This is a genomic window from Staphylococcus sp. GDY8P57P, from assembly GCF_017892585.1.
Taxonomy (GTDB): Bacteria; Bacillota; Bacilli; order Staphylococcales; family Staphylococcaceae; genus Staphylococcus; species Staphylococcus borealis.
The window spans coordinates 1-57,671 of sequence record NZ_JAESLK010000006.1 but is presented as its reverse complement, the minus strand read 5'-3'; the positions used below and the strand labels follow the sequence as shown (position 1 = coordinate 57,671).

Below are 57,671 nucleotides of genomic sequence, written 5' to 3'. Positions count from 1 at the left end.
TATTACAGCAACCTATGATTCAATCATTAATTACAAATGAACATGCACCACTAACACGTTGTGGTTTTCCTTCCATTAGCCCTGAATTAGAATGGTTGCCACAGTTATTCGTATCTGGAGGTTTAGCTGATTTAGAGCTAGGGCCATTTGCTAGAAATATTATGGGTGGACGTGAAGCAGCTCAAAGAATTAAACAAGCCTATCAACGTTTATCAGATCAACATATCCAAAAACATGCATAATTTAATTAGACGTAAGTATTAACATACCAACACTAGGGATTGGGAAAATTTTTTAAATTCGTCGTCCCACCCCCAACAAAAACGCAGACGTAGAACAGAATTCATCATGAATTCATCGTCCTACGCCTGCGTTCTTTTCTTAGTCAAAAGCTTTTATAATGAAAGTATTTCAAACGATACTTAATTGAACTTAAGTAGAATATGTGCTTTTATTGCTTTAACGGTTTAATGCCAATCGTTCCTCTCATAATGCTAATCAGCTGTCCTTGTTCACTGTTTATTTCTACATTCCACACTTGAGTCGTACTTCCCTGATGGATAATTGTTGCTGTAGCAATCACACGACCCTCTTTAACTGAATGGATATGATTCGCATTCATTTCCAGCCCCAGCGGTATAAATGACTTAGTATCTACTAAATGAGCAGCACCTAATGAACACGCTGTTTCACCTAAAGCAATTGAGGCACCACCATGCAAGTAACCAAATGGTTGTTTAACTTTATCCGTCACTGGCATAGAAATAACTACACTACCTTCTGACACTTCTTCTATCTTCATTTCAAACGTTTCTAATAAGTTCGTCATTGTCTTATTTCACCTCATATACACTTATAATATCATAGCTGCAATCGTGCCAAATATCATTAAAGGTATATTATAGAACAAGAAGTTAGGTATACATGTATCACGTATGTGATCATGTTGTCCATCCACATCTAAACCAGCTGTTGGTCCTAGTGTAGAATCACTTGCTGGTGAACCTGAATCACCTAACGCACTTGCCGTACCAACTAAGGCGATTAAAGCCATCGTATTTAAACCTAGTGAAGCGCCGAGCGGAATAAATAAAGTGGCAATAATAGGAATCGTTGCGAATGATGATCCAATTCCTAAAGTTACAATTAAGCCAATGATATACATAATAATAATACTTATTAATTTATGACCACTAGAAATATCAGTCAAGCTTGATACTAATTTTTCGATATCACCAGTCGCATTCATTACACCAGCGAACCCATTCGCTGAAAGAATAACGACACCAATAAATGACATAATTTTAATCCCTTCAACAAATTGGCTGTCTAATTCTTTCCATTTATAAACTCCTGAAACAAAGAATACAAGAACACCCGCTAATGCGCCAAAAATCATTGAATCTGTAAATGTTTGTACTAAGAACGTAGCTAAGATAGCAACGATAGTAACGACGAGTACGTATGGTTTAATTTCTGTAGTCGCATTTTCATCTTCTACATACGTTTCAGTTTTATATTCACGTGGTTTACGATAATAAATCATACCTAAGATTAATCCAACGATATAACCAAGTGAAGGAATCAGCATAGCTTTCCAAATCATATTAAATTCGATAGGATGATGTGCTTTTTGGAAACCACTTTGAATGATTTGATGGAAAATTTGACCAAAGCCATAAGGCAATAATACATAAGGCCAACATAAACCAAATCCGATGACTAATCCAATAAGTCGTCTATCCATCTTCAAATCATTAAATAAACTTAACAATGGCGGAATAACAATTGGAATAAAAGCAATGTGAACTGGAATGAGGTTCTGACTCATTATACTCATCGCAAGCAATGCTACGATAATAATAACTTTTACTTTGATTCTTGAAAGTCTACTATTTTCAGAGTGAATTGCACGAATAATCTTAGTTACAAGATAATCTGTAATACCACTATAAGAGATTAATGCAGCAAACCCTCCAAGTAATGCATAACTTAATGCTACCTCAGAACCATCTACAATATTTTTACCAAATACGCTAATGACCTTTTCAATACTCATACCAGAAATGAGACCGCCTACGAGTGCACTAATAAATAAACTTATCACTACATTCAGTCTACATAAACATAGAATAATCATTAATAGCACAGCTATAACAACTGCATTTAACATAACAACACATCCTTTATCTCTCTACCGAACTAAAGTATTTTATATGTTTTTTATCTTACCAAGTAGTTAAGACGATGTCAATGTAAGATTACATTCAAATTTAATAAGATCATTGACATAAATAAAGAGTGGAAACGTGTATTAGTAATTGTTTCCACTCTTAAAGACTAAATCATTACTTCATATTTAACTTATCTTAGCCAATTCAATACAGTTGTTATCATACTGCCAGTTGGACCTTTTGGACCTTTATAACTGGCCTTAGTCGTTGTTGCCGGACCAGCTATGTCAAAATGAATATGGGGTGTAGCACCACTAAAATGTGTAATAAAAGTCGCTGCAAAGAGTGCTTTCCCGTGTCCATTTGTATGATTAACTAAATCTGCAACATCTGATTGACGTATTAGTCGCTGCTCAGTTTGTGTCATTGGTAATTCAAATGCATATTCATCCATTGCTTTAGCACTAAGACGTATAGCCTCAAATTCTTTATCGGCATTAGAACTAAAAATAGCTGCCTTATCTTCACCTAATGCTGCAACCGCTGCACCTGTAAGTGTGGCAAAGTCTAAAATGAGTTTCGGTTGAAATTGGTTAGCATAAAATACTGCATCTCCCAATACCAATCGTCCTTCCGCATCACTATTTAACATTTCAACGGTTTCACCACTTAATGCCGTTAATACATCATCCGGTTTCATTGCTTGATTACTAATCATATTTTCAGCGGAAGCGATAACCCCTACAATATTGATAGGAAGTTGTAAACGTGATGCAGCATCAATCATACCAACTACATTTGCTGCGCCACACATATCAAATTTCATGGTTTGCATGCCTATCTTAGATTTAATGCTATAACCACCTGAATCATATGTAATGCCTTTACCTACCAAAGCAATCGGTGCATCATTACTATCCCCACCATTGTAAGTCATCGTTATGACAACTGGAGGATGCTCAGAACCTTTACCTACCGCGTGAATAAGTCCAAATCCTTCATCTAATAGTTGGTTACCATCTTTTATATCAACAGCTACTGATGATTGCGCAAAGTGTTGCGTAATTTGTTCAGCAAAGTAATTAGGCGTTAATATATTTGGCGGCATCTGGCTAAAGTCGCGTGCTAGGTTAATAGACTGACCGATTGTCTTACCATTAATGATATATTGATTCAAATCTTCAGTGGCAGACGTAATATTTAAATCTAATTGATACGGTGCAGTCTTATCAGATTTATAATGATCAAAACTATAAATCGACTGTTCACTTTGAAGTCCCATAACCTCTGCAACTTTACTTTGTTCCACTTGTTTTGAAATCAATGTATCGAATAGCACATCTGCTTCAGTTACTTGTTCTTCTTTTAAAAATTGAAATAAATGGCCAAATACTTTTAATAATGCAGCATAATCAAGCGATTTTAAATTTCCTAATCCAACTGTAATAAGTCGTTTAGATGTATCTGCTAATGGTAATAAAGTTGAAGATACTTTACCTAATTTGCTGCTAACCAAATGATGATGGCGATATGTATCTATTTGATGGGTCAAATCTTGATTGTTGTAATGGATAGTACCGAGTTGATTGATGTGGTCAGGTAAACCTAGAATTAACACTTCTGATTGTAAAGATGCATTGTTACATATTTGGAAATTAACCATAACCTCTCACTCCTAATTGAATGTAATATAAAAAGAGGGCGTGGGACAGAATTCTTTATAAATTCGTCGTCCCACCCCCGCAAGGATGACTAGATTAAAGTAATAACTTAGAATTTACCTTTTTTAAATGCTAAGCCTACGCCACCAATTTTGAATACTGCACGTGTATCGATAACTTTTTTCATGAATGCAGCTTTTTTACCAGTAATATCTCTACCGTAAACAATACCTACACCGTCATGAGAACCTAATGAACATACAGTACCACGGTCAACATATTCGAAGTCTGTTGGTGCTTGACCGTTTAAGATATTTTTAATGCTTTTAGCAACGTGTTCACCTTGTTGCATAGCAATTTGTGCTGTAGTTGGTAATGGACGTTCTTCACCAGCTGGGATGAATGCTGAAACATCACCAATAACGAAGATATCATCATGACCTTCAATTGTTAAATCTTGTTTAGTCACGATACGACCACGTTTAACGCCTTCGAATGATTCTTCCATTAATTTACTACCGCGAACACCCGCAGCCCAGATTGCTGTACCTGCTTCTAATTGTTGTTCTTGATCGTTAATTTTAACGACGAAACCTTTGTCGTTACATGCAACGATTGGTGTAGCAATTTTGAATTCAACACCACGGTCTTCTAAGTAGCTAACTGCATAATTAACTAATTCGTCAGAGAACATTGGTAACATTTTTGGTGCAGCTTCAACACAAGTTACTCTAACTTTGTTTTGATCAACACCATATTTATTACATAATTCAGGAATTCTTTCAGTTAATTCACCTAAGAATTCGATACCTGTAAAGCCTGCGCCACCAACTAAGATAGCTAAGTCTTTATCGTCTTTTTCTTTAGAAGCTGCGTAGTTAGCAAATTTATCTTCGATATGACGAGATAATTTACGTGCAGTTTCAACATTTTCGATTTGGAATGCATAGTCTTTCATACCATCAATGCCAAATGTTTCACTTTCGAAACCTAATGCTACTACTAAAATGTCGTAATCATAGATACCGTGATTAGTTTCTACTTTTTTAGCGTTACGATCGATTTTAGTTACTTCTGCATTGATAAATTTAACTTTATCTTCTTTAATTACACTTTCAATTGGGTAAATTAAATCTTCATAATTTAATGTACCAGCTGAAGCTTCGTGTAACCAAGTTGCTTCATAGTGATATTTATTTTTGTTAATTAATGTAATATCCGCTTCTTCAGCAGAAAGTTCTTTTTGTAATTTAGTTACTGTTTGTAAACCAGCATAACCTGCACCTAAAACAAGTACTTTTTTACAATCTTGTGCCATTTCATTCACCTAAGCTTTCATTATTATTTTCTTAAATGTAGAAAAAGGCTACAAACTTCAGAACATAACAAAGTTCAGACATAACAATATATTTTACTTTAATATATGTTTATCTGATTCTATCCAAAGACTTTGCACTTAACCTAACTGTTCATCCCCATTTATAGTCTTAGTCAACACTTTCATTTTCAGTTCGATTTTATGAACTTACGTTCACAAAAAAGACAAAGTTCAATCCATCTTCAATTTTATAGCTTTTATAGTTCATTTTCAAGCTACAACAAGACGAATATTAAAATAATCATATTATCCATACAATGACGTCTTCGAAAATCAATGATAGAGACAAATGATTCGAACTTATCCTAGCATTCTTCAGGGTTTCCAGCTACTTTAGCAGTTCTGAATGAACTACCACAGCCACATGAAGCGATGGCATTTGGATTATCAATTTGGAAGCCACCACCCATTAAAGATTGTTTAAAATCAATCGTTGTCCCATTTAATACAGGTACATCATATTTATCTACTAATACTTTCAAACCGTAGAATTCGAGTACTTCATCATTCTCGCCAGGTTGTTCTTCGGCTGACATACCATACGTAAGGCCTGTGCAACCACCACCGTTTACTTTAATCTTTAAATAGCCATCTTCCATGTCATTACTCTTCAACATATCTTTAACTTCATACGCTGCCGCTTCAGTTAATGTTACAGTTGGCATAAATTATTCCTCCTATAATAAGTTAGTAAAATCATTCTCTTCTATATGTTTATAAATATTGCTTAATAACTCATCTGGTGTATCACCTTCAACAGTATCACCATCTACTAATGCATACAACCCACATGAACATACGCCACAGTTGTTTAAACATCCATATTCTAATACATCCACATTGGGATCGTTATCAAGTTTATCGTAAACGTAGTCTCCGCCTTTTGCCATATTAGAAATGCAAAATTCGACTAATGGAAACATACTTCACCTTCTTCTTCATTTTTTAATTACATTATTATAACAAATCTTACTTAGAACTGCATTGTCCTGGCTCATCATTTTCCTACTATTTATAACGAATTTCTCCGACTAGAAATCATTAACTTCATTTTCCATATCATACATTTCATTGTAGTCATTTTGAAAAAAAGATATAATACACATATACATATATCGCACACTTTATTGTTAGGGGCAATAAATGTCGGCGATAAATAACTTTATTAATTTAAAGTTTTCAAATTAAAGTATCGTTCATTTACAAAAGTTTGCTTAATTCAAAGGGTATAAGTCAAAATTTATTTCGGAATAACAAATTTTTTATAAAGGGGTATAACAAATGAAAAATTTAGTGTTACTTGGTGGCGGCTATGGTAATATGCGTATCATGTCGCGTATTCTACCAGATGCATTACCAGAAAATTATACTTTAACATTAATTGACCGTATGCCATTTCATGGTTTGAAACCAGAATTTTATGCTTTAGCAGCGGGTACTAAGTCTGATAATGATGTGCGCATGAATTTTCCTGATTCAGAACGCATTAATACGATTTATGGCGAAATTAATGATATTGATTTAGATGCTCAAATCGTATCTGTTGGTCATACGAAGGTGGATTATGATGAATTAGTTATTGGCTTAGGTTGCGAAGATAAATATCATAATGTGCCTGGTGCTGACGCCTATACGCACAGCATTCAAACACTTTCTAAAGCTCGCGAGACATTCCACAGTATTAGTGAATTACCTAGTGGAGCGCGTGTAGGCATTGTTGGCGCTGGATTAAGTGGTATCGAACTAGCAAGTGAGCTGCGTGAAAGTCGTGAAGATTTAGAAGTTATCCTTTATGATCGTGGTGAACGCATTTTAAGAAATTTCCCTGAAAAATTAAGTAACTATATTGCCAAATGGTTCCGCGAAAACAATGTGAAAGTCGTTCCAAATTCTTTAATTGATAAAGTAGAACCAGGTAAAATTTATAATAGTGGATCACCAGAAAATGTTGATTTGGTTGTCTGGACTGCGGGTATTCAACCTGTTGAAGTTGTAAGACACTTACCTATCGATATCAATCGAAGCGGACGTGTCATTATTAATCAATATCATCAAGTCCCAACGTATCGAAATGTATTTATCGTTGGTGATTGTGCTGATTTACCGCATGCACCAAGTGCTCAATTAGCTGAAGTACAAGGTGATCAAATCGCTGATGTACTCAAGAAACAATGGAATAATGAACCACTACCAGATAAAATGCCCGAATTAAAAGTTCAAGGTTTCCTTGGTTCTCTTGGTGAAAAGAAAGGATTTGCCTATATTATGGACCGTACAGTTACCGGACGTCTTGCGCATATACTTAAATCTGGTGTTTTATGGCTATATAAATATCATAACGGTTAAGATGAAACACGGGATTAGGCCTGAGCATGCTCAGACTTAATCCCGTGTTCTATTTTACTATTATAGAGATTGATATTAATTTGCAAAATGTTTATCGACAAAGTTGGTAATTTGCTTCGTTTGAATATATCCATCTGCTACATACTCATCATTCATTGTAATTAATGGATAGAACAACTCATCTTCCTCAAGTTGTTCAATATAGTGTTGGTCGTGATCACTTAAATTTTCTGTTTGTTTTTGAAAATCAATATATGTGTATTCAAATTGAATGTCTGGATACTTTCTTTCTAATAAAGGCTTAATCCACTCAAATGTATTCAATGATGTTGGCGCATTGACACAACTCGCACACACAACATCTGCGCCGTAAACTACCACGCTAACTTTAGTCATACTCAAATCCCCCGTTTTGTTTTATAGATTTTTCTTTCTTTATCTATTATAATAAATAAATAATGAATTTATGAAGTAATTTACTTGAAAGGAGACATATCTCATGCCTACTGAGAATGCAACAATGTTTGATCAAGTAGCTGAAGTCATTGAGCGTTTACGTCCTTTTTTATTACGTGACGGCGGAGACTGTACGTTAGTAGATGTTGAAGATGGCATCGTGAAATTACAATTACACGGAGCTTGCGGTACGTGTCCAAGCTCAACAATCACATTAAAAGCCGGTATTGAACGTGCATTACACGAAGAAGTTCCAGGCGTTATCGAAGTTGAACAAGTATTCTAAACGTCTCATATATCGTTTATATATACAATAAAGCACCAATGAGCAGCGTTTTCACACGCTAATCATTGGTGCTTTTATTTATTAGTTATGGTCATGATGTTTTTCTTGATCTTTATTATCATCATTCATATGTTGAACGATGTGTTGGTTCATATGCGCCCAACCTTTCCAACCTACGTGAACGACATCACTAAGTACATATTTTTCATAGTCTTTATCTGACATGTCATACACTTTACCACCATGTGCTTCAACAGTTTGGTGTATTTTCTTATAGACAGGTTCTCTTGTGGCGCGTTTAATACCTAAATGATCATACCATTTACCATTTACCGGTAAAATGACATATTGTACGTCTGCACCTGCTTGATGCATCGTATCTACTAATAATGATAAATCATTAAATTCTGGAGAGTTCATTTTAAACTCATATTGACGATGATTCATCGGCTTTTGGTGCATCAATTGTTTCCAATATTCATTGCGGATGCCATAGTTATTAGATGATGAGCGTTTCTCACCTAAAGCTATAGCTTTATCTTGCATTTCTTTCCATGACGCATTTGGTTCAGTTATCGTTTTCACGTGTGATAAAGGTGATTTATCAAATGAGAAGTATGTTTTAATTGCTTCAATCTTAAGTAATTGATTCTCTTTAAAGCGTGAAACATAATGACCATCTACCTCGCCATGATTGTTAGCAACATCTTTCAAGAATGCTTTATTTGACGCACTTTTAAATTGTAATAAGCGTTTGGCATATCTTTCCTTTAATTCTGAAGGCATATCTTTTTGTTGAAATAACTGATTAATTTGGGTAGGTGTTGTTCGTGCTGCAAAATCACGATTATTCACACCATGCGTACTAAACCATTGTGGCGAAATAATAAACGTCATCTTTTTCCCTTTAAGTTGATCATATTGACCAGCTAATTCAATTGCATTAATTAAATCGGTATTACCACCCGTACCCACTAAAAAGATTGGCTTAGTGTCTTTTCTATTGTGTAATGCAAGTGCAGGGTTAAATGGATCTAACTTATTCAATTCACTAGACCCATAGATAGGATAATAATTGTCATTACTAAATAGTTTATTTTGAATGAGCGTACCTTTAAGAACTTGATCTGTTAAAGATATTCTATTATCAGCGACAGCCTTGTTCGTGACTAATCCAGTAAACCAGCTAGCAGGCATTAACACAAAGGCTAGAAATAATATGCCGCTAATAATAATTGGTAAAAATGGTTTTAATTTCATCGTAATTCTTCTAATGCTTCAACAATTTTGTTAGGAGTTGCCCACTCATCACGATCGAAATCCATGATTGATACTTCAATGCCTAATCTATTTTGAATTTCAAGTAATAATCCTACTGTTTGGAATGAATCGATAATACCCTCTTCAAAGATTTCAACATCAGGGTTTTCTTTTACAACATCATTTTCTGCCACATCAGCTAATAAATCTAATACTTGTTCTTTAAATTCCATAATTTATGACTCCTTTTAAATTAATTTTCCTGAAAAGATTAAAAATCCAAATGCTACAAAATGGAATGTAATGATAATACTTAATGCTATAGTAAAACCATTTTGCCAACGTGGTGGATGTTTCTTTCTCCAACGTTCATAGTAACCATAACCGATAAACATCAGACCGTGATAAATACCATAAACGATATAGAATAACTCTAAACCATGCCACACACCCATGATAAAGAAGTTTAGGAAGAATGCGAAATTAGACATCGCAAATTGACTTTTGAATGTTTTCTTACGTGACATATAGAATAATGTACGCATATAGATACAATCTCTAAACCAGAATGATAATGACATATGCCATCTGTTCCAGAAATCTTTAATATTCTTCGCTTTGAAAGGCTGCTTAAAGTTAGGTGGTGTATTGATACCATATAAATAACTTACCGCTACAGCAAACAAACTATATCCTGCGAAATCAAAGAATAAATAAAAACTGTAAGCATACATATACAACCATTTATGCGTAAAACCATTCAAATCCATCAATAATGGATGAATTGCATAGACATTGATTAAATAAGCGAGTATATATTTGTATAAGAAACCAAGCATAATCATATGTATCGCTTTAGCAACCATTTCTCTATATTGTTCACCTGTAGGAACCTTTTTATCATCTTTGACGAAACGTTTATAGCGATCAATCGGTCCTGAAGACACTGTTGGGAAGAAGGAAATAAATTGGAACAACTTGCCCACTTTAATTTCTTTTATTGAGCCATCGCGTATTTCCATAATTAACTGAATACTTTTAAACGTTACATATGAAATACCTAGGAAACCTACAAATTCAATTAGTTTATGTTCATGGAAGTGAATTTGTTGACCACCTAACCATGAACTTTGTAATACTTTAACAATCGCTAATGGTAAAATGGATAAAATCATCACTATGACAAACTTACTAAATGTATTATTTTTCTGTCTCGATTTATAATATCCCATGATTAATAGCACTTGCCAAATGAGATAAATGATAAAACTAATAAGTTGAATACTTAAATATTTATTACCGAATAAATTATGTTTATCTGATGAAAAAATGACGACAATCATAATTGCAGTACTTATACCGTTATATATATAGCTTCGCTTACCTAAGAATCCGAGTATGATGACTGGTAAAAGTACTATAAATGCAACTAAGAAGAAGGTAAACGTACCATATGGAATCATGCGTTAATATCCTCTGCCACTTGTTTACGATCAAGCTTTCCGTTTGAAGTCAATGGTAATTGTTTCATCCAAACAAATTTTCTCGGAATCATATATTCAGGTAAGCGAGATTTGAGTTCGGATTTAATTTGTCTTGTCATTTCCAAATCATCTTTAACTTCTTCGGTTGGAACAACCGCACCGATTAAGTGTATAACCTTGTTATTTTTATACACTGGTACGACTACGGTTTCTCTTACGAATGCTGACTGTCTAAGTTGCGTTTCAATTTCTTCTAATTCCATGCGGTAACCGTTAAGTTTAATTTGGAAATCAATTCTTCCTTGAATGAACCATTGTCCGTCTTTTTCGATTGCTTTATCACCAGTATGATAAATGCGAAGGCCATCTTCAAAGTTGAATACCGCTTCTGTTTTTTCTTTATTATCTAAATAACCTAAACTAACACTATTACCTTTAATTACAAGTTCACCCTCATCTGTAGTAAATAAGGTTGTATTCGGTCTTGAAACACCAACTGGTAGCGGATTATACGTTTCAATTATTTCAGGCGTCAATTTAACACCTGTAACTGCAACTGTCGCTTCAGTAGGTCCATATGTGTTATAAACTACCGCACTTGGATATCTATCTAGTAAAGCTTTAGCAGTTCTATGCGGCAAGATTTCTCCACAGAAGAAGAAATGATTTAAACTTGGGTAACTTGCTTCATTAAGGTTAGGTAATAATAGGCACATTTCCATAAATGATGGTGTAGACACCCATGAATTTATTGGTGTATTAACTAACATGTCATTCAATAATTTAGGTTTGTTGATCATGTCCTTATCTACTAAATTTAATGTGCCACCAGAAGTTAAACAAGGATAGATTGCCATGACTGATAAGTCGAATGAAAATGGTGCTTGATTTAACCATTCTTGTGCACCTTCAGACTCGTTAAGTGATACCATCCATTCTGCAAACTCAATTAAACTTGCATATTCAATTTGAACCCCTTTAGGTTCGCCTGTTGAGCCAGATGTAAAGATTGTATATACCACGTCTGTTAATCCCATTTGACTATCAAATAGTGTTGGATTATCTGAGTCTTGGATACTTTGGATTGTCAGCTCTTGAATAACAGGCTGATTTAAGCGTGAATCTGTTGTGTTAAATATCATTTCAGGTTGAACCTTATTTATAATCATGTTTACACGTTCACTCGGTACGGATGTGTCAATGGGTACATATCCACACCCTGCTTTAATCGCACCTATCATACCCACTAACATATAAGGAGACATATGTCCGTATACGATTAATGGTTTCTGATTATCTTGTAATAGATGCGCTAATTTACTAGATTCATCCATTAATTGTTGATATGTTAATGTTTCATCTTTATGTCTAACTGCTACACGTTGAGGATGACGTTGACCGAAGTCATTTATTAAATTTATGATATCTGTCATAATTAGACTCCTTATTAAAATTCATTATAAATGAAATTATTATGTGTATCGCCGGAACCATAAATTAGGTACAGCGCAATAAATATAGCTAAATAGAGAAGCGTTACTAAATAGGGTTTAGCTTTCTCATAATATTGCATTATTTTATGATTATTCTCTTTCAATGCACTATTGCACCTCACTATCATGTCAATTATTGGAGCGGATTAATCGTTTTTCTCGCGAAGGATATTTGAAGCTCCGAAAAAGCAAATTCATTAAATATATTTTTTATATATTATACATTCATCTTATTATAATTAAAATTTGTTTTTATAGCAAATTAAATTTTGCACTTCAAGCCGTTGTGATAACGACACTGACATTCATATTTCCAAGTTCATAGAAGTAAGTGAGTCAGTATCCATATTAGCTACGCCTTGTAATGGCATGGATGAATTTAAATGACATTAATTATATTAGTACCAATTAACCTACTTAACAATTACATACGACATAACAAAACTGTTAGATAATATAAAAGAACTTCTATCGTTAAATAGTAAATCATTACCTTAACGTTAGAAGTTCTATATCGCTTTATTTATTTGTTACTGGTGTAAGTGGTGCTTCCCCTTTTAATATCGCAGCAATATTATCCACACATAATTGAATCATGTGATCTCTCGTTGCTACTGAAGCACTGCCAATATGCGGTAATATAATTGCATTAGGCATTTTCAGTAGTGGATGGTCAAGCTGAATAGGTTCTTCGCGTAAAACATCCAAGCCACAACCACCAATATCTTGATTGTTCAATGCATCAATTAATGCTTCCTCATCTACAATAGCGCCACGGCCAATGTTAATAAAGATCGCATCGTTTTTCATTTTTGAAAATGCATCTTTATTAAATTTATTTTCCGTTTCCGGCGTTAACGGTGCAGTACATATGACGAAATCACTTTCTGCTAATAACGTATCAAACGATACATAGGTTGCATTGAGTTGCGTTTCTGCATCTTCATGTCTAGAGCGATTATGATATAAGATATTTGCATTAAACCCTTGCAATCGACGTGCAAAGCTCTTTCCAATATCACCCATACCATAAATACCTATAGTCGATCCATGGACATCTTTGCCTGACAACAAATAAGGTCCCCAACTTTTCCATTCGCCATTTTGAATATAGCGTTCTGCTTCAACAATACGTCGCGCTACAGCTAACATTAATGTGAATCCTAATTCAGCTGTTGTTTCAGTAAGTACTTGTGGGGTATTAGTGATAACAATACCTTTTTGATTTGCTAACTCAACATCAATATTGTCAAAACCAACCGCCATATTTGCAATAATCTTCACGTTTTTCGCGTGTTCCAGACAGGTTGCATCTATCGTTTCACTCAATGTAATAAAGCATGCATCTACGTCTTCTATTTCCTTCAAAAATTGCGCTCTAGGCATAGGTTCAAATGCTTCTTCCCACATTTTAACGTCGCCGAGTTGTTCCAATTGTTCAATGAAACGATTTGGAATCTGACGTGTGACTAGAATTTTCACCATTGTCGTGCCACCCCTTTATCTATTTTTGGGCATTTTTTTCTAATTCTGCAATTGCTACATTTAAATCTTTAAATGAATATGTAGGTTGTTGATCTTTCTCTTGTAGTTCTTCATACGTCGTTACACCTGTTTGAACATGAATCGTATCTACACCGACATTAATCCCTGACATGATATCTGTATCGTACAAATCACCGACCATTGCTACATCAGATTTGTCCAATTGTAAAATATCTAATGCAATGTCCATAATGACTGGTTCAGGTTTACCAATAAATTGAGGGGCTTGACCCGTTGATACACTTACTACACTCGTAATTGCACCATTACCTGGTAAGAAACCACGTTCTTTAGGAATAGATACATCTGGATTTGTTGAAATAAAACGCGCACCCTTACGTACTGCAAGCGTTGCAACGGCTAACTTCTCATAAGTGACATTTTCATCTAAACCTATCGCAACATAATCTACGTTTTCATCATCTTTTACAGTTAATCCAGCTTCAGTTAATGCTGTGCGTAAGCCATTACCACCTAACATATATACTGTAGCATCACTTTTCTCACCGGCAATAAAATTGGCTGTTGCTAACGCAGATGTGACAACCTCTTCAGGTTTCGCATCAATCTTCATCTCTTTTAATTTTTGCGTTACCTCTTCAGGTGTCTTTGTAGAATTGTTTGTAACATATAAATGTGGAATTTGATGATTGTTTAAGTAATCGATAAATTGTGCTGCACCATCAATTTCGTCTGTACCTAAATACATCGTTCCATCTAAATCGATTAAATAACCTTTATAATTCTTCATTAGCTGTTGTCTCCTTTTCCAAAAGCAGTAACCGGCACATTCTCTTTCTCAAGGAATTGCGTTACCTCTTGAATAAACTGTTCATAATACGGCAAAGCATGATCAAATAACGGTTGAATCTTAGTATCAACTAATTCCGTGTAATTGTGTGCGAACTGCTTTCTAACATCAATCGTTTCATTTACACGTTGCTGTGTAGATTTCGAAATAACGCCTTCAAGTTCAAGAATATCAATGACATCTTTATAATTTCCAGGATCTCTCAAGATAAAACCATCAATAATCATATTCCCTATATCCACAGATGATTCAATTAACATTTGCGCGATACGTTCAAATGCATAATGATTTTCTTTATTTGCTTCATAATCTTTAATTAATTGATTTAAGTAAGTTAATTTTAAAGTAAGTTGATCTTTATCTACAAAATACATATCCTTCACCTCTTAATATGTCTATCATATCACAGTTTTGCATCGGTCTTCATTTGTCGTTATACTAAATTAAAATACAAAGATAAAAGGAGTTCTACTCTAATGATAGATATGTACTTATATGACGATGAAGAACAAAGCCAAGTGCAATTTGTAGGCTTTGTAGGTGAACACAGTCGATATGATTTAATGCTTGTTCAAACAGACCGTCATTATGGTAAGACGCTTGTACTAAATATGCAAACAAATAAATTTGGTATCATCGGTACAGATGATATTGAAGAAGAAGGCTACATCGCGCATATTCTAGGTGTAAGCCAAGAAGAAAGTGATGAAATTATTGAATATCTGAATCAAGTTATTCAATAATTTCAATTTAAATAAGCTGTGAAAAAATCTTTTATCATGATTTTTTCACAGCTTATTTGATTATTTCTATTGTTCATCATCATGGTGTTTAACTTCTTGAATCGTAGGTTTAATTTTGACGTCATGCAACTTATCTTCTGTATCCGACAAAATGACTTCATCTTTTTCATGTTCTAATTGTTGCACTTCTTTATTAGATAAATGACGCAATACAAAATAAGGACAACCAAAATTACAATATTCTAATATATAATCTTGAATACTTGAAAAACGTTTAGATATTTCAGCTTTCTTATTGGTATCTTTGTAAAAGCCTTTTAAACGTAACTGGTCATATCCAAAATCTCCTACGACAAAATCATATTTATCTAATATATCTGAATATCTCGATGCAACTAATTCTTCATCAAAACACGATCTATAATCTTCAATGATTTCAAAATATTGTTGACCTATCTTAATCATAATTTGTCACCTTTAACTCTTATAATAAAAACTTAGATTACACAATTCAGTAAAAAGTGTGCAACCTAAGTCTCTAAAAACTTAATCTAAACTATTCACGTGTTTAAATTAATTTTGTTGTAATTTTTCTTCACCTAGACGGTGTTTTTCTTTAGCCGCTTCATTTACTTGTTCATCGGCATGATAAGAACTACGTACCATAGGGCCAGCTTCACAGTGTTTGAATCCTTTGTCCATAGCTACTTTTCTTAATTTACCAAATTCTAATGGCGTATAATATTTTTCAACTTTTAAATGCTTACGTGATGGTTGTAAATATTGACCAATTGTTAGTATGTCTACATCATTTGCACGAAGATCATCCATTGTTTCGTAGATTTCTTCTATCGTTTCACCTAAGCCAACCATTAAACTTGATTTAGTAGGAATATCTGGTTGTAATTCTTTAGAGCGACGTAAGAATTCTAATGTTCGTTCATATGTAGCACGTGCACGAACTCTTGGTGTTAAACGACGTACTGTTTCGATGTTGTGGTTTAAGATATCTGGTTTAGAAGCCATTAAAGTTTCTAGTGCTTCATAGTCACCACCCATATCTGATGGTAAGATTTCGATTGTAGTGAATGGATTACGCTCACGTACTTTACGTACCGTTTCAGCATAAACGTTTGAACCTGCATCTCTTAGGTCATCACGTGCAACAGCAGTGATAACAACGTGTTTCAAGTTCATTAATTCAACTGATTCTGCAACACGTTCTGGTTCATTTAAATCTAATTCATTAGGTAAGCCTGTCTTAACAGCACAGAAACGACATGCTCTTGTACATACCGCACCTAAAATCATAAATGTAGCCGTACGTCTAGCTCCCCAACATTCATGTATATTTGGACACTTTGCTTCTTCGCAAACAGTGTGTAAGTTTTTTTCACGCATCATTTTCTTGAGGCCAATATAGTTTTCGTTCGTGTTAAGCTTAATTTTCAACCAATCTGGTTTACGTAAGATTTCTTCATTTTTAGTAGCCATAACCACGTATACCCTCCTGTATAATCTATCTTTTCCTATTATAACGAACTTTACATTAAATTAAAACGTAATAAGCTATAAATTTCGTGATTCACACAATTTCTATTTAATGAACAAATATATCTTGCACTATTTTATTATAATCTTAATAACTTATCCTTGAAAATATCTCTAAGGAATTGAGGCATTAAATAATCAATTGATTTACCTTTTAATATTGGGAAATATCGACCAAAGGTATACATATCAACTGTTCCTAGCGTATATGTCTTATCATCAATCACTTCTTCACCATTAACAAAAAAGCGATTGTCTGACTGAATATAGCCGCAATTATATAATATATACCCACCAAAAATATCGCCTCTAAAGCCTAAGCCCTGCGCATGTTCATGCATATATTCTTGCTTTTGGCTTTTGATAATGACTTTTTTAAGTTCAGCACCTGTTAGACGTACACGCACTAAATTAATCGGATGTGGCAACATTTTATGAATGTCGTATTCTGTTAGTCGATCTGCTTCAACGCCTTTTACGATAAGCCCTGCATTAATAATTGTACAATCTGTATTCGTGAATTCGAATACACTTTCTGCTAATAAATACGTTGTTTTAGTAATCACATCGGTTTGACTACTTAAATTGATAGGATGATCAATCACTGGCTCACTCATAAGCGCTTTCCCTTCAGACTCATAATCCGTATCAACTAAAGGCAACGTTTCAACTGGATAAATCATGGCTTCTTTATTAACAACCTTTTTATTTTCAATAGTTAAATTAACTTCACCTAAGTAATATCCATATTTTCCGGCAGCAGCCATGAGTACACCATTGTTCATTTCACCATTATCAAAATGATGATGTGTGTGACTACCTAAAATGACATCAATTTCTGGAATCTCTTGGCATAACTTTTCATCAAAAAAGATACCAACATGACTCATCACAATAAGTACATCGTAATTACCTTGTTGATTGGCAATTTCATCTTTAATCGCTTCTAACGGATCTGTAACAATCCAATCAAGTGCGCGATAAAATGGCGTAAACGCTGCTGTAGCCGCCACGAATAAAATACGAACACCTTCAATGTCTTTAATACATGAAGCAGCAATATGTTGTGGTAATTGACCTTCTTCATCAATAACATTGGTGCAAATCACGTCAAACGTCGCATTGTTATATAACTGATTTAACGCTTCATGTGAAATCGTCATTCCTTCATTATTACCAATTGTCGCAATATCGCAATGTGCCTCGTTAAGCAACTCGACATTCTTACGCCCTATCGTTGCTTGAGTCACCGGTGCAGATAAATCTACATGGTCGCCTATATCTAAATAGAGTGAGGGATGTTGAAGTTGAGGTCTATGTTCTGCCATATAAGATGTAATACGTGCATATTCGTTTAAATGACTATGAATATCGTTCGTGTGAAAAATGGTTAACTTCACTTAAATTCCCCCTATTTTTATTTAAAGAAAAGATTTAATAATTAAGTACACACCCATTATCAACATCACCGTACGCAAAAGTGTGACAACCGTTTCAGATTTAATTGAGTGATTGACACGCACACCAATTTGAGCACCAATGTAACTTGAAATAATGAGGACGATAGAATAAGACCACGCAACATGACCTTGTATGATATGCCCTATGGAACTCATTACACTTGAAAAGAAGATCATCATCATACTCGTACCTACTGCAACATGAGGTGGAAATCTAAAGACGATTAACATGAGTGGCGTCATTAATGCGCCACCACCAATACCAAATAAACCAGTTAATATACCGATAAATAGCGTCGCAACAAATGCAAATAAAGGCGGTACACTGTAATGATACGTCTTGCCTTCAGAATCAATATACGTTTTACGATATTTCTCTTTATCAAAGATTTTAAACGGTTTGATTTTATGTCTTACCATTAAAATAATAGAGACAATAATCATGAAAATACCAAAATATAAATTGAATGATTCTAAAGTAAGGTATCTACTTAAAAATGACCCAAGCAAGGAACCTGGTAGTAAACCAAATAAAAAAATAGAGCCATTCTTGATATCCACTTGCTTCGTCTTTAAATAGCCTAGTGATGAAGATAAACCTGTGACGATTAAAATCACAGATGATGTTCCTATTGCTATTTGCGGAGTTATACCATGTAATACATCGTGCGTCACGCCTAAATAAACCAGTGTAGGAACAATGATAATACCTCCACCAATGCCTACTAATGACCCTAAAATGGCAGAGAAAAGACCGATAAGCACTAATAAAATAATTGTCACTAACATTATATTTCGCCTCTTAGAATAATTTTAATTGTTGGGGAGCTAAACCTGTGTATTCAATGTCTAAAATGTCTTGATATGTTTTAGCATTTTGAGCAGCATGGCCACCCGAATTATTATTGAATACGACATAAACTTTTTTGGCTTTTTGTTCTAAAATCCTAACTTTATTAGCTAAATCGGTAAGCTCTTCCTTATTGTAATTATATAAATATCGCACATCACGCCACTCTTGATCTGTCATATCTTTTTTAGTCCATCCTTGTCTGTTCCTTCCATGATAACGGACGAACGCTGTTTCAGTAGTAATACGGTTAACGAGTGGTACGGATCCTTCTCTTACTTGTGGTTCATCAACAACTGAATGGATTATATGGTGTTCCATTAAAAATGAGAGCGTTTGCTCTTTAAATTGTTCGTTAAACCATGATTGATGACGAAATTCAACACAAAGCGGTATATCAGATAATTGCTGACGAACGTATAAGATATACTTGATGTTCTGTGCCGTACAATCAAACCAAGGTGGAAATTGAACTAATACCATAGCTAATTTATGATGGTCAATGAGTGGTTGTAACATACGCTTAAATTGCGCAAATAATTCACTTCTTGTTTCTGCATAATCTTTATAATCTGCATGCAATGTGAGCGCTTGATGAATTTTCACAACAAATTCAAAGCGATCAGGTGTTTCTTTAATCCATTTCATGATATTTCGTTCAGGTTGGATGGCATAATATGATGCATCAAGTTCAACAATAGGAAAGTGACTTGCATACGTTTGTAACTTGTCCGACTGTCGTTCCAAATCTTCATATAACGTATCATGATCGCCCCATCCAGTAAGACCTATATTAATCATTTTTATCACCAGGTATATGATACCATATTCAATTTTAAGATATCACTTGTTCTATCCCATCTTTACATTATCTTATTATTTTTTGAAAATGTGGCCCACTCTAGCTCACAACGTTTTTATAAATCCATACTACTGCACAGCCTTCAATAACGCCTCGATTTGTTCGACAAGTTTATCCATGAATTGATTTACATGTTGCGCTGTAGCTAAACGTGGCGATTGACCACTCCATATATGTGTCCATTCACGTTTACCATTGGAAGCCGCAGTCTTTCTAATTGCATTGGTTAATTGATTTTGAACTGGATACGGTGGTAGAACACCTTCATATCGCGACATTTTTTCCACAAATTCATTATGGATGCCACGCGCAAATTTACCACTAAAGACGTCCGTAACAATAGTGTCCGTTTCCTTACTATGTAGTACCGCTTGTTTCACTAAATCATTCGCACCGCTTTCCACTGTAGTTAAAAACGCTGTCCCCATTTGAACGCCTTGCGCCCCTAGTATTTGACTAGCTAATACGCCACGACCATCCATGATACCGCCTGCAGCAACAACTGGTATCGTGACTTGATCAACAATTTGAGGAATTAAACTCATTGTGCCAATTAGTGGTGTTGCTTGCTGTTTACTTGGTAAAAATGACCCCCTATGGCCACCTGCTTCACTACCTTGCGCAACTACTATATCCATGCCTGCCTGTTCGTTTTCAATTGCTTCATCAACAGATGTTGCCGTACCTATTAAAGTGACTTGAGCATCTTTCAGTTGTTTAATGATATCTTGTGATGGTATACCAAAGGTAAAGCAACACACTGGTATTTTCTTTTTAATTATCATGTGAATTGCCTGCTTAAATTGTTGTGTTTCTGAGATATTAATGACAGGTTCTTCAAGATTTAAAGCCTTACGGTAAGGTTTTAGCCAAGCATTCATACGCTCAACTTGTTCATTGGTATACGTATGATGCCCTGGAACAAATAAGTTTACGCCAAAGGGTTGCCTTGTTAACGATCGAACTTGTTCTATTTCTTGTTCTAACTTTTCAATTGTAAAGTAGCCTGCACCAATACATCCTAATCCACCTTTATTACTAACAGCTGCCACAAGTTCTGGTGTTGTACTACCGGCCATACCTGCTTGAATAATAGGATATTGAATGTTTAAAGCCTCTGTGAATTGATTGTCATACCACATGTTAACGCCACCTTCTCTATAATGAGTAGTTACACATACTATACCTGTATTGTTCAACTTATTCCCTACTCTAATTTTCAATAAACTTGCCCATTACTATATAAAAAAGTGGGAGTGGGACAGAATTCTTTTTAAATTCGTTGTCCCACCCCCGTAAGGGTGACTAGAACTAAGAAAAGCTTGAATTAAGCGTCTTCTCAGTTCAGTCAGCTACTGCGAATTCGCAAAATAGCTTCATTATATTATTTTTTCCCGGACTCACTTATGATTAAGCACAATCAGTAATGCTGAATGATTAACCGATAGAGCCTTCCATTTCGAATTTGATTAAACGGTTCATTTCTACTGCATATTCCATTGGTAATTCTTTTGTGAATGGTTCAATGAAGCCCATAACGATCATTTCTGTAGCTTCTTCTTCAGAAATACCACGGCTCATTAAGTAGAATAATTGCTCTTCTGATACTTTAGAAACTTTCGCTTCGTGTTCTAATGAAATATTGTCATTAAATACTTCATTGTATGGAATTGTATCTGAAGTAGATTCATTATCTAAAATTAACGTGTCACATTCAATGTTAGAACGTGCACCTTTCGCTTTACGTCCGAAGTGAACGATACCACGATAGATTACTTTACCACCATTTTTAGAAATAGATTTAGATACGATTGTTGAAGATGTGTTAGGTGCTTTGTGAATCATTTTAGCACCAGCATCTTGTACTTGACCTTTACCAGCAAAGGCGATAGATAATGTACTACCTTTCGCACCTTCACCTAAAAGAACACAGTTTGGATATTTCATAGTTAACTTAGAACCTAAGTTACCATCTACCCATTCCATGTTACCATTCTCATGCACAAATGTACGTTTAGTAACTAAGTTATAAACGTTGTTTGCCCAGTTTTGAATTGTTGTGTAACGTACGTGTGCATCTTTATGCACGATGATTTCTACTACTGCTGAGTGTAATGAACTTGTAGTATAAACTGGTGCAGTACAACCTTCAACGTAGTTCACTGATGCACCTTCATCAGCAATAATTAATGTACGTTCGAATTGACCCATGTTCTCTGAGTTAATTCGGAAGTATGCTTGTAATGGTGTATCTAATTTAACATTCTTAGGTACATAGATGAATGAACCACCTGACCATACAGCTGAGTTTAATGCTGCGAATTTGTTATCAGCTGCTGGAATAACAGAAGCAAAGTATTCTTTGAATAGTTCTTCGTTTTCACGTAAAGCACTATCTGTATCTTTAAAGATGATACCTTTTTCTTCTAATTCTTTTTCCATGTTGTGATATACAACTTCTGATTCATATTGTGCAGAAACACCTGCTAAATATTTTTGTTCAGCTTCTGGAATACCTAATTTATCAAATGTACGTTTAATTTCTTCAGGTACTTCGTCCCATGAACGTTCTGTATGCTCTGAAGGTTTGACGTAGTATGTGATGTCATCAAAATTTAATTCTGATAAATCACCACCCCATTGAGGCATTGGCATTTTATAGAATAATTTTAAAGCTTTTAATCTGAAGTCAAGCATCCATTCAGGCTCTTCCTTCATTTTTGAAATTTCTCTAACGATATTTTCAGTTAAACCACGTTCTGATCTGAAAATGGAAACATCCTCATCGTGGAAACCATATTTGTAATCTCCAACATCAGGTGCTTTTTTAGCCATTTCAATCACTCCTTAAATATATTTAAAACGACGTGTGCGAGATTTTTAATATTCATTATTGTCTATTGTCATTGTAACAATATGCAACCTTCATAAAAAGTCAAACGTGTAAAAAGTTAAGGTTAAGCTTTAAATAAGATAATAGGTCTTACATAAAACTGGCCGATTACTCTTCAGTCGAACCTTCTGCTTTACCTTCTTTTTCAACTGTTCCTTTTTCAAGTGCTTTCCAGGCTAATGTTGCACACTTGATGCGAGCTGGGAATTGAGATACACCTTGAAGTGCTTCAATGTCTCCCATATCTTCAGTGATTTCATAATCTTCACCAAGCATCATCTTAGTAAATTCTTGACTCATTTGCATCGCTTCACCTAGTGAATGACCTTTCACCGCTTCAGTCATCATAGATGCACTAGACATTGAAATAGAACAACCTTCTCCTTCGAATTTAGCATCGTTAATGATGCCATTTTCAATATCAAACGTTAATCTAATGCGGTCACCACAAGTAGGATTGTTCATGTCTACAGTCATTGAGCCATTATCTAAAACGCCTTTATTTCTAGGATTCTTATAATGATCCATAATTACAGATCGATAAAGTTGATCTAAATTATTAAAATTCATAAGAGAAAAACTCCTTCGTTTGTTTCAATGCTTCAACAAGTTGGTCTACATCTTCTTTAGTATTGTAAACATAGAAGCTTGCACGCGCAGTAGATGATACGTTCAACCATTTCATTAATGGTTGTGCACAATGGTGTCCAGCTCTTACAGCAACACCTTCAGTATCTACTGCAGTAGCAACATCGTGTGGATGAATATCAGCTAAGTTAAATGTGATAACACCCGCACGACGATCTTTAGGCGGACCGTATATTTCAAGTCCTTCAATCGATGACATTTGTTCATAAGCATATTCTGTTAATGCTTTTTCATGTTCATGAATAGCATCGAAGCCTATGTTCTCAATGTAGCGAATTGCTTCTCCTAAGCCAATAGCTTGAGCAATAATTGGTGTGCCTGCTTCAAATTTAGTAGGTAAATCTGCCCACGTAGCGTCATATTTGCTTACAAAGTCAATCATATCCCCACCAAATTCAATTGGTTCCATGTCTTTTAATAAGTCACGTTTACCGTATAATACACCAATACCAGTAGGTCCTAACATTTTATGGCCACTGAAACTGAAGAAATCAGCGTCTAAATCTTGAACGTCTATGTTCATGTGTGGCGCAGATTGTGCACCATCGACACTTATAATCGCACCGTGTTCATGCGCGATTTTAGCGATTTCTTTGACGTCATTAATCGTACCTAGAACATTAGATACATGTGCTATGGCTACGATTTTAGTGTTGTCATTGATTGTTGCCTTAACATCCTCAATATTTAATTCACCCTCTTCTGTCATTGGAATGAATTTTAATGAGGCATTTTTGCGTTTAGCTAATTGTTGCCATGGAACAATATTGGCATGATGTTCCATTTCAGTAACAACAATTTCGTCGCCTTCTTCAATGTTGGCATCTCCATAACTACGCGCAACAATATTAATTGCGGCAGTTGTTCCTCTTGTAAAGATGACTTCTTCAAAGTATTTAGCGTTAATGAAACGTCTTACAGTTTCACGAGCACCTTCGTATCCATCAGTAGCTAGTGAGCCAAGTGTATGCACTCCACGGTGTACATTGGAATTGTATCGTTTATAATAATCATCTAATACGTTTAGTACTTGAACTGGCGTTTGGCTTGTAGCTGTTGAATCAAGGTACGCTAATCTTTTTCCATTAACTTTTTGATCTAATATTGGAAAATCTTTAATAATTTTCTCAACATTTAATGAAGTTTCGGCCACTTTATTTCACGACCTTTCTTATATTAAAAATCTCTTTGGGATTGATAAGTTTATTTATTAACTTTAAGTTCGATAACTTCTCTTAATTGACGTTTAACATCTTCAATTGGTAATTCACGCACTACAGGGTCTAAGAAACCATGAATCACTAATCGTTCTGCTTCTTTTTGAGAAATACCACGACTCATTAAATAGTAAAGTTGTTCAGGGTCAACACGACCTACTGAAGCTGCGTGTCCTGCTTCTACATCATCTTCATCAATTAATAAGATTGGGTTAGCGTCACCTCTAGCATTCTCAGAAAGCATTAAGACACGTGACTCTTGGTTAGCGATAGATTTCGTACCACCATGTTTAATGTAACCTATACCATTAAATACAGATGATGCATTCTCACGCATTACACCATGTTTTAAGATATAACCGTTCGTTTCTTTACCATATTGAACAATTTTAGACGTTAAGTTGATTTTTTGGTCGCCTGTACCAACAACAACGGATTTAAGTTCACTTGTTGAACGATCACCAATTAAATTAGTTGTATTATCAATGATTTGACTACCTTCATTCATCAAACCTAATGCCCAATTAATTGATGCATCTGCAGCAGTTGTACCACGGCGAATGATGTGACCAGTAAAGCCTTTGTCTAAATAGTCAACTGAACCATACGTAATATTAGAGTTTGCACCTGCAATGACTTCAGAAATGATGTTGAGTTGGTTACCTTCGCCACTTGCAGTTGATAAATAGTTCTCAACGTATGTCACTTCAGCACTTTCTTCAGTAACAATAATCACATGATTGAAGAAGCTAGCATTCTCATCATCGTGTAACACAACATATTGGATAGGATCTTTAACAACGACATTCTTAGGTACATAAACAAATACGCCACCATTAATTAAAGCCGTATGCAATGCAGTTAAACGATGTTCATCAACAGTAACTGCATCTGTCATTAAATATTTTTGTACTAAATCTCCGTGATTAACTAATGCTTCAGATAAGCCTTCAATAATCACGCCATTATCTTGTGTTTCTTGTGATACTTGCGTATAAGCTAAAGCATTATTATGTTGTACGACTAAATTTTTAGTGTTTTCAACGTCAATAATGTTTTTAATCGCATCTGGAAGCTCTGATAAATCATTGAACGTTTGTCCTTCGACTTTATGTTGTTTAAATGAATCAAAGTCCCATTTTCTTAATTTCGTTTTATCTGGTTTTGGCATTTCTAAAGTTTCTGTTAATTTCAACGCTTTTTGACGTAACTCAGTCATCCAAGAAGGTTCATTGTGCGCTTTAGAATAATCAACAAGTTGTTCTTCAGAAATGTTTAAAGTTTCGGTTGTCATAACTCTCTTTTCCTCCTACTTGATGAAAAATTTTAGCGACTGTAACACCATCGAAATAATAACTTTGTTTATATATTCGATGTCTCAGTCTCACATATTCAATCGTCATTATTAATGCATCAATTTACATTAATAATCTGCATCTAGTTTCATCATTTAAAAACAAACGACTGCTAGATTATTCTTTAGCACCAAATTCTTCTTTAACCCACTCATAGCCTTCTTCTTCAAGACGTTTAGCTAATTCAGGGCCGCCTGATTTAACTACTTTACCACCGTACATAACATGCACTTTGTCAGGTGTGATGTAGTTTAATAAACGTTGATAGTGTGTAATCATTAATGCACCAAATTCTTCACCGCGCATTTCGTTAATACCTTTAGATACAACTTTCAAGGCGTCGATATCTAAACCTGAATCGATTTCATCAAGAATTGCGAATTTAGGTTCTAACATCATTAATTGTAAGATTTCGTTACGTTTTTTCTCACCGCCAGAGAAGCCTTCATTTAAGTAACGTTGAGCCATATCTTTATCGATATCTAAGAAATCCATTTCTTTATCTAATTTCTTGATAAATTGCATTAAGTTAATTTCTTGTCCTTCTTCACGTTTTGCGTTAATCGCTGAACGCATGAAGTCAGCATTCGTTACACCAGTGATTTCTGATGGATATTGCATTGCTAAAAACAGACCAGCTTTAGCTCTTTCATCAACTTCTAATTCTAAAATGTTAACACCGTCAAGTAACACTTCACCTTGCGTTACTTCGTATGATGGATGTCCCATAATCGCTGATGATAACGTTGATTTACCCGTACCATTTGGTCCCATAATTGCATGTATTTCGCCTGTATTAATAGTTAAATTAACACCTTTTAAAATTTCTTTATCTTCAATAGACACATGTAGGTCTTTAATTTCTAATGTTGATGACATTTATATTCCCTCCGTAAATATAAAGTTTTCTTAACTAGTTTATAATAATTTTAATTTGTAGTCAAAAAGACTTTGTGTACTTTAATACACTTCATTATAACGCAAATAGCCCTTAATATAAACTTATTAAAACTCTAAATTATAGTGATTATTTATCTAAAATAATTTTTATCTAAGACTCAATTTTTTCTTGCAACTGATAATCAAAGGCTTACAGTTCTCAATAGAAATAATTCAGACACAAATCCCATTCATTTAGTGCAATATTTATAAAAATTATAATATTACAATCTTAATATTTTATTATTCTTCAAAAGTCTGTTATGATGCTATTTAACCTATTTCGAAAGGAGACGTTCATGCAAAATTTCAAGTGGATTAATATATTAAAAGGGTTCGGTATGGGAACAACCGATTTAGTTCCTGGAATTAGTGGAGGTACTATCGCGTTATTATTAGGCATATATGACGGTTTTATTTCTTCAATAAGCGGTATATTCTCCAAGCGATTTTGGCCTAGCTTAAAGTTTTTACTTCCTATATTAATTGGTATGGCTTTAGCAATTGGCATACTAAGTAACTTAATCAATTATTTATTAGAACATCATCAAGTAGTTACCATGTTCTTCTTTACAGGATTAATCATTGGTATTATCCCTTACTTATTAAGAACTGCAAAATTTAATAAAACATTTACAACAAAACACTATGGCATTATGTTAGTAGGTATCATTATTTTAGTAGTCATAACATTAATGAATTCTGGTAATCAAAGCGCTGATACGTCACTAGATTTATCATTTGGTCTTATTATTAAATATTTCTTAGCTGGTGCATGTGCTTCAAGTGCAATGTTATTACCTGGTATTTCTGGATCATTCATGCTACTTGTATTTGGTACTTATGGAACAATTATGTTAGCCATTGCTGATTTAGTTAAATTAAACTTCGATGGCCTTCCAATATTAATAGTTGTAGGTTTAGGTGTATTAGCAGGATTTTTATTATCTAGTCGTATTATTAAATACTTCTTGCATCATCACTTCTATACCACATTCGCATTAATAACTGGATTCGTTATTGGTTCCGTTTATGCCGTTTTCCCAGGTCTTCCTCAAACTGGTGTTGAGTGGACACTTTCAATCATCACATTAATCGTCGGTTTTGCCGGCAGTTATTGGCTCGGCCAAATTACAGATGAGAATGTGTAATCAATAGTATGAAAAAATAATCGCCAACGATAGTCATCATCGTTGGCGATTTGTCTAATTATAAAGAAAAAATCCCATTAATAAATTAATGGGATAAACACGACATAAAGTCTTGTTTTAGTAGATTCTGTAATTTTAGGTATAAGTACAAGTTAGCTAAACTTGTTCCTTACATTTATTATATTTCCACCTTAGCATGTTAGTCAACTACTATTTTAATTAATATTAAATATTTCTACATTCTTCCCCAAATAATTGATCTCAATATTATGGATTATTTGAAAAGAATAATGGATCGGCGTAATTATAGAGATAATCACTTTAATCAAATCATTTGAAAGGAATAGCACTTAATAATCGCTATTTAAAATAGTTGTGACTGAAGTACTAGCGTATTAAAACTTCAATCTTGCGGTGTAGCATCAATGTAACGTTCACTTATACTTAAAATCACAGAGCACTAAAACGTATATCGTCATAGCTTACATTGTCGATTTGTTTCACTTATACCTAAAATTACAGAGTACTAAAACCAAACGCACCAGCTGTTACTTTACCTTTATGTTTCACTTATACCTAAAATTACAGAGTACTAAAACTATGGAGGTGGCTCTAGTGGTAAATCACATGCTTCACTTATACCTAAAATCACAGAGTACTAAAACAAAAACGTTGGTAGCGTTTATGCAGTTCAAGTTTCACTTATACCTAAAATTACAGAGTACTAAAACATGGTAAGACAAATCAAAGCTGGAGAAGAAGTTTCACTTATACCTAAAATTACAGAGTACTAAAACAAAGTGATATCAAAAAAAATGAGTTTGCACGTTTCACTTATACCTAAAATTACAGAGTACTAAAACGAGGTATGTTCCAGCTTCTCCACCTTCAATGTTTCACTTATACCTAAAATTACAGAGTACTAAAACAAGTCTAGTACTGGTAACCATTCTGTTTCTGTTTCACTTATACCTAAAATTACAGAGTACTAAAACGACCAATCGCAGTAATTGAATGGGATAACCGTTTCACTTATACCTAAAATTACAGAGTACTAAAACCCACAGGTAGATGATACCTGCAACTAACGGTTTCACTTATACCTAAAATTACAGAGTACTAAAACCTAATTCTTTGTAATATCCTTCAACCTCATGTTTCACTTATACCTAAAATTACAGAGTACTAAAACCGATAGCTTGTTGTCTTTGTTTAAGTAAACGTTTCACTTATACCTAAAATTACAGAGTACTAAAACAAGCGGGTGATTTTACAGACTTTGACCAAATGTTTCACTTATACCTAAAATTACAGAGTACTAAAACCTTTTCTAAATAATTTATGCTTACGTTTCAGTTTCACTTATACCTAAAATTACAGAGTACTAAAACTTTGAAGTAGTTATGCTTTTAGCATTCGCTGTTTCACTTATACCTAAAATTACAGAGTACTAAAACTGCAGAACGTGGCTACTTAGAGCCGGCAATGTTTCACTTATACCTAAAATTACAGAGTACTAAAACGGTCACTTTTTGTGTATAAACGATTGAATTGTTTCACTTATACCTAAAATTACAGAGTACTAAAACCTCTAGCAATATAAAATCGCTAAAAGAATTAGTTTATAAAAAGGTATCTCAGTGAACAAGTTAGCTAAACTCATTCACTAAGATAATAATAGATTATTATGTTAATTATAGCAAAGTAATTAATTCAACGATTGTTGGTTTAAATATTTATTGATGCTTTTAGGCAGTAATTCATTTTTAATTTTCAATTCAAATTTATGATTACAATGTTGCATATATGAAACGCCAACATATATGTCAATAGCACTAAATAACATAATTTGTGCTATTTGATAATTAGATATTATAGGATTTAATTCTAATTTATCTTGATAAGTTAAAATGAATCGATTCAAACTTTCTTCTAGTTCCCTCTTATCAAAATTAAGTGGCGCATTCCACTCTAATTCTTCCAGAAATTCAGATGTGTTTTTTTGCTCACCATCTCTTATATAGTTATTGTATTTCCACTCTTCGGATAGAAAATGTAATGATCCTGTTAATACAATTATGTTTGCATCGAGCGTTAACAATAATTCTTTCAACTTTATTTGTTCTTTAGGACTTAAATTTGCTTCAGGATATAAGTAAATCAATAATAAATGATTATTGTGTAGCTTGTTTAATTCATCAACGATTAAAGGTAGCACTTGCTCTATTCTGTTTACTAATTTTGTATAATCCTTCTTCATTTCATATTCAAAGCTTAATAACTTAATGAAATATTTAATATCTACAGTCTTTATTTGTAAAGGTAATTCATTGTAATTAATCATCTCTAGTAAATCATTCAGAAGTTGATTAATAGAATTTAAATATCCTGAACTTTCAATATGATTAGCAAAATCTCTTTGGAGTTTCTTATTCAAAATAGATGTGGCGCCTAATGAATGCTCAAGTTCTATTTTGTTATTATCAATAATAAAACTCTCATATTCAAGATTAGAAATTAGTTCATGACTAGTACATTCTATAATAGAAACTTCATTCTTATTTGAGTTTCTTTTTTTAAAATATTGATCCATAAGTTCAAGTATGTCCTCTTCAATGGTTTCAAATTCATTATAGATAGCAGTGTATTGGCCAATATTCAGATTCATTGTAGGTACTGCTTCAGATTTTATTTGCCATATGATATGTTCCATATTTTCTCTTATCAAAAAATAATAGTTCTATTATCACCTAATAGTTCTATATTATGATTTTCTTCTCCTAAAAGTATTTGCATATGTTGATATTGCTTTTCAGTTATCATGAGTGCCCTGACATGACCTTCTTGAGGTAGAAAAGTATTTACTTTTTTTATAGTTTGGTTTGCCGCATCTTTATTTATGACACTCTTGATATAAATTGAGTATTGCATCATTAAAAATCCATCCTCAATGAGTTGCTTTCTAAATTTACTATAAATTCTTCTTTGTTTCTTAGTTTCAACTGGTAGATCAAACATTAATAGTACTCTCATAAATCTATAACTCATAAAATGAATATTTACTCAAACTAGGAAACTTTAATGATTTAATATCACCGTCTTTAAAATACTCAATTATAGATTGCACCATAATATCAATAGCTCGAATAACCGTTTGCATTTTTCCATCAATTTCAACACGAGCATGTAATAGATTGATTATTTTTAATCTATACGTTTTTGTTAAATAGTCTTCAGGAGGATGTTTCAATAAGAACAAATCAACTAGCGCCCTAAATGGTTCAATTAAATCTGATGCTAAGTTAAAATGATTTCTCCCTCCAATATGGTGGATGCCAATTGCTGGTATTAAACCTTTTGCGACTATCGTTCTAGCTATTGCAGCATTCAAAATAGTGTACCCATAATTTAAAACCGCATTCTCTATAAGCGCATCATTATCTCTCGTAAAATCTTTAAAGAAACTATTAAAATAGTATTTTGCAGCTTGACCCTCAATATTATTCCGATCATATATCAATACTGACTGCTTTAACTCTGTCATTTTTTGAATTCGCACAGTATCAATGTGCATGTACTTCATACATTCAATTTGATTTTGAATTTTTTGCTTTACAATTGATTGCCACAATTCACTTTTACGAGCTACATCCCATTTTAATTGTGCTTTCATTTGCGCATATTGATTAAAATGACCTGATATTGGTTGTAAAGTGCATTCTGGCAAATGCTTTTGATTGCAAAAGATAACTAAAATATTATAATCCGAGAGTTCTACTAATAATCTGGATGTTAATGTAACAGTTAAATCTTCAATAACTAACGCAAAAATATCAGCTAAAGGAATCTTAGTTTCTAGATCGCCTTTTTTGATTTTTAAGCTATTTAAATTAAGTGACATGTGATTAACTTCTGTTATATACACAATTCTCCAACTCATAGCTTAGATTCCCTTTTTAAATATTAATTGTGGCTTTTCGGCGCAAGATTGATAATATCTATTTCCTAGAACGTCAGTAGATAATTTTCTAATACTTTCAACTTTTCTTCCAATTGTTTTAAAAATTCTTGGTGTTGATTTAATATTATTCATTTCACAGAATTCCGTATATTTAATGTCAGTAAAATTAAGTTCTATTCTATTACTCTTATCATTATTAACCCCAACAACTGTATATACTTTACCGTCTAGTTCAATCAAATCATTATAATAAAAACTTCCAATAAATTTAGCTTTAGCATTGATACCTTTATTTAACTTTAATTTCTCGTATTTGGCTTCAGGAATATAATAATAATTATCTTTTTTAAGTACATCCAAATATGTAATGCTAACGAATTTATAACCTTTATCAGTCAGATACACATCAAAACGATACGACTTAAATGATAATTTCACAAGTTTGTTTCTCGAATTGCTGTATTGATTTGTAACATCTAAATGATTTCCAACCTTTTTACCAAACATCTTAATCGATTTAACAATTGGTCCATTATTTTTCTTACTGTATTTAGTTAAATAGTCTCCTGTTTCTTCGTGATATTTAGCCAATGGATTTTTCTCATTAGCGTATTGCTTCATGATCACTTCTAGTTTTTCAAACGTTTTTGGATCATTTTGATACATTAAGAATTTTTCAGGATTCTTATTAAAATGTTTTTTTAAATCTGTATTATCTTTACTATAAATATTCTTAATCGGCGAGATGATATATAAGTCATCATCTTTTACTCTTGTTGAATAAAGCGTGTCATTGATTAATTGTCTATTTGGTTTCTTATCCACTCTATGCGAATATTTAAAATCTCTAAATTCTTTAATTTCTTTTACTTGCTGTGGAATGACAAATAAATCTTGGTATTCTTTATCACTATCAACTTCAATTTTAGTTTCTATCTCTTTACGTTCTGGTTGTTCTAAAACCTTATTTGCTGCTTTTAACTTTTTATTTTCTTTAAATAAGAAATCAGCGTTAGCGATAATTAGCGCATCTTCAGCATGATGCTTATAACCATGGTTACGTTCTTTTTTGAATTCCCATACTTTTCTTAAATGATTTGTAAAGCTACCATTGATTGTTTTAACTTTAACATCCAAATCATTAGCGCTGAAATACGCTTTTAAATAATTGGTTAATTCTCTTGTAGCGTATCGCGTATCAACTAAGTTTCGATTAATAAATTCTTTTTGTACCTCAAATTTATTTATATCTCGTTCTTCTAGTAAGTAATCTTTTTTCTTCTTCGAAATTCTATCTTTTGATTTACTAAGATTTAACACATGTTGTTTAAACTGATTATAAGACAGTTTTGCTTCCCCTGAATTCAGGTATTGGTATGGTGTACGGTTACCTTTTTTACTATTTTCTGTTTGCTTAACGAGAACTTTATTTTGATATGAATTATCAAATGATACAGATCTAGGAATAATATGGTCAACTTCATAATGATTAGGATTATTTAATAAGTCTTCCAATGGTATACTCTCAAGAGAATACAGACATTTGCCCTCTTGTTCGTCATGAAGTCTAATCTTTTCAACTAATCGCTTCGCATTTTGATTACCTGTTTTTCCGATAATCTCGTTTATTCTCTGTCTTGTTTTTTCATTTTTCTTTTGTAATTCATTAATAAACTTTTGTTTATCTTTAGTATTATTCTCTCTAGCCAACTCAATAATAATATCTTTAGGAGCACCATATTTTTCTATTACTTTATTGATAACATTGATTGCTTGACCAAACGTTCTTTTAACTACTGGAGATAGTATAAACTCATCAATCATATCTTTAGGTATTTTATTTGCTTTCTTTAAGTTAATTTTTCGAGGTTTAATATTTAAATATGCAAAGATTTCCATTTGATTTCTAGAAGTATGCCATAATTCCTCTAATACTAAGTTTATACATTTTAAAGAAAGTCGGTGTGTACCGTTATAACCAGCTAAGTTAGAAATACTTTCTTTATCTATTTCATTAATTGGTTCAGCTAATTGCTCTAATTCTTTTTTAATGCTCTCTTTATCTTGGTAGATAGTTATAATTTCAGCAATTTGATCTAATAATTGAATATTTTCCAATATACTTTGGTCTTTTAGAGATTTTTTTAAATCGTGATACAGTCTAAATTCAGTAAAGTTTTCTTTACCGGATTTAGTTATTCTATAACCTTTTATATCTTCTGGTTTTACACCTATTTCATTAGCAATTTGTTTTAAAGTAGGTTTTTTCTTTTGTTTAAACACATTTTCAATGATGTGGTATTTTTCATGATATTCTAACTTATTTAGCCCATCTCTTTGAATTACTAAGTTATTTAAATCATTTAATGCATTAAATAAATCCGCAGAGTATGCATACTTAACGCTTCTTAATTCTTCAGGAAAATATGTACAACGGCCCATCAAATGTTCATACCATTTCTTTAAATCAGCACCCCATCCGTAAGGACTACCTTCACCTGGACCTTCATAATATTCTCTTCTTGTCTCCACTAATTCAACATACTTATCAATAAAACTATTATCCAAATGATACGTTTCTTTTTGTGTTTCTAAAATTTGTCTTATTTCTTTAACAATATCTGCCGTCTTAAATCTATTTTTCTCGCCTCTAACTTTACCTTCATTGTATCTTTCAAGTAAAAGTTCACATACGAATTTATCTTTCAATAAATGATTATTTTTTGATAACTGTTCTTTTGTAGAAAGTTCGTTTGATGCATCCTCTTCTTGATCTATAACATCTATATTATGTATACCGCGTCTTTTAGCTAAATGTAATAATGCGATTGCTAATTCATCTCTCGTTAATTTTTCTCGTAACCCTCTCACTCTTATTTCATAAGGGTTTGTTGATTGAGGGATGACATCAATAGAATCGAGTAACTTATAATCTTTTAATAATTGTTTAACCCGCTCTAATCTATGGATTCTTCGTCTTTTTAACCTTCTAGCGCCTCTTTTACTTCTACGTCCTTCATTATTTTCTACATTAGCTTCAGGAAATAACCTCACTCCGGCATCAATAATTGATTTGTCATTGTAATTTATAATGCCATATCCAACTGAAGTTATACCTATGTCTAATCCTAAAATATAATCTGTTTTCACTTTAAATCACCCACCCCTATTTTATAATTTGATTATAATTTAAAACAAAATGCGTTGTAATACTTTTTAACTAGATTTTTAAATATTTTTTTATTTTCTTAAAGTTTTATTACAAAATAATAGTGTCCCTATTCATAAAGTTTCCTATACTAATGACAAAGACAAGTAATGTATTAAATCACAAATGATTCTATAAACTTTCCCTTAAGCATACGTCGCAACACAAGTTGCTTGGATATGAAAAAAAGCGCAAGTGCTTAGCACTTGCGCTTCGTCTTATAAACAAATTATTTATTATCGTTGTTACCTTTTACTTTATCGATAACATCGTTTGCTTTTTCTTTAACGTTTTCAACAACTTCTTTAGCTTTACCAGAAGCTTTGTCGCTTTGACCTTCTTTTTCTAAATCTTTATTGTCAGTAGCATTACCAACAGTTTCTTTTAAATTACCTTTTGCTTGTTCAAATTTATCTTCAGCCATTTGAGATTCCTCCTTGATAGTCTGTATATCTTGTATAGTAATAAATACCACACTATAACATGTTTAAACATTATATTCGTAAAAATTTAATTTTTTCATTCTACAATGAGTTCAATTATAATGATAATGAAATAAATCAATTTAAGGAGTGGTTATAATGAAATTCATTAATTTTACCGCAATGACTAAAAGTGGCCTCACTAAAAAGGTAAATCGTTTCTTAGAAGAAAATCCATACATCGAAGTTATAAAATTTGACTATACAATGGGATCTGGCGGACAAGGTGTCGGCATACTGTATAAAGATAGAAAATCTTTCTAAATTAAAGGAGTGGACAGAATTCTTTTAAAATTCGTCGTCCACTCCTAGCTTGCTTTACTTGAAGCATTTCTTAATGAAATTCTCTTTGGTAGGGCTCCGCATCCTCAAGGTTGACTAGAACTGAAAAAGTTTAATTTAAGCGCTTTTTCAGTTCAGTCAGCTACTATGAATTTGCAAAATAGCATCATTATATTATTGATGTCCTAGCCTCTATGCTTACTTCGCTGGTACAACTGCACCTTTGTATTTATCTTTAATGAAGTCTTGAATCTCTTTAGATTGTAATACTTCCATTAAAGCTTTGATTTTTTCATCATCCTTATGTCCTTTTTGAACTGCAATTAAGTTTGCGTATGGGTTGTTGTTTGCTTTTTCAACAGCAATTGAATCTTTTTGTGGACTTAATCCTTGATCAATTGCATAGTTAGAGTTGATGATTGCAGCATCTACATCTTCGTTTTGATAGATTTTTGGAAGATATTCTGCTGATTGTTTACTGTTAAATTTAATGTCTTTTTTATTTTCAGTGATATCTTCGAATTTAGCATCTTCGATTTTTACACCTTTTTTGATTTTAATTAATCCTTCATCAACAAAGAATTTTAAGAAACGACCTTGCTCTGCTGGGTTATTTGAAACATATACTGTTGCACCTTTAGGAAGGTCTTTTAAACTTTTATATTTTTTAGAGTAAACAGCCATTGGTTCTAAGTGAACTTTACCTGCATCTTCAATTTTGTATCCTTTTTCTTTACTTTCAGTTTTTAAGTAAGGTACGTGTTGGAAATAGTTCGCGTCTAGTTCACCTTTATCTAACAATTTGTTTGGTGTTGTGTAATCGTTAATTGTTTTAATTTCTAGATCATAGCCCTTCTCTTTAAGTAAAGGTTTCGCTTTTTCTAGAATTTCAGCGTGTGGTGCTGGAGATGCACCTACAACGATTTTCTTATCTTTGTCACCACTACCATTGCCACAAGCTGCTAAAACGACAGTTAATGTTAGTACTAAAATTAAGCTTAAAAGTTTTTTCATTAAATCATTCCTCTTTTCTTTTAGCGTTTGTCAATTTTATTTGTAATCCAATCCCCAATAAATTGGATTATAAATACGATAATTAAAATAAATACAGTTGAAACTAAAATGACATCATTTTGGTTACGCGTAAATCCTGTTAAGTAAGCTAAGTTACCTAAACCACCTGCACCAATAACACCTGCAATTGCAGTAGATCCAACTAATGCGATTGCTGTTACGGTAATACCTGAAACGAGTGCTGGCATTGCTTCTGGTAATAGTACTTTACGAACAACCGTCCAAGTACTTGCTCCCATTGACCAAGCCGCTTCTATAACACCTTTATCTATCTCTTTAAAAGCAATTTCAACTAATCTTGCATAGAATGGCGCTGCGCCGATGACTAATGCTGGTAAAGCACCCGTTGGACCACTGATTGTTCCGAGTAAGACACTTGTAAATGGAATTAATAACAAGATTAAGATGATAAATGGAATTGCTCGGAACAGGTTAACTATAAATGAAACGATACTATAAAAGACTCTAGCACCTTTCGAATTACTCTTGGCTGATAGAAATAAAAGTACACCTAAAATCAAACCAAAAATAAATGCGAAAATCGTCGACACAATAGTCATATAAAGCGTTTCATAAATGGCTTGCCATACTTCTGGCCACTGGACGTTAGGCATTGTAATCATCTCTTTAAAAATATCACCGTATGATTTATCCATGCTTAACCACCTCCACATTTACATGTTGCTGATGTAAATCTTCTTTAAATGTCTCAAATTCTGTTTCAGCAATATGTGGTATGTGAACCACTAAGAAGCCTACTGCACCGCCACGTGTGTTTTTAATATTTGCCTCAAGAATATTGATATCAATGTTATGTGTTTTACTTATGTACGAAACAACGGGTTCTGTCGTATTATCACCATTGAAATTAAGTCTAACGATATAAGCATCTGAATCTAACGGTTCAAGATGTTGGATAGATTCTTCAAAATCATCATCTAAATCATCTTTCACGAAGCGTTTAGTCACTTCGTGTTGTGGATTTTCAAATACTTGCGTTACTTTACCTTGCTCTATCACACGTCCGCTTTCCATAACTGCTACTTCATCACAAACACGTCTGATAACGTGCATTTCATGTGTGATGATCACAATTGTAAGATTTTCGCGCGCTTTAATCTTTAACAGTAAGTCTAATATTTCATCTGTTGTTTGTGGGTCTAATGCACTAGTAGCTTCGTCACATAATAGAACATCTGGTGCGTTTGCCAAAGCTCGTGCGATGCCGACTCTTTGTTTCTGACCACCTGATAATTCAGAAGGATAAGCATTTTCTCGTCCCTTCAAACCAACAAGATCAATTAATTCTCGTGCTCTTTCAATTGCTTTACCTTTAGAGTATCCTGCAATTTCTAACGGGAACATAATATTGCGAAGTACCGTTCTTGACCATAATAAGTTAAAGTGTTGGAATACCATACTTACTTTTTGACGTTTTTTTCTTAATTCTGCTTTTGAAAGTTTGTTAATATTATCGCCATCTATAATAATATCGCCAGATGTAGGCGCTTCTAGATTATTGAACATTCTAATTAACGTACTTTTACCAGCACCAGAGAATCCGATAACTCCAAAAATAGAGCCCGTTTCTATATTTAAGTTAACGTGATCAACTGCTAGTACATCCTTATCTTTTGTGTGATAGCGTTTAACAACTTGATTTAACTCAATCACGTTTAGTGCCTCCTTAAAATTCATTATGTAATTAAAAAAATGCTTTCTCACTTTAGATTAAGTTGAGAAAGCATTGATTCATCTTTCTCTCATCTTCTAAAGTAATTAACTTTATGTGAATTGGCACCATTTCTAATATTAGACGGTTGCCGGGCTTCATAGGGCACATCCCTCCACCTCTCTTGATAAGAGTTTTCGCACTATTTAATTAATTTATATCCTACCATTGCACTATAATTTCGTCAACAATTATTTTAATTTTTCTAACAAATAAGGTACAGATTGAAATGCATAAATTCTATCTACCTCTATGTCCTTATTCATAACAATTAGAACAGGTACTGACATAATTTTGTTACGTTCACTATATTTAGGATGGTAATTCAAATCGATTTTTTTAACGGGTAAATGTAGTATTTCATTCGCAATATCGAGCATTCGCTCAGACATTTTACATGTACCACACATCGGTGTGTATCCGAAAATGAGGTGTTTATCTTTATTAAAATTCTCACTAATATCTTCAATTTCTATAGATTTACTCATGCATGATTACTAACCTTTCAGTCGTTAAATTGGGAATTAGACGTTTTTCTTTACGTACTGTAAAGCCATGTTTACTCAATACATGCGCAAGATAGTTCTTGGGACATCTAGCAACTTCACAATATGTTTTATCAACATAAATGTGTTCACATTCACTAAGATGACGTTTAAACCACTTTCTTATCTTTTCACCTTCGTCATCTGAATCTGCTAGCACAAAGACTTGCTTGTCATATAATGTTTCAATCATGTCATCTAATTTATCAATACTCATTGTACCATGCGTACAAATAATATTGATAGGTTCAGCGATGACTTGTTGTACTCTCTTCTTATCAGATTTGCCTTCAACAATTATAACTTTATTTAAAATTGCCATGTTAATCCACCTTCTAAGTCGATAATAAACAATCAGTTACTTCTTCACAGAACGCGCATACCTTAAACATCATTTACAATTACTTAACAATGTACGCAATTATAGACGCCATACCAAACTGAGATGATTACTTTATAGATAAAAAGACAAAATAAAAACTCCATGATCGCAATCAAGGAGTTTAAATTAATTATTCACCAATCATTTCTTTATATTGATCAGCTGATAATAATTCATCTAATTGACTTTCATCGCTAAGTTCAACTTTAACCATCCATGCTTTCTCATATGGTGATTCGTTAACAAACTCAGGACTATCTTCTAATTCTTCATTTGATTCTACAACTTTACCAGATACTGGCGCATATAATTCAGAAACAGTTTTAACTGATTCTACACTACCAAAAGTATCCCCTTCGTTGATTTCATCATCAACTTCTGGTAATTCAACAAATACGATGTCACCTAATTCGCCTTGTGCGTATTCAGTGATACCAATTGTTACTGTGTTGCCTTCAACTTTTACCCATTCATGTTCTTTTGAATATTTTAATTCGCTCGGTACTGCCACGAGAATCCCCTCCTAAAAATAATTACAATTTAATGATGCCATACAGTAAGGTTTCATTCAACTATTAAAGTAAAAGTTACAATAATTTATATAAATAAAATTTGTAATTTTAAACTATAACCAAATTTCTTTGTATTGATCTTCTTTAAATCCTAATGTGATGTTTTCTCCAGAAATAGCTAGTGGTCGTTTAACTAACATGCCATCAGAAGCTAATAGATTTAATTTTTCATCAGTAGATAAATCTTTTAATTTATCTTTTAAACCTAATTCTCTATATTTTGCACCATGCGTATTAAATAGTTTATTAACTTCTACACCTGTTTTATCGATAATATCTTCAAACTCTTTTTTAGTTGGTGTGTGTTGTACAATGTCAATCGGTTCATAACTTACGCCATGCGCATCTAAAAATTTTGCTGCTTTTTTACAAGTTGTGCAATTTGAATATTGATAAAATTTAATCATTCAGATGTAACCTCCTATTTCGTCTTATTTTAAATATATCAGATAATCTATGTAAACGCTCTATATTTTAAGCTTAATTTTTCATTTAAAGTAAATTATTCGTTATAATACATTTAGTATTAATTAAAAGGAGCGTTTATTATGCAAAGTATTACTACAACTGATGCGTTTAAATCAACAATCGAAAGTGATAAACCCGTTATCGTTAAATTTGAAGCCGGTTGGTGTCCTGATTGTAAAGCAATGGATATGTGGATTGATCCAATCGTTGAAAAGTATAACGATTACGATTGGTACACTGTAAATCGTGATGAACTTGAAGATGTAGCTGCAGAAAATGATGTAATGGGTATCCCTAGTTTATTAGTATTTGAAAATGGTAATAAACGCGCACATTTACATTCTGCAAATGCTAAATCACCTGAGCAAGTAGAATCATTTTTAGACGAAACGTTTAATAAATAAGACGTAGCAACGAAAAATAATTTAAACATTTAGTCGTTATATTACGGCGTAGTTGACTGAACTTGAGATAAGTTTGTCTTTTGGTCAGCTTCTAACTCAAATAAGAGTCTGGGACATAATTCCTAGAGAAATAGCCAGTAAATGAGTTTTAACAAATTCATTTACTGGCTTCTTTATTTACAATACTCCGTATTGTTGGCTCGCTTGCCCAACGTGCTTTGCTTGTAGAAACTGATTAACTCAGTTTCTCTGTGTTGGGGCCCTTCTTATGGGACAGCTTCAGCCTGTAGTCCTCTAAAGAAATTCTTAGATGAACATTTACTCATTCTGTTGTGATGCTTGCCTAGGGGGATGGGTCGAGCCGCGGTCTCGACACTTATCCTACTCCCTCAGGCGTCACACAACGTCATTCGTAGTTCATCTTTAGAATTTCTTACATAAGTGCGCTAGCACTTATGTTCATTAATAATCAACGCAAGAGTCTCGCCAAAATACTTTGTATTTAATAGAAATTGTCTTTATTTACTTATCCAAGAACTTTATGTCCCGGACTCTTATCGTTTTAGCAATAACTCACTGGTTTGAAAATGCGCTTAAATCAATTTCTTTCAAACCTAGTCATGATTGCCACCGTGCCCAAGTGAAGAAAATTTTATCAAGAAATTCTCTTTCCTAAAGAGGGACGACGAATTTATTTTACTTCTGTCCCACTCTCTCCGTTCATTCTAATACTTAGAAATTAAATGTTTATTTTTACGTGATGCTTTTGGTGGCACTTCTTCTAAATCTGTTAAATATAGGAAACCTGCAATAATTTCGTCTCCTTGTACACCAAATACTTTTCGAACTTTAGGTTCAAAAATATAAGGTGGTGTCTTCCAACATGTACCAATACCTTGTTCATGCAATAGTAGCATTAAATTTTGAGCATACGCACCCATCGCAAAGAAGTTTTCGCGATTTTGTCGTTGTCTTGGATCTGTTTTAAGCACGAGTACTAACATGCCACCCAAATTAGTCACATTCTGGTAGTGGTCTTCTTGTTTATCAGGGTCATTTGGAAAAGCAAAATGCGTAACATCTCTACTCATCTCCCCTAATCTATCCTTAGCTATATGGATAATTCTCCATGGTTCTCGCATTCCATGATTTGGAGCATCTGCTGCTTTCTCAATCGCTTGATAAAGCTTATTATCATCTATAGTCATATCATGTTTGAATTTCTTAATACTTCTTCTTGAAGCAATTGCTTCTTGTAGTTCCACAATTATCGCCCCTTATTATTGATAATTCTTCTCAATTATAAAACCTTTACCACTTAATTTCAAATGTCTATTAATGATTCTCATAAAATAGTAATTGCTGTTTTAAACGATTGATATGTATTTGTCCTGGCGCTTGAGGTTCACCTAAACATCCATATGATACTGTACCACCAAATACACCTTGCGCAGTTCTACTCACTAAACCAGTACTAGACATTGAAATACCAATCACTTTCGCATCTAATGTATCTGCACTTGCTGCCATTGCTTCAAGTAACGTAACCACATCTTCTTTGCCATGAGGCATCACAGCAATTTTGACATAATCAGGATTGAATTGATTCATTTTATAATAAGTAAATTTTAATATATCTGTTTCAGGCGTTTCTTCAAAATTGTGATATGAAATGACAACTTGTTTATTGTTTTGATGTGCTAAGTTGACTAAATCTCGGTATGCACTGACATCACAATCACTATCCCATTCAATATCAATCATATGGCAATGATGACCTTTGATAATGTTGTTCAATAAAGCCATGTAGCTTTCATACGACATTTCACCTTGGCCACCTTGTGACAGCGTACGATATGTTACTAAAACTTTAACGCTCAAATTCATATCTTGTAGACGCTTGAGATTGGATTCAAGTAACTCAAGATGTTGTTGTTTCCATTGATCAATTCGTAATTCTAGTATATCCATATCTTCACTAAAGACCTGAATATCATCTAGTGTTGCTGTATCCAATAATTGATTCGGAGCTACTGTTGCAGCCACTTCAACGTTAGTCATAAAGTTTCCTTCTTCCTAAATTAAACTTGCATTTATTTTAAACTATTGTCAGTCTATCTCCAACCTCAAGTAACTTACTTTATCGATTAATTTACTATTTAATGATTTAATATTTTATAAATGGGTAGATAATGATTGTATACGAATTTAGGAGGTAATAATAATGGCAGTTCAATATGAAACAAAAGCAACAAACGTTGGTGGACGTAAAGGACATGTAAACACTGACGATAATGCAATAAATGTAGATGTATTACCACCACAACAAGCGGACGGAAAAGCAACTAACCCTGAACAATTATTTGCAGCTGGTTACGCTTCATGCTTTAATGGTGCATTTGACCTTATCTTAAAACAAAATAAAGTGCGTGGCGCTGAGCCAGAAGTAACTTTAACTGTACGCCTTGAAGATGATCCTGATGCAGAAAGTCCAAAACTAAGTGTAGCAATCGATGCTAAAGTAAAAAATGTATTATCTCAAGAAGACGCTGAAAAATATTTACAAGATGCACATGAATTCTGTCCATATTCTAAAGCAACACGTGGTAATATCGACGTTGACTTAAATGTGGAAGTTGTAGAATAATTGCATTTTAAATAAATAGACAAATAATTAATTTAATCACTTGTCTTAGCTTTAGACACAAAAATTCTTTTTTCTAGAATTTTTGTGTCTTCTTTTTTTGTGAAATTTTCAGATTTAAGTTATTCTATAAATACAGTAAATAAATAACTTTATAAAACATTTATACATATTAAATCTCAAATAGTTTATAATAAAATTGTTTTTACATCAATTTTTTTGAGCTTGACCTATTAATCATACAAATTTTGCGATTATAGAACTGTGACCTATGATAGGTATAGGAGGACATAATGACAACGATTCGTATACTAAAACAAAATGACTTAGCATATTATACTCAATTATTATCAAGCAATTCCCACACTTATTCATGGGATAAAGTATACCTCGAGAATATCTCTAATGATGACCTGAATCAAATACTTTCTGATGATGAAGCATTTTGTAATATAATCGGTGCATTCAAGGATGATAAACTTGTTGCATGTGTGACATTACGTCAGTTAAAACAAGTTGGAACTTCTCATAAAGCCATTCTAGAGAATTTATTCTTTCTTGATAAAAAGGATGAAACAACACTTCAAGATTTAATGAAAGCTGCTTTAGATCATGCCAAATCTCGTAATATCGAAAAACTAATGACATGTGTGACGTCTAATAACATTACCGGTAAAATCTTTTTCTCAACTTTAGGATTTGAAACATTAGGACTTGAAGCGAAATCTTCAAAAATTGGTGATGACTATTTTGATGTACATTGGTTATTATATGATATTGTCTAACCCTTTTTCATAATTGCTTAACATTTTTCTAGACATTTCATATGTGACCTTTATAATGAATTTTATATTCTAAATTTTCAGAATTTGTTGATTCAAAATTGCTTATATGTGGGGTATAAAATGATACAAGCTGTTATACACGGGCTCTTATTGGCAATAGGCTTAATACTACCTTTAGGTGCCCAAAATATATTTGTCTTTAACCAAGGTGCTAATCAAACGAAATTTCGGCGTGCACTGCCTGCTGTAATTACAGCTGGACTATGTGATTCTTTACTCATAGTATTAGCTGTCATAGGTGTATCTTTAATCCTTATGTCATTTCCATTGCTCCAAATTGTAGTATACATCATTGGATTAATATTTCTACTATATATGGCATGGTCATTGTGGCATGAGCAAAGTACGCATTTAGATGATCAGAGGGGAATCTCACCTGCTAAGCAAATAAGCTTCGCCCTTTCTGTTTCACTCCTTAATCCACATGCAATTATGGATACAATTGGAGTGATTGGTACAAGTGCCTCTGCCTACACCGGTTCTGAAAAGATAGCTTTTACTATAGCGACGATTAGTATTTCATGGTTGTGGTTTATCTTTTTAGCAATTGCTGGACGCAGTGTGGGTCACTTTGATAAGTCAGGTCGATTATTGATAATATTAAATAAAATATCAAGCATTATCATTGTTATCGTTGCATTAATGATACTTCAAAAAATGTTCCATTTACTATTTTAAAAGTGCTGTTGTATATGCGCTAAGGACTCATTCTAAATAGCACACTAAAAAGGGGGAGGGACATAAGTAATATAATAATGCTATTTAGCAAATTCGCAGTGAGAAGGCGCTTAAATAAAGCTTTTCTCAGTTCTAGTCATCCTTGCGGGGGTGGGACGACGAATTCAAAAGAATTCTGTCCCACTCCCTTCATGAACCAATTTAATTTTCATGTTTAGAAATATCACCATTTTCTGGATCAATTTTTTCTATAAATTGAAATGCGTTATTGTCATATGTAAATTTTAAAATATGACAATTTCCAATAAAGTATTGCGTTGCTGCTACATCTCCAATAACTTTTCTTAAAAAAACATCAAGTGTCGTTCCGTGACTGACAACTAAATTAGTATCACTATCTGTGGTACGCATAATTTCGGTTAAAGTGCCGATAAAACGCGCCTCAACTTCTTCCTTAGATTCTCCGTCAAACACAACCAAACGGTCTCCAAATGCATCTTCGACATCATAATTTGAATTTAATAAATCATTACTTTCCCCTTCTAAAATCCCAAAATGCCATTCTTTAAGTCCCTTTAGGCGCTTATAGTCTTGATCAGGTACAACACATTCTAACGTATCACATGCACGTTCCGAACTTGATGAATATAAATTTCCAAATGAAATGTGATGTGCCTCAAAATATTGACTTGCTTGTTTAGCTTGAGCGATGCCTAAGTTTGTTAGAGGAGAGTCACTTGCCCCTTGCACCTTGCCTCTTAGATTAAACATTGTTTGTCCATGTCTCATTAAATAGAGTGTTTTTACCATTATATACACCTCAAACGTAAATTTTGCTTCTAATCATTCACTTTTATCGATAGTGTTACTAGTTACTACTAATGCTTAAGCACAATTGAATTTTCGAGTAATAGTATACATTAATTTTTTAATTTTCAAAAACAAGAACATCGAAAAAATTTATAAAGTGGTTTGAATACCGTCATGATGGGTATAAATTATTATAAGATTCACAATTCTAAAAGGAGTGTCATTGATGAGCAATCATAATGAATATAATTATGTTAATCCAAATAAGCTCTCGTTAGATTGGGAATGTTTAATCATAAGCAAAACAGACATGTTATTAGATGGTGTTCCTCAAGAATTAATTAATTCTTGGATGGACAGAAATATTATTGAACCTTTTTCAATAAAAAATAATGAAATTAACTTTAAAACTAAAGATGTGTGGAATGCGTTAAACACGCAAAATTGGTATTACGCTCACTCAAATTAATTTATATAAACTTATTGCTCTATTTGTACTTTCAATAAGTTGGTGATCGACGTAGTTTGACATAACGTACGCTCTAATGACTTGATTATTTCGTTCATGTTTCGGAAACTCACCGTCATTCTCGATATACTGAGCTAAACTTCCAAGAGGCGTATCATCGTTAATAAACCCAATTACAAAATCATAAAATGTCATAGTTCCCCCTCCTCAGTTTAATTATGCTTTCTTTGAATATTTCATTATTAATTTTGTCTAAACATATAATATAACTCAACTTTAATATGTAATTAGCATTTATTTTGCTTATTTGTAGTATATAATGTCTTACATTTAATATACTGTTTAAGATTATTAAATCATTAACCCAATAAATAATCACTAAATTTATCATTTATTTAATGGTATCTTGTTGTAATTGTTACAATTAAGTGAATCATTCGAGGTGCGTTTATTTAATTGTGCAGCATATATGAATTTGAAAATAACTATTCAACTCAATTTTCAATTTAATAAGAGATATGATGTCAACCGTTGCTTTATAGCGGTTGGCTTTTTGTATTTACAAATGTTGTCATATTAGTTTGATATTCATTATTGCTTACTTTCCAAATATAAGCAACTAAATTTTTACCAAATTTCAATATTAAGATAAAAACATTTAATTACTTTGATTAACTCGTGTTACCGGTATAAAATAAATGATATGATGTTAGTAAGTTTAACGAATTATAAAGAGGTGACACCCATGAATAATAATAAAATTTTTTGGATAAATATTTTTATGACACTTTTATTTCTGGGCTTTAATATCGTTGTCACCTATAATCCAGATTTAGATGATTTCTTTTGGCTAGTTCCAGGACTTACGGTTAGTGGCATTACCATTATATTAAGTTTGAGCACTGCCCTTATTTGTAAGAACATAGTTAGCGAAGTGATTTTTCTAATTAATATTGTTATGCTTCTATACTACATTTATCCTATGGTATATACATTTTTTTAAATTAATATTTAGGAGGCTTACACATGAGTTTGCATTTAACCATATTATTATGGCTCGGGATCATTTTCGTAGTAGCAGCCTCAATTATATTGGGCTTATTACTTAAATCTAAAAAAGAAGAACGCAAAGAATCATACTTAGGCTTTACCGTCATATTTTATATTTTCGGATTTGCATTATTAATCTATGTATTCATATTCGGTATATTATAGCGGTGAATTAGGGAGTGTGACAGGAATCTTATTACATTCATTGTCGCACGCCTTTTTTATTATTATCTATATGCAATATTCATAAATATTTAATAATTACTAAGGAGTACAAAAATGAAATGTCTAATTTCTTCATTTATAAAAATACAATTAGTAATATTAATTACTTTTCTACCTTATTCGACGCATGCAATCGCGCATACAGATGATACAAAAGTACTCTCTCCAACCGAAGATGATTTTGATTTACAGCCAGGTGATATCATACTTACTAAGGGGCCAGTTTTATTTGGATTCTTTGGACATTCAAGTATTGCATTAGATCATGATACTGTTTTACAAATAGAAGGTCCAGGTGATGAACCCATTACTGAATCCTTCCATTCTTTCAAACAACGATTTGGTGAAGGAAAGGATGATTGGATTAAAATTTATCGTTGTACTATGCCAGGTGCTGGAGAGAAAGCTGCCAAGTGGGCTGAAACGCACTATAAAGATACAGATAAAACCTATTTAGTCACTTTAAATCTTAAGAGCGAAAGATTTACATACTGCACTAAAATTATTTATCAGGCATACAAATATGGTGTAAGTAAAAATGCTATTAATGAACATGGATTACTTATCATTTCCCCTTATGCCCTAGTAGACAACTTCACCGATGATTACCAACTCCAATTAGTTAAACAATACTAAATAGATATCGCAAGGGAGTGTGACAGAAATAAAATTTTTTCAAATTTTATTTCGTTGTACTACTGCTAACATATAGTTGTAGCCTGAGACATCGATTGTTGTCTCAGGCTTTTTGGATTACACTGTTTCTTTGAAATAATTAATGAAATGCTCGTTTTCTTCTAATAAATCAATATACGAAATAGAACTAAACGGGATAATACGTGTACAATTTTTTAGCGGATAGATAATAATTTCATTTTCATAATCTAAATGAATATCATTTTCCATCACCATTTTTTTAGTACCTACCACAATCGCAATGGCTTTAAAATCATTGTTATCAAAGTACCTTTTTAATAATTTTTTATTCATGTTATCTCACATCCTATTCACTTCATATTTACCATTATTTTGTAAAATATCAGTGAAGTTACTGTATGTTTTATGTAAATTTGTTTTTGAAAATATTTTCAAAAAATAAAAACATTCAATATCTATTTCATTATAAAATAATAATATATTAAATTTAGGAGTGACTATATTGAAAAAAGTTTTATTTACATTATTATTAAGCCTATTTCTATTAGCAGGCTGTAGCTTTTCAAACTAAGACAAGGAAAACGATCATTCTAAGTCTAAGACAACATCTCAAGATAACAAAGATAATGATAAAGAGAAAGACAATCAACAGTCTAGTGCTAAATCGTCAAATAAAGATGCGCAAAGTGATCATCCATCCACGCAACAAAGTAATGACGACCACTCGTCTAATAAACAAGACTCAGTGTCCCAAGACACTAAGCAAATTGATGTTCAAAATATAACTGATCGAGCAACATTAGAAACAGTGATTTATAGTAATAACTATACTGAAATAGAAAAAATTGCTGCATACAATAGCGCGGTAGCTAATGGCGTCATTCCTCAAGGTAATGTGATGGAAGGTCCTGCAAGCGCTGCATACGAAAGCTCATTACGCGTTGAACGTGGACAAGAAAAATCAATTTATGATCAATCAAACCAAACTTCTGAGACAGATGATATAGATGATCCTAATGCAGAAATCAATGCTGCCACTAATGAGGATGAGTATGTTGACGCTTTGAGAAAGAAATATAACGGTGGCTTATCTTCAGGAGAACTTCAAACAAAACACGCCATTGAAGAAGGTTATTATGATGGTGATGATGCTGATGAAGTATATGAAACAATTCAACAACGCGAACAAGATATAGCTAACGGTAAATATGATAAGTACAAGCGTAATTAGTAAAAATTGAGTTGAATAGACATAGAGAGTAGCTAACATGAGGCTAGGACATTATAAAATGTTTCAGCTTCCTTGTTATCTTGGCAATCGCTAATTGATTTGAAAATGCGCTTAAATCAAGCATTATTCAAACCTAGTCATCCTTGACGGCGAGGCCCCAGCAAAGAGCATTTCACTAAGAAATTCTACAAGTTAAGCAAGCTGAGTACGGATAAAGCATTTACTTGATTCCTCTCCCGCACCCGATGATGTTATGCTTTATTTACTTCTTTTCTCATTTTATAAAGATAGTATGGTTTATGATTAATTTCTCCAACAATTTCAAATCCCATTTTTTGATACAATTTCAATGCTGCTTTATTATCTTTCACTACTGTTAACGATAGTTTACTAAATCCTGATGCTTTAGCTTTTTGTTCTGCAACATTTATAAGTTGTTGACCGACACCTTTCCCTCTGGCATTAGGCATCGTCGCTAGCATACTAATATGATATTCATCTTCGTTGCCTTCATCCATCGTAACAAGTGAATAAAACGATTTTGGGTGTGTGATGATAGACTTGAAGGGTTTAATTTTATTCATTGAAATAATTTGAAGTACGGTTGGTATCAACGCCTCATCAATTTGTTTTAAAGGACTGCACGTGATTGCACCAAGAACTTGGTCACCTTCTAAAGCCACAAATGACATATCATGACTAAATCGATTCGCATGATTTTGCCATAATCGTTGTAAGTCTTCAACAATTTCTTTATCTTTAGATTTACCTAGTATAATCGGGGCCATGTCGTCTATTGCCGCATATATTAATTGTCCCCCTTCTTGATGATGCGGTTGTGCTGATTGAATAGTTAATTTAGTCAATGTTATTCCTCCCTATTTAACTATTTACTTATTTTTTAAAATTAAACAATATTTGAGCTTATGAGTAATATAATTTATAATATAAAAGTTAATTTACACATTTTATTATTTCATTTAAAAAGGAAGGTCGTATGAGAAAAAGAAAAAACTGGTATTCAAAAGTATATTATTTATTTGTTACTGTCTTAATTATTGCTATTATAGCGATTGCATTTATACTCTATAAAACGCGTGAAGAAAAACAAAATCGCTCACTAGATTATTATTCAAATTTTCAAGAATTAAAAGATGATACAACAGAAGGTAAAGACTGGCGTGTTAAAACAAAAAACCGCAAAGATAATCACATCCTTGTTACGGCCATTCACGGTGGCGGTATTGAACCGGGTACGACTGAACTCGCTCGTCGTGTGGCCAATCTAGGTAACTATGATTTTTATACTTTTGAAGGATTAATGCCTAAACATAATGAACGTTTGCATATTACTTCAACTGTATTTGATGAACCAACCCTCTTAAAAATGTTGGACCACTCCGAAGAGACTATATCCATTCATGGCTATGCAGGTGAAGATCCAATTGTTTACGTTGGCGGCAAAGATAAACAATTAGCCAAATCAATAACAAAATCATTAAAACGTAAAGGTTTCACAGTTCAAAAGAGTCCTAAAGGTGTTGAGGCAACATCATCCTCCAATATCATTAATAGAAATGACAATGATACCGGCGTACAACTTGAATTAACAACCGGACAACGTGCACTGTTTTTTAAAGATAAACAACTGGATCAACAAACAAGATCGAATCCAGACAACTACACCCGTACGTTCTACAAATTTGCCAAAGCAGTTAATCAAGGCATCGAAAACGCTCAATAATCTATTCTCAGGTGCTAAGCTACCCTCACTACGTTTTCACCCCTATTTAAATTGGGTATAAAGTACTATAGTGAGGGGGAACGTGTTATGTTAGAAACATTAACTCAAGAACAAAAATATACAATAGCGAAATTTTATAAATTATATATGGAACGTTCTAATGAAGGTCAGTCAGAAAATGAAGCAAATTATTTTGGTAATAGTATAAAAACACAAGATGATTATTTCTGTGATCGTGAATATGATGATTTTTTAGAGAATTGTAAAGTACTCATTGATTATGGTTATCTAGATGGACAACTAACAGCAGATAGAATTGACGATATTACGATTACTAACAAAGCTTTCACGGAGATAGAACAAAGTTTTAAATAATTAAACCGCTACGTTAGACTATGACTAACGTAGTTTTATTTTTATGAAAAAGGTGAATATATGACTAACTGGAAAATTAATAATCAATCACATAGACAATTAATGGTTCAAGCATATGAAAATGAAATCTCTATAGTTGAACCTTATCATAATGGTGCATTTAGAATATTAGCAGAAATCGACTTAAATCAAACATCGAATGAAACACAACTTAATGATGAAAAACTATATGTTTCTGTCAGCAAAGAGAATGAGGAGATTAACATTTACGATAGAGTCAATTAATGTGATACATAAAGCCTTTACACTACTGTTTTCAAATAGTAATTAGATGTTAATTACAAGGTAATATGTATTTAATAATATGTGTAGTACAATACAATTAATAATGTAAATTAAATGGAGGTAGCCTATGGAGAAACTGTTGTTCTATACAGGCACGGTATTATTAATCATAGCGATTATTTTAATTTTATTCGCTATTGTGGCAGTTTTTAAAAATAAAAACTATTTAAAATATTTCGCAATGGCTATTACGATTATTTTACTTAGCATGCTTGCTTTAGGCATTCATAAAATGATTGAAAGTAACAATCCATCTGAAAATCACGCAACACAATCTAAAGAGGATAAATCGTCTAAAGAAAAAGATAAAGATAAGGATAAACAAAGCAAAGACAAAAAAGATAATAACAACGATAAAGATGATAGTAATGTTACTCAAGAAGAACAAAATCGCTCTGAAGAAACATCAGCTAATAATGAAACAAATACTCAAGAACAGCAAGACACACAACAAGAACAACCAACCGCTGAACAATCAACTAATGAAACACCTTCTACACAACAAGGAACTACACAAAACAATGCAGTCAATAATCAAAATTCAAATCAATCAAACAACTCAAACCAATCTTATAATCAAAATGGCAGAAATATAAATAACAACTCTAATAATGGCGATCACAACAGTTCAAACGAGAATGCTACTACAGACAACAACTCAAGTGCTGAAGACCAGTCAAATGCTGAAAATCAAGCAGATGATAATCAGGTCCAAAGTTATTCTGTAGATAGTGCAAATGGACAGTTTAGAAGTAATGATACATCAGCAGAAAGTAATACTAATGAGACAGTTAATAGTACAAATTAATTAATAGTGAAATAGTGTGTTTTCTATATTCACTGTAACTAGCCTTGTCACTCAGTGAATGAGATAACAATGACGTAGCTTATCTCATTTATTCGATTTAATTGAATTTATAAATTATTATTAACTGTTGAATTTTTAGAAAAGTGTGACATACTTATATTAATATTATTTATATCAATTAGATATTAAATATAATTAAACAAAGGGTGACACATATGAAAAAAGTAGCTTTTGTACTGCTTTCAAGTTTTTTATTATTAGGGGCATGCGGTAATAATGATGACCCAGTAGACAATGTTAAGAAAAGTTCTGACAAAAAAGACAATCCTAACGCGCATAAAGACAAAGGCGAATCAGATCGTACAGATGGTAAAAAAATTAACGATAACTAATAGCAAAACTAGCATTTACGTGTTTCATTTATTGAAACAGTAAATGCTAGTTTTTTTGTTTTTACATATGCCTAAAACGATACGTTGACTTACTTTCAATTGTGATCTTTATCAAATAATTTTCCGACATCTTTTAATAAATCTTTACTTCCTAGCCATGTAGAAAGAGATGACATCATAAAACTAATCGCTTTCGTTAATAATTCCATATTTCAACAGCTCCTTTACTAACGAGTTGTCTTAGTTCATCATGCTGACTTTAGTCTGCTTACTATATATACCACATCGAAATTGGATGTAACATCATTGAAGCGTGGTGCAAAATTTTAAATCCTTTTTAACCCCAGCTTGCTTTGCTTGTAGAATTTCTTTATGAAATTCTCGTTGCTGGGGCCCCGAACCCCAGCTTTCTCTACTCGTGGAATTTCTTTTCGAAATTCTCTTTGCTGGGGCCCCGAACCACAGCTTTCTCTACTCGTGGCATTTCTTTTCGAAATTCTCGTTGCTGGGGCCCCGAACCCCAGCTTGCTTTGCTTGTAGAATTTCTTTATGAAATTCTCTTTGCTGAGGACCGACTTTACTGAGAAAAGCTTAATTTAAGTATCTTATCAATTCAGTCAGCTACTGCAAATTTTCCAAATAGCATTATCATATTATTTATGTTGAAGAATCTTTAAAAAGCGTTAGAACCTTTCGTTCTAACGCTTCGTCTACATTTATTGAAATTTGCATTTCAAATCCGATAATCAATGTACTTGTTTTAAAGTCCACGCACGACCGTTGACTAAAAAGAGAACAAGTCCTACTTACTCTCTTTCCTAAGTTATTTAAAACTTATTCTTAGCTATGCAATGTATTTCGGTTTATAACGTCCACGCATTGTCGTTGACATTTATATTATAACATTTTTATTAAATATTTCAAGACTAATAAATATAATATAATTTAGTTGCGCTCATTCAATATATTTTGGATATGACTATGTTGCTTATCAAAAACGCTTAGTCCACGCTTTAAATAGCTTATTGTTTTGGAACTTCACAGTATACATCGTGTATCTATTAATAGAATTTACGATATCATTTACAATCTTTGTATTAACATGCGATTTTAATAATTCGTCTATCTCTATTTTACATTCATTATAAATTGTAGTGATATCAATCACATTTTGCACTTCTAATAACTTTGTTATTTTTACTCTACATTCAGCAATTAACATCTTATCTGCCTTTTCTTTTGCCATAATTTTTCTTTTTTGACTATTACGTGCTTCAGCCTCTTTTAATAATTGCTGTCGTTTTAACTCTCGCTCTTTTCTCAATGCTTCCTGTTCTTTTTCTCTTTGAATACGTCTTTCTCGTTCTAGTTCTTCTATATACGCAAGATATTTCTTTCTATGAAAATAATCAATCAAAGCAAAGACTTTCTGTTCGATGTTAGTGGGCAAAGCCATACTATACTTTTTAAAATCATTAATTAATTCAATATTCTTACTTGTAATAGGCTTTGATGAATTCGCATTAAATTCTTTCACATCTAACTCAGAGATTGTAGTCCACTCTTTATACATGTTTATCACTTTACAATGATACTCTGAATCATTCATTAATTTCTCATGATTTAAGAGTACATCATCCAACCAATCATCTAACAAAAATATATTCTTTCTAACCTGATACGCAATACGATTTGGAATGCCACTATGTTCTTTAAAATGTTCAATCCCAAGTTTCATAATTGTGTCTTTTGACTTTGATCGAAGTATATATTGATACTTTAATTCTTTTCCACATTCACAATATAACGGCGTATCATTACAACTCGTTCGGTAATTTTCATTTACTTTAAAGTCGATAAGTTCCCACTCTTCTGAATAGCGATACATATCATTGATTAATATATTCTTTTTTCTGTATTTATAATACTTAAACAGTATTTCTCTTTGGTTCTCAGTTAATTGACTGATTAAAGCATGTCTATGTTTCTCGTTATTCACATATCTCAAATAACCACCTCTTCTACTTATAAGGGTTAACTTTAGTTCATTACACATTAGTGTGATGGTTTGATTTGTATATTTGCATATGTAAAAAAGAGATATGACTAATCACTCATTAATCATATCTCTTTATCAACACTATGATATTCAATTATAATGCCTAGTCTCATAGCAGACGGCTACTACTGTACATGATTTTGTTTTTTAAAGTCCACGCATGGTCGTTGACTTAATTATATTATAATAATTTTATATAATAAATACAACATTTATATATTCTAACCTAGAAACGTTTAAATACAAAACAAAAAGAGTCCGGGACATAAATAATATAATGCAGCTATTTTGCAAATTCGCAGTAGCTGACTGAACTGAGAAGGCGCTTAATTCAAGCTTTTCTCAGTTCTAGTCATCCTTGCGGGCGGGGCCCCAACAAAGAGAATTTCACTAAAAAATTCTACAAGCAAAGAAAGCTGGGAGTGGACGACGAATTTAAAAGAATTCTGTCCCACTCCCTACATAGTGGAGACGGCGGGAGTTCATTAAAGCTTTTATTTGTTAATGTAAAAACATATATTAATGTTGTCATAACAATGATTATATTGCTTATCAAATTTAGTGTAAAATGTTAATCCAGTTGTTTCATTTAATCACTCCTTAAAAATATTGTTATTAATACATAAGAAATTTTTATAACTTATTTCTAGTGAGATTTATTTAAAATTTCTTTTTTTAATTTACTTCTCAAATGTTCTAATGTAATGGGATCTGTGAACCAATAATCTTCTGCTTTATATGAAATTACATGTCCTTTTTTTACAGCTTCAATATTCTGCCATGTATGTGTTTTTTCAAAATCAAATTTTGCGTACGAAGGTTTACTTAAAAATATATAATCACCAGCATATTTACTAATATTTTCTTTTGAAATGGAAGCATAACCTTTTTTATCTTCTTGTAATTTATCTTTATATTGCTTTGTCATTGGCATACCGAATGCATCATGAACAATATCCAAACCACGACCCCATGTAGAGTTATATATGTATATTTGCTTTTCATCTGGTTCAAACACAGATGCTGTTGCTTGACCAACTTTACTTTGAATTTCTTTTTTATCTTTTCTAGTTTTATCTTCCCACTCTTCAATCCATTTTTTGGCTTTATCCTCATTATTAGTCAACTTGCCTATTTCTTTTAATATTTCTTTATGATTGTATTTATTGTATGTATATGGGACTGTTGGCGCTATTTTTTGATATTTTTTAATATTTTTATCCATAGCATCTACAACTATTAAATCTGGTTTTGCTTTAGCAACTTTTTCAACATCATTTTCTCCAATATAATCAACCCCTTTTAAATAAGGTTTTAAAATTGAAGAATCTTTAGTTATATCTGAAACAGCAATTGGTTTGATTCCTAACTTTATAAAATCACCGACATAAAATCCGGTTAAAACAGCAACTCTTTTAGGTTTCTCTGGTACTTTCAGTGTTTTACCATTTTCAATTTTATAGTCTCTAGTCTTTATCGAGCTACTTGTTTTATCGACAGATGCTGAACACGCAGTCAAAATAAATAAACTACATAATAAAATTCCAAATAATCTTTTCATAATATCATCCTTTAATTTTTAATTTATATTCATTTTCAATTGATATTCATTTTCAATTATAGATTTTTAAAAATAATAGTCAATATTAGTCAAGTCCAGACTCCT

At 32.8% G+C, this 57,671-nt stretch carries 66 protein-coding genes, 1 CRISPR repeat array and 1 riboswitch (1 of these 68 running past the window's edge); of the genes, 20 read left to right on the top strand and 46 right to left on the bottom strand.

Going from position 1 to position 57,671, the window contains the following annotated elements:
- Nucleotides 1-242, top strand: the end of a protein-coding gene (locus tag KA878_RS02730) for an NAD(P)-binding domain-containing protein (protein ID WP_193839581.1). Its footprint begins 925 nt before the window's first position; only the last 242 of its 1,167 coding nucleotides appear in the window; the start codon falls outside the window, past its left edge; the stop codon is at nucleotides 240-242.
- A gap of 209 nt (nucleotides 243-451) precedes the next feature.
- Here KA878_RS02730 and KA878_RS02725 read toward each other — a convergent pair whose 3' ends face one another.
- From KA878_RS02725 to KA878_RS02700, 6 genes are all read right to left on the bottom strand, one after another.
- Nucleotides 452-829 (bottom strand): PaaI family thioesterase, encoded by a 378-nt coding sequence (locus KA878_RS02725; RefSeq protein WP_075108682.1) that lies wholly within the window; start codon nucleotides 827-829, stop codon nucleotides 452-454.
- A 24-nt stretch (nucleotides 830-853) separates the two neighbouring features.
- Entirely contained in the window at nucleotides 854-2,173 is a 1,320-nt protein-coding gene (locus KA878_RS02720) for a Na+/H+ antiporter family protein (protein ID WP_075108681.1), read from the bottom strand.
- 191 nt (nucleotides 2,174-2,364) lie between these two features.
- Nucleotides 2,365-3,837: a leucyl aminopeptidase family protein gene (locus KA878_RS02715; protein ID WP_193839582.1), complete on the bottom strand. Its 1,473-nt coding sequence runs from the start codon at nucleotides 3,835-3,837 to the stop codon at nucleotides 2,365-2,367.
- A 107-nt stretch (nucleotides 3,838-3,944) separates the two neighbouring features.
- Nucleotides 3,945-5,153 carry an NAD(P)/FAD-dependent oxidoreductase gene (locus tag KA878_RS02710; protein ID WP_193839583.1) on the bottom strand — a complete coding sequence of 403 codons (1,209 nt, stop codon included), beginning with the start codon at nucleotides 5,151-5,153 and terminating at the stop codon, nucleotides 3,945-3,947.
- 365 nt (nucleotides 5,154-5,518) lie between these two features.
- Nucleotides 5,519-5,878 carry a HesB/IscA family protein gene (locus KA878_RS02705; RefSeq protein WP_053029805.1) on the bottom strand — a complete coding sequence of 120 codons (360 nt, stop codon included), beginning with the start codon at nucleotides 5,876-5,878 and terminating at the stop codon, nucleotides 5,519-5,521.
- Between the two features lie 12 nt (nucleotides 5,879-5,890).
- Nucleotides 5,891-6,136, bottom strand: coding sequence for a YuzB family protein (locus tag KA878_RS02700; RefSeq protein WP_053029806.1), 246 nt, complete (start codon nucleotides 6,134-6,136; stop codon nucleotides 5,891-5,893).
- Nucleotides 6,137-6,494: 358 nt separating this feature from the next.
- Between KA878_RS02700 and KA878_RS02695 the strand changes: the two genes are divergently transcribed.
- On the top strand, nucleotides 6,495-7,559 hold the full coding sequence (locus KA878_RS02695; RefSeq protein ID WP_070855123.1) for an NAD(P)/FAD-dependent oxidoreductase: 1,065 nt from the start codon (nucleotides 6,495-6,497) through the stop codon (nucleotides 7,557-7,559).
- A gap of 75 nt (nucleotides 7,560-7,634) precedes the next feature.
- On the opposite strand, the gene KA878_RS02690 is transcribed toward KA878_RS02695, so the two are convergent.
- Entirely contained in the window at nucleotides 7,635-7,955 is a 321-nt protein-coding gene (locus KA878_RS02690; RefSeq protein WP_053029810.1) for a YuzD family protein, read from the bottom strand.
- 103 nt (nucleotides 7,956-8,058) lie between these two features.
- On the opposite strand from KA878_RS02690, the gene KA878_RS02685 reads away from it, so the two are divergent.
- Nucleotides 8,059-8,301: a NifU family protein gene (locus tag KA878_RS02685; RefSeq protein WP_002433501.1), complete on the top strand. Its 243-nt coding sequence runs from the start codon at nucleotides 8,059-8,061 to the stop codon at nucleotides 8,299-8,301.
- A gap of 81 nt (nucleotides 8,302-8,382) precedes the next feature.
- Here the strand turns inward: KA878_RS02685 and dltD are convergent, their stop codons facing one another.
- The 8 genes from dltD to KA878_RS02645 all read right to left on the bottom strand — a co-directional run bounded on the left by dltD (nucleotide 8,383) and on the right by KA878_RS02645 (nucleotide 15,268).
- The gene (dltD, locus tag KA878_RS02680; protein WP_193839584.1) at nucleotides 8,383-9,561 is read right to left on the bottom strand and encodes a D-alanyl-lipoteichoic acid biosynthesis protein DltD; all 1,179 of its coding nucleotides are present in this window, start codon (nucleotides 9,559-9,561) and stop codon (nucleotides 8,383-8,385) included.
- Nucleotides 9,558-9,794 (bottom strand): D-alanine--poly(phosphoribitol) ligase subunit 2, encoded by a 237-nt coding sequence (gene dltC / locus KA878_RS02675; protein ID WP_011276285.1) that lies wholly within the window; start codon nucleotides 9,792-9,794, stop codon nucleotides 9,558-9,560. The genes dltD and dltC overlap by 4 nt, the downstream gene beginning before the upstream one ends.
- A gap of 15 nt (nucleotides 9,795-9,809) precedes the next feature.
- Nucleotides 9,810-11,024, bottom strand: coding sequence for a D-alanyl-lipoteichoic acid biosynthesis protein DltB (dltB, locus tag KA878_RS02670; RefSeq protein ID WP_193839585.1), 1,215 nt, complete (start codon nucleotides 11,022-11,024; stop codon nucleotides 9,810-9,812).
- A complete protein-coding gene (dltA, locus tag KA878_RS02665) occupies nucleotides 11,021-12,478 on the bottom strand; it encodes a D-alanine--poly(phosphoribitol) ligase subunit DltA (RefSeq protein ID WP_193839586.1) in 1,458 nt (485 codons plus the stop codon). Before dltA ends, dltB begins: the two co-directional genes overlap by 4 nt.
- A 14-nt stretch (nucleotides 12,479-12,492) precedes the next feature.
- Complete coding sequence (locus KA878_RS02660) at nucleotides 12,493-12,618, bottom strand: teichoic acid D-Ala incorporation-associated protein DltX (protein ID WP_107630223.1); 126 nt, start codon at nucleotides 12,616-12,618, stop codon at nucleotides 12,493-12,495.
- 439 nt (nucleotides 12,619-13,057) lie between these two features.
- Complete coding sequence (locus KA878_RS02655; RefSeq protein ID WP_193839587.1) at nucleotides 13,058-14,023, bottom strand: 2-hydroxyacid dehydrogenase; 966 nt, start codon at nucleotides 14,021-14,023, stop codon at nucleotides 13,058-13,060.
- 19 nt (nucleotides 14,024-14,042) lie between these two features.
- Nucleotides 14,043-14,834: a TIGR01457 family HAD-type hydrolase gene (locus KA878_RS02650; protein ID WP_053029820.1), complete on the bottom strand. Its 792-nt coding sequence runs from the start codon at nucleotides 14,832-14,834 to the stop codon at nucleotides 14,043-14,045.
- Entirely contained in the window at nucleotides 14,834-15,268 is a 435-nt protein-coding gene (locus tag KA878_RS02645) for a DUF86 domain-containing protein (RefSeq protein WP_193839588.1), read from the bottom strand. Before KA878_RS02645 ends, KA878_RS02650 begins: the two co-directional genes overlap by 1 nt.
- A 102-nt stretch (nucleotides 15,269-15,370) precedes the next feature.
- Between KA878_RS02645 and KA878_RS02640 the strand changes: the two genes are divergently transcribed.
- Nucleotides 15,371-15,637, top strand: coding sequence for a DUF3055 domain-containing protein (locus KA878_RS02640; RefSeq protein WP_037548938.1), 267 nt, complete (start codon nucleotides 15,371-15,373; stop codon nucleotides 15,635-15,637).
- A gap of 66 nt (nucleotides 15,638-15,703) precedes the next feature.
- On the opposite strand, the gene KA878_RS02635 is transcribed toward KA878_RS02640, so the two are convergent.
- The 11 genes from KA878_RS02635 to sufC form a co-directional block, all read right to left on the bottom strand.
- Nucleotides 15,704-16,102, bottom strand: coding sequence for a YutD family protein (locus KA878_RS02635; RefSeq protein ID WP_193839589.1), 399 nt, complete (start codon nucleotides 16,100-16,102; stop codon nucleotides 15,704-15,706).
- A 108-nt stretch (nucleotides 16,103-16,210) separates the two neighbouring features.
- Nucleotides 16,211-17,131, bottom strand: a complete 921-nt coding sequence (lipA, locus tag KA878_RS02630) for a lipoyl synthase (RefSeq protein ID WP_029376689.1) — start codon at nucleotides 17,129-17,131, stop codon at nucleotides 16,211-16,213.
- Nucleotides 17,132-17,268: 137 nt separating this feature from the next.
- Nucleotides 17,269-18,588: a bifunctional metallophosphatase/5'-nucleotidase gene (locus KA878_RS02625; protein WP_193839590.1), complete on the bottom strand. Its 1,320-nt coding sequence runs from the start codon at nucleotides 18,586-18,588 to the stop codon at nucleotides 17,269-17,271.
- A 21-nt stretch (nucleotides 18,589-18,609) separates the two neighbouring features.
- Entirely contained in the window at nucleotides 18,610-19,437 is an 828-nt protein-coding gene (locus KA878_RS02620) for a sulfite exporter TauE/SafE family protein (RefSeq protein ID WP_075108671.1), read from the bottom strand.
- Between the two features lie 13 nt (nucleotides 19,438-19,450).
- Entirely contained in the window at nucleotides 19,451-20,299 is an 849-nt protein-coding gene (locus tag KA878_RS02615) for a DUF72 domain-containing protein (RefSeq protein ID WP_193839591.1), read from the bottom strand.
- Between the two features lie 129 nt (nucleotides 20,300-20,428).
- Nucleotides 20,429-21,502: an NAD(P)H-dependent flavin oxidoreductase gene (locus KA878_RS02610; protein WP_193839911.1), complete on the bottom strand. Its 1,074-nt coding sequence runs from the start codon at nucleotides 21,500-21,502 to the stop codon at nucleotides 20,429-20,431.
- Nucleotides 21,503-21,797: 295 nt separating this feature from the next.
- Nucleotides 21,798-23,195 (bottom strand): Fe-S cluster assembly protein SufB, encoded by a 1,398-nt coding sequence (gene sufB / locus KA878_RS02605; protein ID WP_053029835.1) that lies wholly within the window; start codon nucleotides 23,193-23,195, stop codon nucleotides 21,798-21,800.
- A gap of 166 nt (nucleotides 23,196-23,361) precedes the next feature.
- Nucleotides 23,362-23,823, bottom strand: a complete 462-nt coding sequence (gene sufU, locus KA878_RS02600; protein WP_053029837.1) for a Fe-S cluster assembly sulfur transfer protein SufU — start codon at nucleotides 23,821-23,823, stop codon at nucleotides 23,362-23,364.
- Entirely contained in the window at nucleotides 23,813-25,054 is a 1,242-nt protein-coding gene (locus KA878_RS02595) for a cysteine desulfurase (protein ID WP_193839592.1), read from the bottom strand. The genes sufU and KA878_RS02595 overlap by 11 nt, the downstream gene beginning before the upstream one ends.
- Nucleotides 25,055-25,104: 50 nt before the next feature.
- Entirely contained in the window at nucleotides 25,105-26,412 is a 1,308-nt protein-coding gene (gene sufD, locus KA878_RS02590) for a Fe-S cluster assembly protein SufD (protein WP_070855137.1), read from the bottom strand.
- 178 nt (nucleotides 26,413-26,590) lie between these two features.
- Nucleotides 26,591-27,352 (bottom strand): Fe-S cluster assembly ATPase SufC, encoded by a 762-nt coding sequence (sufC, locus tag KA878_RS02585; RefSeq protein WP_011276304.1) that lies wholly within the window; start codon nucleotides 27,350-27,352, stop codon nucleotides 26,591-26,593.
- A gap of 359 nt (nucleotides 27,353-27,711) precedes the next feature.
- On the opposite strand from sufC, the gene popT reads away from it, so the two are divergent.
- Nucleotides 27,712-28,563 carry a polyprenyl-phosphate transporter PopT gene (popT, locus tag KA878_RS02580; RefSeq protein ID WP_053029843.1) on the top strand — a complete coding sequence of 284 codons (852 nt, stop codon included), beginning with the start codon at nucleotides 27,712-27,714 and terminating at the stop codon, nucleotides 28,561-28,563.
- 431 nt (nucleotides 28,564-28,994) lie between these two features.
- Nucleotides 28,995-30,152: direct repeats of the CRISPR family, unit length 36 nt; unit sequence GTTTCACTTATACCTAAAATTACAGAGTACTAAAAC.
- A 119-nt stretch (nucleotides 30,153-30,271) separates the two neighbouring features.
- On the opposite strand, the gene KA878_RS02575 is transcribed toward popT, so the two are convergent.
- From KA878_RS02575 to KA878_RS02555, 5 genes are all read right to left on the bottom strand, one after another.
- Entirely contained in the window at nucleotides 30,272-31,276 is a 1,005-nt protein-coding gene (locus tag KA878_RS02575) for a hypothetical protein (protein WP_193839593.1), read from the bottom strand.
- A gap of 11 nt (nucleotides 31,277-31,287) precedes the next feature.
- Nucleotides 31,288-31,596: a CRISPR-associated endonuclease Cas2 gene (gene cas2, locus KA878_RS02570; protein WP_193839594.1), complete on the bottom strand. Its 309-nt coding sequence runs from the start codon at nucleotides 31,594-31,596 to the stop codon at nucleotides 31,288-31,290.
- A gap of 4 nt (nucleotides 31,597-31,600) precedes the next feature.
- Entirely contained in the window at nucleotides 31,601-32,503 is a 903-nt protein-coding gene (cas1, locus tag KA878_RS02565; protein WP_193839595.1) for a type II CRISPR-associated endonuclease Cas1, read from the bottom strand.
- Nucleotides 32,504-32,506: 3 nt separating this feature from the next.
- Nucleotides 32,507-35,674: a type II CRISPR RNA-guided endonuclease Cas9 gene (cas9, locus tag KA878_RS02560; RefSeq protein ID WP_193839596.1), complete on the bottom strand. Its 3,168-nt coding sequence runs from the start codon at nucleotides 35,672-35,674 to the stop codon at nucleotides 32,507-32,509.
- Nucleotides 35,675-35,961: 287 nt separating this feature from the next.
- Complete coding sequence (locus KA878_RS02555; protein WP_053029845.1) at nucleotides 35,962-36,156, bottom strand: CsbD family protein; 195 nt, start codon at nucleotides 36,154-36,156, stop codon at nucleotides 35,962-35,964.
- A gap of 157 nt (nucleotides 36,157-36,313) precedes the next feature.
- Here KA878_RS02555 and KA878_RS02550 point away from each other — a divergent pair, with 157 nt between their 5' ends.
- Nucleotides 36,314-36,478 (top strand): hypothetical protein, encoded by a 165-nt coding sequence (locus tag KA878_RS02550; protein WP_193839597.1) that lies wholly within the window; start codon nucleotides 36,314-36,316, stop codon nucleotides 36,476-36,478.
- Between the two features lie 216 nt (nucleotides 36,479-36,694).
- Here the strand turns inward: KA878_RS02550 and KA878_RS02545 are convergent, their stop codons facing one another.
- From KA878_RS02545 to KA878_RS02515, 7 genes are all read right to left on the bottom strand, one after another.
- Nucleotides 36,695-37,510, bottom strand: a complete 816-nt coding sequence (locus KA878_RS02545) for a MetQ/NlpA family ABC transporter substrate-binding protein (RefSeq protein ID WP_053029847.1) — start codon at nucleotides 37,508-37,510, stop codon at nucleotides 36,695-36,697.
- A gap of 20 nt (nucleotides 37,511-37,530) precedes the next feature.
- Nucleotides 37,531-38,226 carry a methionine ABC transporter permease gene (locus tag KA878_RS02540; RefSeq protein WP_075109416.1) on the bottom strand — a complete coding sequence of 232 codons (696 nt, stop codon included), beginning with the start codon at nucleotides 38,224-38,226 and terminating at the stop codon, nucleotides 37,531-37,533.
- Nucleotides 38,219-39,244, bottom strand: coding sequence for a methionine ABC transporter ATP-binding protein (locus KA878_RS02535; protein ID WP_193839598.1), 1,026 nt, complete (start codon nucleotides 39,242-39,244; stop codon nucleotides 38,219-38,221). The genes KA878_RS02540 and KA878_RS02535 overlap by 8 nt, the downstream gene beginning before the upstream one ends.
- Nucleotides 39,245-39,330: 86 nt before the next feature.
- Nucleotides 39,331-39,436, bottom strand: a riboswitch (SAM riboswitch).
- 57 nt (nucleotides 39,437-39,493) lie between these two features.
- Complete coding sequence (locus KA878_RS02530; RefSeq protein ID WP_075109418.1) at nucleotides 39,494-39,790, bottom strand: thioredoxin family protein; 297 nt, start codon at nucleotides 39,788-39,790, stop codon at nucleotides 39,494-39,496.
- A complete protein-coding gene (locus KA878_RS02525) occupies nucleotides 39,783-40,169 on the bottom strand; it encodes a toprim domain-containing protein (RefSeq protein WP_053029854.1) in 387 nt (128 codons plus the stop codon). Before KA878_RS02525 ends, KA878_RS02530 begins: the two co-directional genes overlap by 8 nt.
- Nucleotides 40,170-40,359: 190 nt before the next feature.
- Nucleotides 40,360-40,740, bottom strand: coding sequence for a glycine cleavage system protein GcvH (gene gcvH, locus KA878_RS02520; protein WP_053029855.1), 381 nt, complete (start codon nucleotides 40,738-40,740; stop codon nucleotides 40,360-40,362).
- Nucleotides 40,741-40,854: 114 nt separating this feature from the next.
- Nucleotides 40,855-41,208 carry an arsenate reductase family protein gene (locus tag KA878_RS02515; protein WP_053029856.1) on the bottom strand — a complete coding sequence of 118 codons (354 nt, stop codon included), beginning with the start codon at nucleotides 41,206-41,208 and terminating at the stop codon, nucleotides 40,855-40,857.
- Nucleotides 41,209-41,349: 141 nt separating this feature from the next.
- On the opposite strand from KA878_RS02515, the gene KA878_RS02510 reads away from it, so the two are divergent.
- Nucleotides 41,350-41,673, top strand: a complete 324-nt coding sequence (locus tag KA878_RS02510) for a thioredoxin family protein (RefSeq protein WP_053029857.1) — start codon at nucleotides 41,350-41,352, stop codon at nucleotides 41,671-41,673.
- A gap of 725 nt (nucleotides 41,674-42,398) precedes the next feature.
- Here the strand turns inward: KA878_RS02510 and KA878_RS02505 are convergent.
- Both KA878_RS02505 and aroD read right to left on the bottom strand, forming a co-directional pair.
- Nucleotides 42,399-42,938 (bottom strand): nitroreductase family protein, encoded by a 540-nt coding sequence (locus KA878_RS02505; protein ID WP_193839599.1) that lies wholly within the window; start codon nucleotides 42,936-42,938, stop codon nucleotides 42,399-42,401.
- 70 nt (nucleotides 42,939-43,008) lie between these two features.
- Entirely contained in the window at nucleotides 43,009-43,734 is a 726-nt protein-coding gene (gene aroD, locus KA878_RS02500; protein ID WP_193839600.1) for a type I 3-dehydroquinate dehydratase, read from the bottom strand.
- A 163-nt stretch (nucleotides 43,735-43,897) separates the two neighbouring features.
- On the opposite strand from aroD, the gene KA878_RS02495 reads away from it, so the two are divergent.
- From KA878_RS02495 to KA878_RS02485, 3 genes are all read left to right on the top strand, one after another.
- Nucleotides 43,898-44,320 carry an organic hydroperoxide resistance protein gene (locus tag KA878_RS02495; RefSeq protein WP_053029860.1) on the top strand — a complete coding sequence of 141 codons (423 nt, stop codon included), beginning with the start codon at nucleotides 43,898-43,900 and terminating at the stop codon, nucleotides 44,318-44,320.
- Between the two features lie 290 nt (nucleotides 44,321-44,610).
- Complete coding sequence (locus KA878_RS02490) at nucleotides 44,611-45,102, top strand: GNAT family N-acetyltransferase (protein WP_193839601.1); 492 nt, start codon at nucleotides 44,611-44,613, stop codon at nucleotides 45,100-45,102.
- Nucleotides 45,103-45,222: 120 nt separating this feature from the next.
- Nucleotides 45,223-45,840, top strand: a complete 618-nt coding sequence (locus tag KA878_RS02485; RefSeq protein WP_193839602.1) for a LysE/ArgO family amino acid transporter — start codon at nucleotides 45,223-45,225, stop codon at nucleotides 45,838-45,840.
- 201 nt (nucleotides 45,841-46,041) lie between these two features.
- On the opposite strand, the gene KA878_RS02480 is transcribed toward KA878_RS02485, so the two are convergent.
- A complete protein-coding gene (locus KA878_RS02480; RefSeq protein WP_193839603.1) occupies nucleotides 46,042-46,650 on the bottom strand; it encodes a histidine phosphatase family protein in 609 nt (202 codons plus the stop codon).
- Nucleotides 46,651-46,876: 226 nt separating this feature from the next.
- Here KA878_RS02480 and KA878_RS02475 point away from each other — a divergent pair, with 226 nt between their 5' ends.
- On the top strand, nucleotides 46,877-47,119 hold the full coding sequence (locus KA878_RS02475) for a hypothetical protein (protein ID WP_053029866.1): 243 nt from the start codon (nucleotides 46,877-46,879) through the stop codon (nucleotides 47,117-47,119).
- On the opposite strand, the gene KA878_RS02470 is transcribed toward KA878_RS02475, so the two are convergent.
- On the bottom strand, nucleotides 47,111-47,314 hold the full coding sequence (locus tag KA878_RS02470) for a sterile alpha motif-like domain-containing protein (RefSeq protein ID WP_053029867.1): 204 nt from the start codon (nucleotides 47,312-47,314) through the stop codon (nucleotides 47,111-47,113). The genes KA878_RS02475 and KA878_RS02470 overlap by 9 nt on opposite strands.
- Before the next feature lie 550 nt (nucleotides 47,315-47,864).
- On the opposite strand from KA878_RS02470, the gene tsaA reads away from it, so the two are divergent.
- The 3 genes from tsaA (at nucleotide 47,865) to lnsA (ending at nucleotide 49,030) form a co-directional block, all read left to right on the top strand.
- Nucleotides 47,865-48,122 carry a type II toxin-antitoxin system antitoxin TsaA gene (tsaA, locus tag KA878_RS02465; RefSeq protein ID WP_053029868.1) on the top strand — a complete coding sequence of 86 codons (258 nt, stop codon included), beginning with the start codon at nucleotides 47,865-47,867 and terminating at the stop codon, nucleotides 48,120-48,122.
- Between the two features lie 23 nt (nucleotides 48,123-48,145).
- Entirely contained in the window at nucleotides 48,146-48,334 is a 189-nt protein-coding gene (gene tsaT, locus KA878_RS02460; RefSeq protein ID WP_053029869.1) for a type II toxin-antitoxin system toxin TsaT, read from the top strand.
- Nucleotides 48,335-48,448: 114 nt separating this feature from the next.
- Nucleotides 48,449-49,030 carry a lipoprotein N-acylation protein LnsA gene (gene lnsA, locus KA878_RS02455; protein ID WP_053029870.1) on the top strand — a complete coding sequence of 194 codons (582 nt, stop codon included), beginning with the start codon at nucleotides 48,449-48,451 and terminating at the stop codon, nucleotides 49,028-49,030.
- A 117-nt stretch (nucleotides 49,031-49,147) separates the two neighbouring features.
- Here the strand turns inward: lnsA and KA878_RS02450 are convergent, their stop codons facing one another.
- Entirely contained in the window at nucleotides 49,148-49,384 is a 237-nt protein-coding gene (locus tag KA878_RS02450; RefSeq protein WP_070855152.1) for a hypothetical protein, read from the bottom strand.
- A gap of 412 nt (nucleotides 49,385-49,796) precedes the next feature.
- Here KA878_RS02450 and KA878_RS02445 point away from each other — a divergent pair, with 412 nt between their 5' ends.
- Complete coding sequence (locus KA878_RS02445) at nucleotides 49,797-50,282, top strand: hypothetical protein (protein ID WP_312883888.1); 486 nt, start codon at nucleotides 49,797-49,799, stop codon at nucleotides 50,280-50,282.
- Between the two features lie 251 nt (nucleotides 50,283-50,533).
- Here KA878_RS02445 and KA878_RS02440 read toward each other — a convergent pair whose 3' ends face one another.
- Complete coding sequence (locus KA878_RS02440) at nucleotides 50,534-51,148, bottom strand: GNAT family N-acetyltransferase (RefSeq protein WP_193839604.1); 615 nt, start codon at nucleotides 51,146-51,148, stop codon at nucleotides 50,534-50,536.
- A gap of 131 nt (nucleotides 51,149-51,279) precedes the next feature.
- Between KA878_RS02440 and KA878_RS02435 the strand changes: the two genes are divergently transcribed.
- The 5 genes from KA878_RS02435 to KA878_RS02415 all read left to right on the top strand — a co-directional run bounded on the left by KA878_RS02435 (nucleotide 51,280) and on the right by KA878_RS02415 (nucleotide 53,946).
- Nucleotides 51,280-52,026 carry a poly-gamma-glutamate hydrolase family protein gene (locus KA878_RS02435; RefSeq protein ID WP_075109338.1) on the top strand — a complete coding sequence of 249 codons (747 nt, stop codon included), beginning with the start codon at nucleotides 51,280-51,282 and terminating at the stop codon, nucleotides 52,024-52,026.
- Between the two features lie 87 nt (nucleotides 52,027-52,113).
- A complete protein-coding gene (locus tag KA878_RS02430; protein ID WP_075109337.1) occupies nucleotides 52,114-52,401 on the top strand; it encodes a hypothetical protein in 288 nt (95 codons plus the stop codon).
- Between the two features lie 60 nt (nucleotides 52,402-52,461).
- A complete protein-coding gene (locus KA878_RS02425) occupies nucleotides 52,462-52,686 on the top strand; it encodes a hypothetical protein (RefSeq protein WP_053029879.1) in 225 nt (74 codons plus the stop codon).
- Between the two features lie 127 nt (nucleotides 52,687-52,813).
- On the top strand, nucleotides 52,814-53,554 hold the full coding sequence (locus tag KA878_RS02420) for a hypothetical protein (RefSeq protein ID WP_193839605.1): 741 nt from the start codon (nucleotides 52,814-52,816) through the stop codon (nucleotides 53,552-53,554).
- A gap of 215 nt (nucleotides 53,555-53,769) precedes the next feature.
- Nucleotides 53,770-53,946 carry a hypothetical protein gene (locus tag KA878_RS02415; RefSeq protein WP_174841502.1) on the top strand — a complete coding sequence of 59 codons (177 nt, stop codon included), beginning with the start codon at nucleotides 53,770-53,772 and terminating at the stop codon, nucleotides 53,944-53,946.
- 991 nt (nucleotides 53,947-54,937) lie between these two features.
- On the opposite strand, the gene KA878_RS02410 is transcribed toward KA878_RS02415, so the two are convergent.
- On the bottom strand, nucleotides 54,938-55,945 hold the full coding sequence (locus KA878_RS02410; RefSeq protein WP_142237148.1) for a hypothetical protein: 1,008 nt from the start codon (nucleotides 55,943-55,945) through the stop codon (nucleotides 54,938-54,940).
- A 706-nt stretch (nucleotides 55,946-56,651) separates the two neighbouring features.
- Nucleotides 56,652-57,566 (bottom strand): iron-hydroxamate ABC transporter substrate-binding protein, encoded by a 915-nt coding sequence (locus KA878_RS02405; RefSeq protein WP_193839606.1) that lies wholly within the window; start codon nucleotides 57,564-57,566, stop codon nucleotides 56,652-56,654.
- Between the last annotated feature and the right edge of the window lie 105 nt (nucleotides 57,567-57,671).

Coding starts and splice junctions, on each gene's coding strand:
- KA878_RS02420 (WP_193839605.1), top strand. CDS start 52,814: ATGGAGAAACTGTTGTTCTATACAGGCACGGTATTATTAATCATAGCG.
- KA878_RS02695 (WP_070855123.1), top strand. CDS start 6,495: ATGAAAAATTTAGTGTTACTTGGTGGCGGCTATGGTAATATGCGTATC.
- dltA (WP_193839586.1), bottom strand. CDS start 12,478: ATGACAGATATCATAAATTTAATAAATGACTTCGGTCAACGTCATCCT.
- KA878_RS02485 (WP_193839602.1), top strand. CDS start 45,223: ATGATACAAGCTGTTATACACGGGCTCTTATTGGCAATAGGCTTAATA.
- KA878_RS02510 (WP_053029857.1), top strand. CDS start 41,350: ATGCAAAGTATTACTACAACTGATGCGTTTAAATCAACAATCGAAAGT.
- KA878_RS02525 (WP_053029854.1), bottom strand. CDS start 40,169: ATGGCAATTTTAAATAAAGTTATAATTGTTGAAGGCAAATCTGATAAG.
- dltC (WP_011276285.1), bottom strand. CDS start 9,794: ATGGAATTTAAAGAACAAGTATTAGATTTATTAGCTGATGTGGCAGAA.
- KA878_RS02555 (WP_053029845.1), bottom strand. CDS start 36,156: ATGGCTGAAGATAAATTTGAACAAGCAAAAGGTAATTTAAAAGAAACT.
- dltB (WP_193839585.1), bottom strand. CDS start 11,024: ATGATTCCATATGGTACGTTTACCTTCTTCTTAGTTGCATTTATAGTA.
- sufC (WP_011276304.1), bottom strand. CDS start 27,352: ATGTCATCAACATTAGAAATTAAAGACCTACATGTGTCTATTGAAGAT.
- KA878_RS02615 (WP_193839591.1), bottom strand. CDS start 20,299: ATGATTAATATAGGTCTTACTGGATGGGGCGATCATGATACGTTATAT.
- lipA (WP_029376689.1), bottom strand. CDS start 17,131: ATGGCTACTAAAAATGAAGAAATCTTACGTAAACCAGATTGGTTGAAA.
- dltD (WP_193839584.1), bottom strand. CDS start 9,561: ATGAAATTAAAACCATTTTTACCAATTATTATTAGCGGCATATTATTT.
- KA878_RS02705 (WP_053029805.1), bottom strand. CDS start 5,878: ATGCCAACTGTAACATTAACTGAAGCGGCAGCGTATGAAGTTAAAGAT.
- KA878_RS02530 (WP_075109418.1), bottom strand. CDS start 39,790: ATGAGTAAATCTATAGAAATTGAAGATATTAGTGAGAATTTTAATAAA.
- KA878_RS02610 (WP_193839911.1), bottom strand. CDS start 21,502: ATGTGGTATGACAATCAATTCACAGAGGCTTTAAACATTCAATATCCT.
- KA878_RS02545 (WP_053029847.1), bottom strand. CDS start 37,510: ATGAAAAAACTTTTAAGCTTAATTTTAGTACTAACATTAACTGTCGTT.
- cas2 (WP_193839594.1), bottom strand. CDS start 31,596: ATGAGAGTACTATTAATGTTTGATCTACCAGTTGAAACTAAGAAACAA.
- KA878_RS02450 (WP_070855152.1), bottom strand. CDS start 49,384: ATGAATAAAAAATTATTAAAAAGGTACTTTGATAACAATGATTTTAAA.
- KA878_RS02490 (WP_193839601.1), top strand. CDS start 44,611: ATGACAACGATTCGTATACTAAAACAAAATGACTTAGCATATTATACT.
- sufU (WP_053029837.1), bottom strand. CDS start 23,823: ATGAATTTTAATAATTTAGATCAACTTTATCGATCTGTAATTATGGAT.
- KA878_RS02480 (WP_193839603.1), bottom strand. CDS start 46,650: ATGGTAAAAACACTCTATTTAATGAGACATGGACAAACAATGTTTAAT.
- KA878_RS02685 (WP_002433501.1), top strand. CDS start 8,059: ATGCCTACTGAGAATGCAACAATGTTTGATCAAGTAGCTGAAGTCATT.
- KA878_RS02645 (WP_193839588.1), bottom strand. CDS start 15,268: ATGTATTTTGTAGATAAAGATCAACTTACTTTAAAATTAACTTACTTA.
- KA878_RS02495 (WP_053029860.1), top strand. CDS start 43,898: ATGGCAGTTCAATATGAAACAAAAGCAACAAACGTTGGTGGACGTAAA.
- KA878_RS02435 (WP_075109338.1), top strand. CDS start 51,280: ATGAGAAAAAGAAAAAACTGGTATTCAAAAGTATATTATTTATTTGTT.
- KA878_RS02415 (WP_174841502.1), top strand. CDS start 53,770: ATGAAAAAAGTAGCTTTTGTACTGCTTTCAAGTTTTTTATTATTAGGG.
- tsaA (WP_053029868.1), top strand. CDS start 47,865: ATGAATAATAATAAAATTTTTTGGATAAATATTTTTATGACACTTTTA.
- KA878_RS02650 (WP_053029820.1), bottom strand. CDS start 14,834: ATGAAGAATTATAAAGGTTATTTAATCGATTTAGATGGAACGATGTAT.
- KA878_RS02620 (WP_075108671.1), bottom strand. CDS start 19,437: ATGTTAGTGACAATTATTTTATTAGTGCTTATCGGTCTTTTCTCTGCC.
- KA878_RS02720 (WP_075108681.1), bottom strand. CDS start 2,173: ATGTTAAATGCAGTTGTTATAGCTGTGCTATTAATGATTATTCTATGT.
- tsaT (WP_053029869.1), top strand. CDS start 48,146: ATGAGTTTGCATTTAACCATATTATTATGGCTCGGGATCATTTTCGTA.
- KA878_RS02475 (WP_053029866.1), top strand. CDS start 46,877: ATGAGCAATCATAATGAATATAATTATGTTAATCCAAATAAGCTCTCG.
- KA878_RS02635 (WP_193839589.1), bottom strand. CDS start 16,102: ATGATTAAGATAGGTCAACAATATTTTGAAATCATTGAAGATTATAGA.
- KA878_RS02550 (WP_193839597.1), top strand. CDS start 36,314: ATGAAATTCATTAATTTTACCGCAATGACTAAAAGTGGCCTCACTAAA.
- KA878_RS02700 (WP_053029806.1), bottom strand. CDS start 6,136: ATGTTTCCATTAGTCGAATTTTGCATTTCTAATATGGCAAAAGGCGGA.
- KA878_RS02655 (WP_193839587.1), bottom strand. CDS start 14,023: ATGGTGAAAATTCTAGTCACACGTCAGATTCCAAATCGTTTCATTGAA.
- aroD (WP_193839600.1), bottom strand. CDS start 43,734: ATGACTAACGTTGAAGTGGCTGCAACAGTAGCTCCGAATCAATTATTG.
- lnsA (WP_053029870.1), top strand. CDS start 48,449: ATGAAATGTCTAATTTCTTCATTTATAAAAATACAATTAGTAATATTA.
- KA878_RS02710 (WP_193839583.1), bottom strand. CDS start 5,153: ATGGCACAAGATTGTAAAAAAGTACTTGTTTTAGGTGCAGGTTATGCT.
- sufD (WP_070855137.1), bottom strand. CDS start 26,412: ATGACAACCGAAACTTTAAACATTTCTGAAGAACAACTTGTTGATTAT.
- KA878_RS02660 (WP_107630223.1), bottom strand. CDS start 12,618: ATGCAATATTATGAGAAAGCTAAACCCTATTTAGTAACGCTTCTCTAT.
- KA878_RS02640 (WP_037548938.1), top strand. CDS start 15,371: ATGATAGATATGTACTTATATGACGATGAAGAACAAAGCCAAGTGCAA.
- sufB (WP_053029835.1), bottom strand. CDS start 23,195: ATGGCTAAAAAAGCACCTGATGTTGGAGATTACAAATATGGTTTCCAC.
- popT (WP_053029843.1), top strand. CDS start 27,712: ATGCAAAATTTCAAGTGGATTAATATATTAAAAGGGTTCGGTATGGGA.
- KA878_RS02715 (WP_193839582.1), bottom strand. CDS start 3,837: ATGGTTAATTTCCAAATATGTAACAATGCATCTTTACAATCAGAAGTG.
- KA878_RS02690 (WP_053029810.1), bottom strand. CDS start 7,955: ATGACTAAAGTTAGCGTGGTAGTTTACGGCGCAGATGTTGTGTGTGCG.
- KA878_RS02405 (WP_193839606.1), bottom strand. CDS start 57,566: ATGAAAAGATTATTTGGAATTTTATTATGTAGTTTATTTATTTTGACT.
- KA878_RS02725 (WP_075108682.1), bottom strand. CDS start 829: ATGACGAACTTATTAGAAACGTTTGAAATGAAGATAGAAGAAGTGTCA.
- KA878_RS02540 (WP_075109416.1), bottom strand. CDS start 38,226: ATGGATAAATCATACGGTGATATTTTTAAAGAGATGATTACAATGCCT.
- KA878_RS02470 (WP_053029867.1), bottom strand. CDS start 47,314: ATGACATTTTATGATTTTGTAATTGGGTTTATTAACGATGATACGCCT.
- cas1 (WP_193839595.1), bottom strand. CDS start 32,503: ATGAGTTGGAGAATTGTGTATATAACAGAAGTTAATCACATGTCACTT.
- KA878_RS02575 (WP_193839593.1), bottom strand. CDS start 31,276: ATGGAACATATCATATGGCAAATAAAATCTGAAGCAGTACCTACAATG.
- KA878_RS02515 (WP_053029856.1), bottom strand. CDS start 41,208: ATGATTAAATTTTATCAATATTCAAATTGCACAACTTGTAAAAAAGCA.
- KA878_RS02425 (WP_053029879.1), top strand. CDS start 52,462: ATGACTAACTGGAAAATTAATAATCAATCACATAGACAATTAATGGTT.
- KA878_RS02430 (WP_075109337.1), top strand. CDS start 52,114: ATGTTAGAAACATTAACTCAAGAACAAAAATATACAATAGCGAAATTT.